This window comes from Rathayibacter sp. AY1F6 (assembly GCF_002932035.1).
Classification (GTDB): Bacteria; Actinomycetota; Actinomycetes; order Actinomycetales; family Microbacteriaceae; genus Rathayibacter.
On the sequence record NZ_PSVD01000010.1, the window covers coordinates 1 to 57,671 of the forward strand.

Sequence of the window (57,671 nt, forward strand, 5' to 3'; positions counted from 1 at the left end):
GGCTCCTCGCTTCTTCCCGGCGGACGGGCCATGGGCGGGTGCCTCCTCGATCGCGGCGGGGGAAGTGGAGCGGCCCCGGCGCCCGCACCGAGGTGCTGGGCTCCGGGGCCGGTCCGGCGTGCCGAGACTACGCGGAGAAGCGCGGGAAGGCGGAGCGACCCGCGTAGGTCGCCGCACCTCCCAGGATCTCCTCGATGCGCAGCAGCTGGTTGTACTTCGCGACGCGGTCCGAGCGGGCCGGGGCGCCGGTCTTGATCTGGCCGCCGTCCACCGCGACCGCGAGGTCGGCGATGGTGGTGTCCTCGGTCTCGCCGGAGCGGTGCGAGAGGATCGCGGTCATGCCGTTGCGCTGGGCCAGGGCCACGGCGTCGAGCGTCTCGGTGAGCGTGCCGATCTGGTTCACCTTGACCAGGATCGAGTTGCCGGCCTTCTCGGCGATGCCGCGGGCGAGGCGCACCGGGTTGGTGACGTACAGGTCGTCTCCGACGAGCTGCACCTTGTCGCCGATGGCCGCGGTGAGGTGGGTCCAGCCGGCCCAGTCGTCCTCGTCCAGCGGGTCCTCGATCGAGACCAGCGGGTAGTTGGCGACGAGGTCGGCGTAGTAGGAGGAGAGCTCCTCGGCCGAGAGCTTCTTGCCCTCGAACGTGTAGGCGCCGTCCTCGTAGAACTCCGAGGAGGCGACGTCGAGCGCGAGCCCGATGTCCTTGCCGGGGGTGAAGCCGGCGGCCTCGACGGCCTTGAGGATGAAGTCGAGCGCCTCGCGGTTGGTGGGCAGGTCGGGGGCGAAGCCGCCCTCGTCGCCGAGGCCGGTGGCGAAGCCGGCCTTCTTCAGCTGCGCCTTGAGCGCGTGGTAGATCTCGACGCCCCAGCGCAGGCCCTCGGAGAAGGACTCGGCGCCCAGCGGGACGGCCATGAACTCCTGGATGTCGACGCCGGTGTCGGCGTGCGCGCCTCCGTTGATGATGTTCATCAGCGGCACGGGCAGGGTGTGCGCGTTCGGGCCGCCGACGTAGCGGAACAGGTCGAGGTCCGACGACTGCGCGGCCGCCTTGGCCACGGCGAGGCTGACGCCGAGGATCGCGTTCGCGCCCAGGCGGGACTTGTTCTCGGTGCCGTCGAGCTCGATCAGCTCGGCGTCGACGAGGCGCTGGTCGGTGGCGTCGAAGCCCTCGATGGCCGGGCCGATCTCGTCGATGACGGCGTCGACGGCCTTCTGCACGCCCTTGCCGAGGTAGCGGTCGGAGTCGCCGTCGCGGAGCTCGTACGCCTCGAACGCGCCGGTGGAGGCGCCGGACGGGACGGCCGCTCGCGAGGACGCGCCGTCCTCGAGCAGGACCTCGACCTCGACCGTGGGGTTGCCACGGGAGTCCAGAATTTCTCGGGCGACGACTGCCTCGATAAGGGCCACAACTATCTCCTCTTGACGGGTGGGCTCCCGGAGACGGGAGCGGTCGGGAAGGAGTCTACTGACCGCCTCCGAAGCGCAGGAGACCGCAGCCGGTCGTAGACTCCCAGGGCCCGATCGCCGGACGGCCCGGGCGCACCCGCCGACCCGGAGGTTCCCCGTGACCACGACCGCCGCCGACCACGTCGACCGTCTCACCGCCGTCGTCCCGGACTTCCCGAGCCCGGGCATCCTGTTCCGCGACCTCACGCCGGTCTTCGGCGACGGCGAGGCCCTGCGGGCGGTGGCCGACGCGCTGATCGAGCCCTACCGCGGCCGGATCGACGCGATCGCGGGCGTGGAGGCGCGCGGCTTCCTGCTCGCCGCAGCGGCCGCCTACTCGGCCGGTCTCGGCGTCGTCACCATCCGCAAGCCCGGCAAGCTCCCGCGGGCCGTGCTGCGCGAGCAGGCGACCCTCGAGTACGGCGAGACGATGCTGGAGGTGCACGAGGACGCGGCGCCCCGCGGCTCGCGGCTGCTGCTGGTCGACGACGTGCTGGCGACCGGGGGCACGCTCGACGCGAGCCGCCGCCTGATCGAGCGCGCAGGGTGGAGCCTCGAGGGGATCGCGGTGGTCATGGAGCTCGACGGGCTCGGCGGCCGCGAGGTGCTGGCCGGCCACCGCGTCGACGCGATCGTCACCGTCTGACCCGGCCCCGTCGCTCCGCTCCCCCTGCCCTCCCCCTTCCCGCGAGACACCACCGGGGTATGCGACCCACCGTGCGAGCCGCACTCGAGTGGCGTCCCGCGGAAGGGGGAAGCGACGGGGTCAGGTGAGGGAGAGGGACATCCGGGAGAGGACGAAGGTCTCGAGCACCTGCACGAGCATGTAGAGCACGAGCGAGACGCCGGTCACGAGCACGACCGCCGACCAGACGTCCGCGAACCGGGCCTGGGCGGACCAGGCGTTGATCGCCCCGCCGATGCCCGCACCGGTGGAGAGCCACTCGGCGAGCAGCGCGCCCGTGATCGCTCCGGGCACCGAGATGCGGATCGCGGCGAAGAGCGAGGGCAGCGAGCCGGGGATGGCCACCTTGCGGATCGCGGTGAGAGTGCTGCCGCCGTAGACCGCGACCACGTCGAGCATCTGCGGGGAGGCGTTGTTGAGGCCGAAGGCGATCGTCACCAGCGCGGGGAACAGGACGACGATCCCGCCGATGACCGCGACCGAGGCGATCGAGCCGGTCCCGAAGACCAGGATGATCAGCGGCGCCATCGCGATCAGCGGCACCGAGCGCAGCAGCATCGCGAACGGCATCAGCGCGTGCTCGATGCCCTTCGACAGGCGGAACAGGATCGCGCCGAGGATCGCCACGACCAGGCCGGCCGCGAAGCCGATCAGTGCGTCGCCCATGGTCACGGCGAAGAGGCCGCCCAGCTCGGCGCGGTGCTCCGCGGCCTTCGCATCGGTCACCAGGTGCTGCCAGACGTCCCACGGGCCCTTGACCACGTAGGGCGAGACCCCGCTGAAGAGGACCACGCCGATCCAGATCGCCAGCACGATCACGATCGTCGACAGGGCGACGAGCAGGCTCTTGCGCAGGCTCTTGAGGGTCGCGCCGAGGGCGGCCGTGCGCAGCTGGCGCCGCAGCTCGTCGACCGCGAGGATCGACGTGGCCGTGGACTGCTCCGTGCGGTCGGGAACGGTGGTCGTCATGGTCATGCCCGCTTTCCGGAGGACCAGGGCGCGATGAGGCGCCCGATCAGTCCGACGATGCCGTAGCCGAGGAGCGCGACGCCCGCGCAGAGGAGGAAGAGCGCCCAGACGCGGGGCGAGTTCAGCGAGACCTGCGCTGCGACCAGGATCGGGCCCACGCCCGTCTCGATCTTGCCGAAGTACTCGCCGAGGATCGCGCCGAGGAAGGCCGCGGGCACCGCGATCTGCAGCGCCGACAGGATGTTGGGCAGCGCCGCGATCAGGCGGACCTTGCGCAGCTGAGTGAAGCGCGAGCCCCCGTAGACCGTGACGACGTCGAGCGCCGCCTTGTCGGCCGCCTTAAGCCCGAGCAGGCTGCCGACGACCGTGGTGAAGAACACCGAGAGGCCGGCCAGGAAGATCGCCGTCGCGCTCGCCTTCCCGGGAGCGTCCGCACCGCCGAGGATCAGCAGCACGATCGCTCCGATGGCGACGATCGGCACGCAGTAGGTGATGACCGCGAGCTGCGAGACGACCCCCTCCAGCCAGGGCAGGACCAGCACGAGCGCCGAGAGCACGAGCGCGAGGAGGTTGCCCCAGAAGTAGCCGACGGCCGCCTCGCCGATCGTGACGGAGAAGTTGCGCCAGTAGAAGCCGGCGCCGTCCTCCATCGCGGTCTGCACGACCTGCACGGGAGTGGGGACGGGCGCGTAGGTCGCGGCGCCGGTGGGCGCGGTGACGAGCGCCACGATCCACCAGACGGCGACGATCGCGGCGACGCCGATCAGCCCGGTGAGCCACGGAGGCAGGGACCGGGCGCGGCGCGGGGCCGCGGGGAGCGTGGTGGCCACGATGCCTCCTAGACGCGGTCGTCCGCGGCCGCGCCGCCGTCGCCGAACAGCAGCTCGGAGGCCTGGTCGACGTAGGCGTGGAACTCGGGGGTGCGCTGCATCTCGGGGGTGCGCGGGCGGGGCAGGTCGATGTCGATGATCTCCTTCACCCGTCCCGGGCGCGGGCTCATCACCGCGACGCGGTCCGAGAGGAAGATCGCCTCCGAGATGCCGTGCGTGACGAGGAGCGTCGTGGCGGGCTTCTCGGTCCAGATCCGCAGCAGCTCGAGGTTGAGCTTCTGCCGCGTCATGTCGTCGAGGGCGCCGAACGGCTCGTCGAGCAGCAGGACCTCGGGCTTGAGGATCAGGCACCGCGCGATCGACACGCGCTGGCGCATGCCCCCCGAGAGCTGGGCCGGCTTGGCCTTCTCGAAGCCGCGGAGGCCGACGAGGTCGATCAGCTCGTCGATGTAGGACTGGTCGACGCTCTTGCCCGCGATCTCGAACGGCAGGCGGATGTTCGCCATGACGCTGCGCCACGGCAGGAGCGCGTGGTCCTGGAAGGCGATGCCGAGCTTGTTGTCGCGGCGCAGCTCCTGGGGGGTCCGGCCGTCGACCCGGATGGAGCCGGACGTCGGCTCCTCCAGCCCCGCGAGGATGCGCAGGATGGTCGACTTGCCGCACCCCGACGGGCCGAGCAGGGCGAGGAAGCTGCCCTGGTCGGTGTGGAGGTCGGTGTCCTGCAGCGCCGCGACGCTGCGCGAGCCCATCCGGAACGTCTTCGACAGGCCGTGGATCTGGATGCCGGTGCCGCCGGCACCCTGGTCGCGCAGGGTGCCGGCGTCGGTCGTGTCGGTCACGAGTGGTGCCCTTCGTGGATCAGGATCAGGCCGCGTACTTCATCAGCTCGGGGTTCTCCTCGTAGACCTCGTCGAGGAGGGTCAGATCGAAGAGGTCCTCGGCCGTGACGTCGATCCCCGCGCCCGCGAGGGACGCGATGGTCTCGGACTGCAGCGTCTCGGAGATGGTGAAGAGGCCGTTCGAGACCGTCTCGTCCGAGACGACCAGCTCCTCGGCCTGGATGGTGGCGCCCTTCTTGGAGGACTCCTCGTCGAGGCCGAGGTCCTTGCCGTAGTTCTCGACGGCGAGCATCGCGCCCGCCTCCGGGTCGTTGACCGCGTCGGTCCAGCCCTTGATCTCGGCGACGAGGAACGCCTTCAGAGCGTCGCGCTTCTCGGCGATCGCCTGCTCCGACACCGAGAAGGTCTCGGCGACGAAGGGGAGGCCGTTGTCGGCGAAGGGCAGGTTGACGACCTCGTAGCCCTCGGCCGCGACCGTGATGGCCTCGTTCGTCAGGTAGGCGATGAAGCCGTCGACGGTGCCGTTGACGAGCACGGAGGGGTCGTACTCGACGGGGACGACCGTGAGGTCGGACTCGGAGAGGCCGTTCGCGGCGAGCAGCGCCTGGAACAGGGAGGTGTTCGAGGCCTGGACGCCGATCTTCTTCCCGGCGAGGTCGGCCGGAGTGGCGATGTTGCCGGCGGTCTTGATCGAGAGGACCGTGAAGGGGTTCTTCTGGTAGGTCGCGCCGATGATCTTGAGCGGGGCCTCCTGCTGGGCGATCGCGGTGCCGATCGAGACGGCGTCGCTGAGCGCGACGTCCGCGCTGCCCGAGAGGAGCTCGGCCACGCCCGTCGAGGGGCCGGGGGTGAGCGTCACTCCCGCGAGGCCGGCCTCGGTGAAGTAGCCCTTCGAGTCGGCGAAGAACTCGCCCGCGAACTCCTCGTTCTTGATCCAGGAGAGCTGGACCTTGAGGGTGCCGAGGTCGCCGCCGTCCGCAGCGGACGCGCCGGAGGAGTCGGAGGCGCAGGAGGCGAGGACGGAGGCGCCGCCGATCGCGAGGCCGGCGACACCCGCCAGGCGGAGGAGGCTGCGGCGGTCGAAGGCCGGGAGGGAGCGGAGGGGCGACAGGGTCAAGGGGACTCCTCGGGTGGGGATCGTCAGGGCTGCTGCGGTGCGGTGCGCGGGGTCGCGACGGGGTGCCCGTGCAGGCGCGCCAAGCCGCGCCGATCGGGTGCCTCGACGCTATCCGGGGGAGATTTCTCGGGTGTGTCCGCAGATTTCGCGGGTATTAAGGCTCTCACGGATCCGACAAGGTTCCGACCAGATCGACACGATCCCCTGACGGATCGGCTGAGACCCAGTTCAGGCCCGACAGGACGGCCCCGGCCCCTCCCGCGGGCGCGGCTCAGCGCAGGCAGCCGGCGACGCTCACCCGGCGCCGCCGGCGCGGCTCAGCCGAGGTCCTTGAAGGAGAGGTCGGCGGCGGAGGCGGCGTCCCGCGGAACGAGCGCGAAGCGCGTGAAGCCCGCGGCGGCCGCGCGGTCCAGCAGCGGGGTGAGGTTCTTCGCCCGGCGCTCGAGGCGCACGCGCGAGCCCCGGGCGATCAGCTCCTGCTTGAGCGCGAGCAGCATCTCGGGCGCCGCGTCGCGCTCGTGGACGAGGACGACGGCGTCGGGACGCTCGACGACGGCACCGCCGATCAGCTCGACGATCCGCTCGAAGCCGATCGAGAAGCCGCAGGCCGGCACGTCCTGACCGAGGAAGCGGCCGATCATCCCGTCGTACCGCCCGCCTCCGCCGACCGAGGAGCCCGAGGACGGGTGCGCGATCTCGAAGATCGTGCCGGTGTAGTAGCCCATGCCCCGCACGAGCGTCGGGTCGAAGCGGAGCGAGACGCCGGCGGGCAGCGAGCGCAGCGACCGGGCCAGCGTCTCGAGCGCGAGCACCGCCTCCGGGTCGATGCCCTCGGGCAGCACGTCGAGGATCGCGGACTGCTCGAGCGCCACTCCCCCGGCGGCGACCGCCTGCTCGATCCGCGCGAGGTAGCCCCCGAGGACCGCGGCCGCGTCCGGCCCGTCGGCCTCGAGCTCGGCGACGACTCCGGTGGCGCCGATCTTGTCGAGCTTGTCGATCGAGATCAGCGCCGGGCCGAAGCGCTCGGGGGCGAAGCCGCAGTGCTCGAGGATGCCGGTGAGGATGCGGCGGTCGTTGATCCGGATGGTGCACTCCTCGAGGCCCAGCGCGTCGAGCGCCGCCGCGGTCGCCGTGATGAGCTCGACCTCGGCCAGCTGCCCGGGCTCGCCGATGATGTCGATGTCGCACTGCACGAACTGGCGGTACCGCCCCTTCTGCGGGCGCTCGGCGCGCCACACCGGCGCGATCTGCACCGACCGGAAGACGGCCGGCAGCTCGGCGCGGTGCGAGGCGTAGAAGCGGGCGAGCGGCACCGTGAGGTCGAAGCGCAGGCCGAGGTCGGCGAGGGCGGACGCGTCGTCGACCGCCGCCAGGTCGTCGCGGGTGAGCCCGCGGCGCAGGACGCTGAAGGCGAGCTTCTCGTTGTCGCCGCCGAGCCCGGAGTGGAGGCGGTCGAAGTCCTCGACCACGGGCGTCTCGATCTCGTCGAACCCGTGGGAGGCGTACACGCGGCGGATGACGCCGAGCGCGTGCTCGCGCTTCGCCTTGTCGGCGGGGAGGAAGTCGCGCATGCCGCGGGGCGGGGTGATCGGGGAGGCCATGACGGCGATTCTCCCAGATCGGCCGGGGCGGGCCGGCGGACGCCTCAGTCCGCGCGCCGCTCCTGCTCCACCGCGCGGATCTCGTCCTGCAGGTCGCGCGTCGCCGTGCGGAGCGCGCGCTCGGCGTCGAGCCCCTGGGCGCGGGCGGAGGCGACGATGGCCAGCAGCAGCGGGCCGAGGTCCTCCTCCGACTCGATGGGCAGAGGGCCCTGGCCGGCGTCCACGACGCCCAGCGAGGTCGCCTTGCCGATCACCTTGTCGGCGAGCGCGAGGGCGGGCATGCCCTGCGGGATCCCGTCGAGCACGCTGGTGCGGTGCGGCTTCTCGGTGCGCTTGAGCTCGTCCCACACCGCGATGACGTCGTCGGCCGTCTCGGCCGTGGCGTCGCCGAAGACGTGCGGGTGGCGGCCGATCATCTTGGCGTTCATGTGCGCCGCGACGTCCTCGATGGTGAAGGGCTCGGCGCTCTCGGCCGCCAGGTCGGCGTGGAAGAGCACCTGGTAGAGGACGTCGCCGAGCTCCTCGATCAGGTCGGCCCGGTCCCCCGCCTCGATGGCGTCGACGAGCTCGTGCGACTCCTCGATCAGGTAGCGCACGAGCGACTCGTGGGTCTGCTCGGCGTCCCACGGGCAGCCGCCCGGGGCGCGGAGGACGTGGACGGTGCGGATGAGCTCGTCGAGCCGGGGATGCGCGGTCACCCCGCCATCCTCGCATCCGGTCCGGCCGCCTCCGCGGACATCGGGGCGGCGCGGGCGCCCGGGAGCCTCAGGCCCGCGCGAGACGCCGCCGCGCGACGAGGAGGCAGCCGCCGGCGACGAGCGGCACCGCGGCGAGGAGGCCGGATGACGCCGCGACGGACACCGCGATCGAGGCGCTGACCAGTGCACCCGCCAGGTTCCAGAGGACCACCGCGACTCCCGCGCCGTCCCCGATCGGGAGCGGCACCGGGCTGAGCAGCTGCGGCGGCAGCGGACCCCGGGTCGCGTCCATCGCCCGCGCGGCGACGGCGGCGACGGCGGTCGCGGCGGCCACCGGCACCGCCGCGCCCGGGAGCAGCAGCGAGGCGGCGAGGGCGCCGAGCACCGCGACTCCGACCGCGAGCACCAGAGGGAGCACGGCGTGCAGGAGGAGCAGCTCGAACGGACCGGGGGCGAGGAGCGCCGGCTGCCCCGCTGTCGCGGCGGCGTGGCGGAAGCCGTCGCTCCAGACGCCGGCGCCGAGGTAGGCGAGCACGCCCGCCGCGGCGGCCGGGAGTGCGAGGAGGGAGGACGGCACGACCGCGGCGAGCACGGCGGCGGCGCCGGCAACGGCCAGGGCGACGACCGCGACCGCTGAGCGGCCGGGAGTGCGCAGCGCGCCGATCGCGTCGCGCACCGGCACCGCGAGGGCGAACGGGGAGAGGCGGACCGCTCGGAGCCCCCGCCCGATCGCCGGGAGGGCGCGGTACCCGTCGAGCGACTCGGCGAGGTCGCCCGTCGCTCCGAGCCGGGTGGTCGCCGACCACTGCCGGGCCTGGGCGAGGAGGCGAGGCCCGCGCGCGGCGTCGAGCAGCCGGGGCGCCGCGGCCAGGAGGACCGCGGCCGACGCGAGCAGCACGGTCGCGGCGCGCACCTCCTCCGCTCCGCTCACGGCTGAGGCGAGGAGGCCGCCCGGCGTGGGCGCACCGGGCAGGAGGGCCCCGAGGACCGCGAGGGAGGCGAGGAGGCCCGCCGCGAGCGCGGGGAGGCGCGAGGGGAGGCACTGACCGGCGAGCCAGGCGACGGCGACGAGGCCGGCGAACGCGGCGCCGCCGGCGACGGCCGCGAGGAGCGGCGCGGAGGCGGCGAGGGCGAGGAGCGACGCGACGGCGGAGCAGCACGCCACGAGACCGGCCGACGCCCGGACCACGGGTCGGCGGAGCACCGACCAGCGGCGCAGATCGGTCGCGAGCAGCACGGCCGTGGTGTGCGGCTCGCCCACCGCGGGTCCGCGCACCCGGCCCAGGAGCACGGCGGCGGGCAGGGCGAGACCCGCGGCGAGGGCGATCAGCGGCTCCGGCACGGCTCCCGCCTCGGCAGCGAGGAGCGCGAGGGCCCGGGCGACGGGGAGGACGACGACGAGGACGGTCATCGCGGCGAGGTAGCCCGCGTAGGTGCGCGGACTCGGCGGAGCCGCGGCGCGGTGCCGGTGCAGAGCCCGCACCTCGGCGACGCGAGCCCTCTCCGCGCGCGTCACGCCCGCTCCAGCTCGACGACCCGCGCGCCCAGACCCTGGATCAGCACAGGGCTGTGGGTCGCGACGACGAGTGCCCGGGACGCGGCTGCGCGCCGCAGGACTTCCGCCACCAGCGGCACCCGCTCGACGTCGAGCCGCTGCTCCGGCTCGTCGAGCAGCAGCACCGCGGAGGGACGGGCCAGCACGAGCGCGAGGGAGAACAGCTGCGTCTGCCCGGAGGAGAGCTCGTGCGGGAAGCGGCGGGCGAGCGGAGCGAGCGCGAGCGCGTCGAGACCAGCCGCGGCCTCGCGGCGGGCGTCGGCGACCGGCGCCCCCCACGAGACGGCCACCATCGCGAGGTGCTCCTCGAGGGTCAGATCCCGCTCGAAGGGCGGGGTGCCGATCAGGGCGGCGACGGCGCGGCGGTGGGCGGCGGAGCGCTCCTCCGGGGCGCGCCCGGCCACCGCCACGACTCCCTCGCTCGGAGCGGTGAGGCCGGCGATCACCCGCAGGAGCGTGGTCTTGCCGGTGCCGTTGCGGCCCGTCACCGCGACGCCCTCCCCCGCCTCCACCTCGAGCGAGCACGGGGCGAGCAGCTCGACCCCCGAGGCGCGCACCGCGACCCCGCGGACGGCGACCAGCGGGCCGGCGAGCGGCTCCGGCTCACGGGGACGTCGGGCGGCGAGGAGCGGCATGCCCTCCATCCTGCCAGCGGGCCCTCCCGCAGCGGCGACGGCCGCCGGAGCGGAGCGGCGCTCCACCGGGGAGCGCCGCCCCGAGGACCTCAGACGGTGACCGGCTCCGGGAACAGCGAGTCCAGGAGCGACGCCACCCACTGGATGAGCGCCCGGTCGCCGAGCGGGACGCCGTCGAGCACGGGCATCGGCACGACGACCGCGTCGGCCTGCTGCAGGTACTTCGCGGTCGGGTACATCCGGCGCAGGCGCACCTGGATCGAGTCGGGCAGGTGAGCGGGAGCCACGCGGACGTTCGAGCCCATCGCGACCACGTCGCTGAGGCCCGCCTTCTGCGCGCGCATCCGCAGCCTCGACACCAGGATGAGGTTCTCGACCGCCTCGGGCAGCTCACCGTAGCGGTCGGTCAGCTCCTCGACCACGAGGTCGATGCTCCCCTCCTTCGCCGTCGGCGACGACGCGGCCGACAGCTTCTGGTACGCCTCCAGGCGCAGCCGCTCGCTGTCGACGTACTCCTCCGGGATGCGCGCGTCGACGGGCAGCTCGAGCCGCAGCTCCGTCTGCCCCTCGGCGACCTCGCCGCGGAAGGTGTCGACGGCCTCGCCGATCATCCGCAGGTAGAGGTCGAATCCCACGCCCTGGATGTGCCCGGACTGCTCGCCGCCGAGGAGGTTGCCCGCACCGCGGATCTCGAGGTCCTTCAGCGCGATCTGCATGCCGCCGCCGAGGTCCGAGTTGGCGGCCAGGGTCTGCAGCCGGTCGTGCGCGGTCTCGCTCAGCGGCTTCGTCTCGTCGTAGAGGAGGTAGGCGTAGGCGCGCTCGCGGCCGCGGCCGACCCGCCCGCGCAGCTGGTGCAGCTGCGAGAGACCGTACTTGTCGGCGCGGTCGACGATCAGCGTGTTGGCGTTCGGGATGTCGAGGCCGGTCTCGACGATCGTCGTCGACACCAGGACGTCGAACTTGCGCTCCCAGAAGTCGACGATGATCCGCTCGAGCTGCGACTCGCTGAGCTTGCCGTGCGCGACCGCGATCCGCGCCTCGGGCACCAGCTCGGCGAGCTGCGAGGCGACGCGGTTGATCGTCGAGACGCGGTTGTGCACGAAGAACACCTGGCCCTCGCGCAGGAGCTCCCGGCGGATCGCGGCCGACACCTGCTTCTCGGAGTAAGGGCCGACGAAGGTGAGGATCGGGTGGCGCTCCTCCGGCGGGGTCGCGAGGGTCGACATCTCGCGGATGCCGGTCACCGCCATCTCGAGCGTCCGCGGGATGGGCGTGGCGCTCATCGAGAGGATGTCGACGTTCTTCTTCAGCGCCTTGAGCTTGTCCTTGTGCTCGACGCCGAAGCGCTGCTCCTCGTCGATCACGAGCAGGCCGAGGTCCTTGAAGACGATGTTGTCGCTGAGGAGCCGGTGGGTCGCGATGACCATGTCGACGGTGCCGTCGGCCAGGCCCTCGATCGTCTCCTTCGACTCCTTCGCGCTCTGGAACCGGCTGAGCGCCCGCAGGTGGACGGGGAAGCCGGCGAAGCGCTCCTGGAACGTCTCGAGGTGCTGGCGGACGAGCAGCGTGGTCGGCACGAGCATCGCGACCTGCTTCCCGTCCTGGATCGCCTTGAACGCGGCGCGCACGGCGACCTCGGTCTTGCCGAAGCCGACGTCGCCCGAGAGCAGGCGGTCCATCGGGATCGGCCGCTCCATGTCGGCCTTGACCTCGTCGATGACGGTGAGCTGGTCGGGGGTCTCGGCGAACGGGAACGCCTCCTCCAGCTCGCGCTGCCAGGGGGTGTCCGGCGGGAACGCGTGCCCGCGGGAGGCCATCCGGGCGGAGTAGAGCTTCACGAGCTCGACCGCGATGTCGCGGACCGCGCGGCGGGCCTTGCTCTTGGCCTGCGCCCAGTCGCTTCCGCCCATCTTGCTCAGCGCCGGAGCCTCGCCGCCGACGTAGCGGGAGAGCAGGTCGAGCTGGTCCGTGGGGACGAGCAGCTTGTCGCCGGGGAAGCCGCGCTTGCTGGGGGCGTACTCGAGCACCAGGTACTCGCGGCGGGTCTTGATCGCGTTGCGGCCCCCGCTGGAGACCTCGCGCTGAGAGAGCTCCACGAACCGGCCGATGCCGTGCGTGGCGTGCACCACGAAGTCGCCGGGCGTGAGCTGCAGCGGGTCGACGACGTTCTTGCGGCGCGACGCGAGCTTCTTCACCGCGCGGGAGTCGTAGCCGACGGTGCGGCCGTAGAACTCCGTGTCGGTGAGCAGGGCGAGCTTCGCCTCCTCCACCTCGAAGCCGTGATCGACGGAGGCCTGCACCACGTAGGCCAGGCCCGTCTCGAGCCCGGCGGGGAGGTCGGCGACGATGCGGGCGGCGACCTCGTGCTCGGCGAGGACCTGGTCGGTGCGCTCGACCGTGCCGGTGCCGGGCGCGGTCAGGACCACGGTCCAGCCGTCGGCCAGGCGCGCGCGGACGTGGGCGAGGGCGCCCTCGACGCTCGCTCCGAAGCCGGGGACCGGCTCGCCCTCGACGCGGACGGCGAGAATCTCGTCGATCCCGAGCTCCTCCGGCAGCACCTCGGCCTCGCCCGCGGCGGGGCCCTGGCGGAACGTGCTCATCGTCCACCAGGGGTGGTCGGGAGCGTCGGCGCCCGGGGCGCTGAGCTTCACGGAGTCGCGGAGCGCGCCGAGCGAGATGAACTCGCCCGAGGCGAGGTCGATGGGGGCCTCGGCGCCGGCGGTCGCCGCGCTCCAGGCCGCCTGCAGGAACTCGCGGTTCGTCTCGGCGAGGCTGATCGCCCGCGTCGCCACGCGCTCGGGGGCGAGGACCGCGACGGCCGCACCGTAGGGAAGGTAGTGCGAGATCGGGACCAGCCGCTCCAGCAGCGCGGGGGCGAGCGACTCCATCCCCTCGACCGGGATGCCCTCGGCGATCTTCGCGAGCATCGCCGACAGGCTCGGGAACTCGTGCAGCATCTCGCGGGCCCGCTGCCTCACCGCGGGCACCAGCAGCAGCTCGCGGCTCGGCGGGAGGACCACCGAGTCGGCCTCGCCCGGGAGCGAGCGCTGATCGGCCACGGAGAAGCCGCGGATGGAGTCGACCTCGTCGCCGAAGAAGTCCACTCGGCTCGGATGCTCGGCCACCGCGGGGAAGACGTCGAGGATGCCACCGCGCACGGCGAACTCGCCGCGGCGCGTGACCATGTCGACCCGGGCGTAGGCCAGGTCGACCAGCTCGGCCGAGATGCGGCCGAGGTCGTAGCCGCGGGCGCCCTTCACGAGTCGGATCGGCTCGATGTCGGCGAGGTTGTCGGCGACCGGCTGCAGCGCCGCGCGCACGGAGGCGACCACCACGAGGGGCCGCTCGCCGGACCACTGCTTCATCCGCCGCAGCGCGTCCAGGCGCCGCCCCACGATCTCGGCGCTCGGGCTGAGGCGCTCGTGCGGCAGCGTCTCCCAGGCCGGGAACTCGACCACGTCCGCGTCCGGCAGCATGCAGCCGAGGGAGGCGCGCACGTTCTCGGAGTCGCGGCCCGTGGCCGTGACCACCAGCGCCGCCTGCGGGCGTCCCGCCTCCGCGCGCCTCTCGATCAGGCCCGCGAGCAGGGGGACCCGGAGGCCGTCGGCCACCGAGAAGTCGGCGTCCCGCACCGCGTACGCGAGAGCATCGTCGAACGTGGAGGCGCGCGACAGCGCCGAGATGATCTCGTTGAGGGGCACGGGTCCAGTTTACGGCCGCCCCGCGGGCCGACCGCCGAGGGAACCCCGAACCGTCGAGGGAGCTCGGCGCTGCGGTCTCCCTCGCCGTCCGGGGTGCCCTCGGTGGAGGGCGGGTCAGGCGCTGGTGTGGAACTTCAGCTGGGCGGCGGAGAGGCCGGAGTCGGCGATGAGCTCGACGGCGTCGGCGGCGTCCGAGACCAGGATCGGGAGCGCCTCGCGCTCCGGGCCGGCGAAGTCCTTCAGCACGAAGTCGGCGGCCTGCTGGCGGCCCGGCGGGCGGCCGATGCCGACCCGCACGCGCAGGAACTCGGCTCCTCCGGTCGCCGCGAGGATGTCGCGGATGCCGTTGTGCCCTCCGTGACCGCCGCCCTGCTTGAGGCGCAGGGTGTCGAAGGAGATGTCGAGCTCGTCGTGCACGACGATCAGGTGCGCCGGGTCGACCGAGTAGAAGTCGAGCAGCTGCGCCGTCGGCCCGCCGGAGAGGTTCATGAAGCTGTTGGGCTTGCCCAGCACGAGCTTCGGTCCGCCCGGGCGGAGGAAGCCCTCGGCGACCACGGCGTTGGCGCGGTTGTGCCGGCGGAACGAGCCGCCGATCCGCGTCGCGAGCTCGTCGAGCACCATCTGGCCGACGTTGTGCCGGTTGCGCGCGTACTGCGCGCCCGGGTTGCCCAGTCCGACGACCAGCCAGGTGTCACCCATGTCGTTCCTCTTCCTCGGGGGCGGCGGGGGGGGTCCCCGCCGGACGCGGAACGGGCCCGCCGCGGCTGCGAGCGGGCCCGTTCCCGGGGTGGTGCGGACTACTCCGCGGTCTCGGCGACGACGTCGCCCGAGGCCGGGGTCTCGTCGTCCTCGCCCAGGTCCTGCTCGACCTCGGCGGTGACGTTGACGATGAGCACCTCGGCGTCGGTGACCAGCGTGGCGCCCTCGGGGAGCGTGACGTCGGCGGCGGTGATCTGCGTGCCGGCCTCGAGGCCCTCGACGGAGACGACGATGTTCTGCGGGATGCGCGTGGCGTCGACCTCGAGCGAGAGGGTGTTCGACTCGATCGAGACGAGGGTGCCGGGAGCGGCGTCGCCCTCGACGTGCACGGGGATGTCCACCTCGACCTTCTCGCCCTTGTTGATGACGACGAGGTCGATGTGCTCGATGATCTGGCGCACCGGGTCGCGCTGGATGTCCTTCACCAGCGTCGTCTGCGCGGCGCCCTCGATGTCGAGCTCGAGGATCGCGTTCGCCTTGCGGGTGAGCAGGAGCACCTGGTGGCCCGGGAGGGTGAGGTGCTGGGGCTCGGTGCCGTGACCGTAGAGGACCGCGGGGATCTTGTCCTGCGCGCGGATCTTGCGGGCGGCGCCCTTGCCGAACGAGGTGCGGACCTCGACGACGACCTTGTTGGTCAGTTCAGCCATGATGTTCTCCTTGGGCGGCGCGCACGCCACCGGATCGGGTCGTGGCCTGCGGCCACGGACGGTTTGTCGACTCGAACGCATGTCAGCGTGAGGAGAAGTCCGTGGCGCCCCGTGGGGGCCTCGCCTGCTTCCACCGCGTCGATCACGGATGCACGTGCATCCCTCGCCGAAGTTCAGCTGCCGATCCTACCCGGCATCGCGGCCGCCCGCCAGCAGGCGGTCGCGCCGCCGGACTCGGAGCCGGACGTCCAGGCGGACCGCCTACCGTGCGGGTATGACGAGCGACGACTTCGGCTCCTACGTCGAGAAGAACGGCTTCCACCGCGACACGAACTACATCCCGACGCGGATCACCGCCGACGGCCGCGACGGGTACCCGGTGGAGGCCGGGCGCTACCGCCTCGTCGTCTCCCGCGCCTGCCCGTGGGCGAACCGCGCCGTGATCGTGCGGCGCCTGCTCGGGCTCGAGGACGCCCTCTCGATGGGCATCTGCGGGCCCACCCACGACAAGCGCAGCTGGACCTTCGACCTCGATCCGGGCGGGGTCGACCCGGTGCTGGGCATCCCCCGCCTCCAGGACGCGTTCTTCGCCCGCTTCCCCGACTACCCGCGCGGGATCACCGTCCCGGCCCTCGTGGACATCCCGAGCGGCCAGGTCGTCACCAACGACTACCCGGTGATGACGCTCGACTTCTCCACCGAGTGGACCGCGTTCCACCGCGACGGCGCCCCCGACCTCTACCCCGAGGAGCACCGCGAGGAGATCGACGAGATCGCCGAGCTGGTTTTCCACGACGTGAACAACGGCGTCTACAAGTGCGGCTTCGCCGGCTCGCAGCGCTCCTACGACCGGGCCTACGACCGCCTCTGGGCGCGGCTGGACTGGCTGGAGGAGCGGCTGAGCACCCGCCGCTACCTGGTCGGCGACACCATCACCGAGGCGGACGTGCGGCTCTTCACGACGCTCGCCCGCTTCGACGCCGTCTACTACAGCCACTTCAAGGCCAACCGGAACCTGCTGTCGGCGATGCCCGCGCTCTGGGGCTACGCCCGCGACCTCTTCGCCACTCCGGGGTTCGGCGACACGATCGACTTCACCCACATCAAGTCGCACTACTACGAGGTGCAGCGGGACATCAATCCGACCGGCGTCGTCCCCAAGGGCCCGGACCTCTCCGGCTGGCTCGTCCCCTCGCGCCGCGAGGAGCTCGGCGGCCGCCCGTTCGGCGACGGCACTCCCCCGCCGCCGCCGATCCCGTCGGAGCGCGTCCCCCTCGGCCACGGCGCCTGACCGGCTCCGGTCGCGGTCGTCGCGGCGCGCGCAAGACCGTGCGCGCGCCGCACGACCGATGTGCAGCCGGGAGACGGCTCGGACCCGGGCTCCCCGGAGCGACCCGGGGCTAGCCTGGGCTCGCCCCTGAACGCGAACGTCGAGGAGAACCGTGTCTGACAAGCCCACCGCCACAGCCAACATCGGAGTCGTCGGTCTGGCGGTGATGGGCTCGAACCTCGCCCGCAACCTCGCCAGCCGCGAGGGCAACACGGTCGCGGTGTTCAACCGCTCCTACGGCCGCACCGAGACCCTCATCACGGAGCACCCGGAGGCGGGCTTCGTCGCGTCCGAGACCATCGAGGACTTCGCCGCCTCGCTCGCCACCCCGCGCACCGCGATCATCATGGTCCAGGCCGGCCGCGGCACCGACGCCGTGATCGAGCAGCTGACGAAGGTCTTCGAGCCCGGCGACATCATCGTCGACGGCGGCAACGCGCTCTTCACCGACACCATCCGCCGCGAGAAGGCCGTCCGCGAGACCGGCATCCACTTCGTCGGCACCGGCATCTCCGGCGGCGAGGAGGGCGCGCTCAAGGGCCCGTCGATCATGCCCGGCGGCTCGGTCGAGTCCTACAGGACGCTCGGCCCGATCCTCTCGTCGATCGCCGCGGTCGCCGAGGGCGAGCCCTGCGTCACCCACATCGGCACCGACGGCGCCGGCCACTTCGTCAAGATGATCCACAACGGCATCGAGTACGCCGACATGCAGCTCATCGCCGAGGCGTACGACCTGCTCCGCACCGTCGGCGGACACGAGCCCGCCGCCATCGCCGAGGTCTTCGACGCCTGGAACAAGGGCGACCTCGAGTCGTACCTCATCGAGATCACCGCCGAGGTGCTCCGCCAGGTCGACGCCGACACCGGCAAGCCCTTCATCGACGTCGTCCTCGACCAGGCCGGCTCGAAGGGCACCGGCGTCTGGACCGTGCAGAACGCGCTCGACCTCGGCGTCCCCGTCGGCGGCATCGCCGAGGCCGTCTTCGCCCGTGCCGTGTCCTCCCACCCCGAGCAGCGCGAGGCCGTGCAGGCCCGCGTCACCTCGCGCCCGACCCCGGTCGAGAAGTACGAGGGCTTCGAGGACGACGTGCGCGCCGCGCTCTACGCCTCCAAGGTCGTCGCCTACTCGCAGGGCTTCGACGCGATCATCGCCGGGGCCGAGAAGTACGGCTGGGAGATCGACAAGGGAGCGGTCGCCAAGATCTGGCGCGCGGGCTGCATCATCCGCGCCCAGTTCCTCAACCGCATCGTCGACGCCTACGACGAGAACGCCGGCATCACGACCCTCCTCGAGGACCCGTACTTCGCCGAGGCCGTCGCCAACGGCGAGGCCGCCTGGCGCCGCATCGTCTCGACCGCCGCGCTCTCGGGCGTGCCGATCCCCGGCTTCGGCGCCGCGCTGTCGTACTACGACTCGCTCGCCTCCAAGCGCCTCCCGGCCGCTCTCGTGCAGGGCCAGCGCGATTTCTTCGGAGCGCACACCTACAAGCGCGTCGACAAGGAGGGCACCTTCCACACACTGTGGTCGGGCGATCGCACCGAGGTCGAGCAGGACCCCTCCACGCACTGACCCGCGTCGCACGGGAAGGCGCCCCCGCCTGCAGGATCCTCGGATCCTCGGGCGGGGGCGCCTTGCTCGTCGCGGAGGGAGCTCCCCCGTCGTCAGCGGAGCCGGGCGGTGGCGTCCGGCTCCCCGAGCGGGCGCTCGACGCCCGGGCCGGCTGACCCCTCAGCTCCGGAACGCCCGCGCGATCAGGAGCGCCGCCAGGAGCACCGCTGCGGCGGCCGCCGTGGCAGCCGGGAGGGCGAGCAGGAGCAGCAGCGAGACCGCGGCCGACGCGAGGGCCGGGCCGCTCGCCCCGGCCGCTCCGTGGTCGAGGCGCCGCACGATGGTCGCCACCAGCAGGGCGGCCACGGCGAAGGCGAGCAGCGCGTCGGCGTCGAGGATCACGACCGCGAGCACGGCGACCAGGCAGAGGACCAGCTGGGCCGCCGCGGGCACGCCGGTCCTGCGGTTCCTGGCGGCGAGCACCGCCGGCATCTCCCCTGCGTCGGCGAGACGCACGAGGGCGCGCGCATCCCTCCTCCCGAGGTCGAGGAGCGCGAGCAGGACCGCGATCACAGCGGCGGCCCCGACGAGCCCGGACGCGGGCGTGCCCCGGGTGACAGCGCTCAGGGGGGTCTCCGAGGACGCGAGGACCTCGGGACCGGCCGCCAGGAGCAGACCGGTGGCGAGCGCGGCGGCGGCCGCCGTGGCGATCCCGATGCGCAGCAGGGCTGGGCGGAGAGCCGTCACCGCGCCGGAGCGGGAGGTCGGCAGGAGGATCAGGAGCAGGGCCGCGGCGGTGCCGGCTCCCAGCGGCCCTCCGTCGCGCAGCGGGTCGAGCGGCGCGGGGTCCGGAGGGGACACCAGCACGATCACGGCGGCGGCGGCCAGCAGGACGACGACCGCACCGACGAGGAGCAGGACCGGGCGAGCGGGGAGGCGCCCGCCGCGCAGGCCGAAGAGCGCGACGGCCACGAGCAGCAGGACGGCCAGGGGCCGGGCCGCTCCCCCGAGGACCGACTGGGCCGCGGTCAGGGCCAGCGCGGCCGAGGCGAAGGCGCGCCCGACGATCCCGAGCCACTCGGAGGAGGGGCCGTCGTGGACGGTGCGCCCGGCGTCGGCGACGGCGCTCAGGGCCGCGGCGGCCGCAGCGACGGCGAGCCCGAGGAGCAGCCACCAGCCCGCTGCGGCGGCGGCCGGCGACCAGACCAGGAAGACCGCCACCAGGGCGAGGGTCGCATCCGAGCGCTGGGGCACGGCCTCACCCTAGGCGGTGGAGCCGGGGCGGGACCCGGGTGCGCCGTGCAGGGCGCACCCGGGGCGCGGGGTCCTACGCGTCGCCGTCGAACATCGACGTCACCGAGCCGTCGTCGAAGACCTCGTGGATGGCGCGGGCCAGCAGCGGAGCGATGGGCAGGATCGTCAGGCGGTCCCAGGTCTTCTCCGGCGGCAGCGGCAGAGTGTCGGTGACGACGACCGAGTCGATGAACTCGGAGCTCAGGAGCTCGACCGCCGGGTCCGAGAAGACGGCGTGGGTGGCCGCGACGACCACGCCGATCGCGCCCGCCTTCTTCAGCGCCTCGGCCGCCTTCGCGATGGTGCGCCCGGTGTCGATGAGGTCGTCGACGAGGAGGCAGACGCGGCCCTTCACCTCGCCGACGATCTCGTGGACGGAGACCTGGTTGGCGACCTTCGGGTCGCGGCGCTTGTGGATGATCGCCAGCGGGACGCCGAGCTTGTCGCTCCAGATGTCGGCGACGCGGACGCGGCCCATGTCGGGCGAGACGATGGTGAGGGTCGAGGGGTCGAGCTTCTCGCGGAAGTGCTCGAGCAGCACCGGCATCGCGAAGAGGTGGTCGACGGGGCCGTCGAAGAAGCCCTGGATCTGCGCCGCGTGCAGGTCGACCGACATGATCCGGTCGGCTCCCGCCGCCTTGAAGAGGTCCGCGACGAGGCGGGCCGAGATCGGCTCGCGGCCGCGGCCCTTCTTGTCCTGGCGCGCGTAGGGGTAGAACGGGGCGACCACGGTGATCCGCTTGGCGGAGGCGCGCTTGAGCGCGTCGACCATGATCAGCTGCTCCATCAGCCACTCGTTGATCGGGGACGTGTGCGACTGGAGGACGAACACGTCGCCTCCGCGGACCGACTCGCCGTAGCGGACGTAGAGCTCGCCGTTGGCGAAGGTGCGCCCCTCGGTCGTGACGAGCTCGGTCCCGAGCTCGGCGGCGACCGCCTCCGCCAGTGCCGGATGCGCCCTCCCCGAGACGAGGACCAGGCTCTTCTTGTTGCTGGCGGTGATGCCGGTCACTGTGCTCCGCTTCCTCCGGTGGGCGCCTGGTCGGATCCGGTGGGATCCGACGCCAGGGCCGCCTCGGCGGCGTCGGCCGCTGCGGTGCCCGGACGGTGGGTCTGCACCCACCCGGCCATGTTGCGCTGCGGAGCGACGGTGATCCCGAGGGCTCCGGCGGGGATGTCCTTGCGGATGACCGTGCCGGCGCCCGTGTACGCTCCGTCACCGATTCTAACGGGGGCGACGAAGACGTTGTGCGACCCCGCACGCACGTGCGAGCCCACCACGGAGGACGCCTTGCTCACCCCGTCGTAGTTGGCGAAGATCGAGCCGGCGCCGATGTTCGACTCCTCGCCGATGACCGCGTCGCCGACGTAGGAGAGGTGCGGGACCTTCGATCCCTCGCCGATCACGGCGTTCTTGGTCTCGACGTAGGTGCCGATCTTGCCGCGGGCGCCGAGCACGGTGCCGGGGCGGAGGAACGAGAACGGGCCGACCTGGGCCTTCGCGCCGATCACGGCGAGCGTCGCGTCGGAGCGCTTCACGACCGCGTCCTCGCCGACCTCGCAGGAGTCGAGCGTGGTGTCCGGGCCGATGACCGCGCCGGTGGCGATGACGGTCGGGCCCTTGATCTGCGTGCCCGGGAGGATCTCGACGTCCGGGGCGAGGACCGCGTCCACGTCGATCCAGGTGGTCGCCGGGTCCTGGATCGTGACGCCCTCGAGCTGCCAGCGGCGCACGATGCGCGCGTTGAGCTCGAGCGCCGCGTCGGCGAGCTGGGCGCGGTCGTTGATCCCGGCCACGAGCCAGCGGTCCTGCACAGGGACGGCCTCGATCGCGCGGCCGGCGGCCTTGAGCGCGGCGGCGGCGTCGGTGAGGTACTTCTCCCGCTGAGCGTTCTCGGTGCCGATCGCGCCGATGACCGAGCGGAGCGCGGCGGCGTCGAAGGCGTAGACGCCGGCGTTGATCTCGGTGAGGTCGAGCTCGTCGGGGCTGGCGTCCTTCTGCTCCACGATGGAGGCGAAGGCTCCGTCGGCGCCGCGGACGATCCGGCCGAAGCCGGTCGGGTCCTCGAGCACGCAGGAGAGCATGGTGAGCGCGTTCGCCGCGGCGAGGTGCTCGTCGAGCAGGCGGCGGAGGGTCGGCGCGTCCAGCAGCGGGACGTCGGCGCTCAGCACGACGACCGTGCCGGCGAAGGACTCCGGGAGCGCCGCGAGGCCCTGCTCGACCGCGCGGCCGGTGCCGGGCGTCTCGTCCTGGTCCACCACCAGCGCGGAGGGCGTGTGCTCGAGGACGGCCTGGGCGACCCGGTCGCGCTCGTGGCGCACCACGGTGACGACGTGCGCCGCGTCGAGCGAGGCGGCCGTGTCGAGCACGTGCCCGAGCAGCGGCCTCCCGGCGAGGCGGTGCAGGACCTTCGGGGTGCGGGACTTCATGCGGGTGCCCTGGCCTGCCGCCAGGATCACGACGGCGAGCGTGCTGTCTGCCATGTTCTTCGCGTTCTCCTCCGTGAGCGCACCGTCCTGGTGCCGCTCCGCCACCAGGATTCGAACCTGGACCGGACAGCTCCAAAGGCTGCCGTGCTGCCGTTACACCATGGCGGACCGCGCGATCGCGCGCCGTCCATCCTGCCACCCCCGCGCCCCCGGCCCCGCCTCGGGCGCGGGCGGCCGCCGCTCGGGCGGGCGACGGCGGCCCGGGAGGCCCCCGCCTCCCGGCCGTCCGCCTCCCGGCCCGTCCGCCTCCCGGGCCCGTCCGCCTCCCGGCGTCGCCCGAGCCGCGTAGCCGCCACAATGGACGGGTGAGTGCGAATGACGAGGTCGACGGGATCGTCGACGCCTGGGTCCGGGAGCGGCCCGATCTCGATTTCACGCCGCTCCAGGTCTTCTCGCGGATGCGCCGGCTGGCCAAGCAGCTCGAGCGCGCGCGCGGCAGCGCCTTCGGCCGGTCGGAGCTCGAGACGTGGGAGTTCGACGTGCTCTCGGCCCTGCGGCGCGCGGGCGCGCCGTACCGGATGAGCCCCAAGCAGCTCCTCCAGGCGACCATGGTCACCAGCGGCACCATGACCAACCGCATCGACCGGCTGGTCGAGCGCGACCTGGTCGAGCGCCTCGACGACCCGAACGACGGGCGCGGCGTGCTGGTGCAGATGACGCCGTCGGGGCTCGCCCGGGTCGACGCGGCGATCACCCGCCTGGTCGACGCGGAGCAGGAGCTGCTCGGCGCGCTCACCCACGCGCAGCAGGAGCGGCTGGCGCAGCTCCTCCGGAAGCTCTCCCTCGACTTCGGCTGAGCCGGTCGCCCCGGGCCCGCGACGGCGGCCCGCCCACGCGGTACGGGACAGCTGCCGGTGCCGCGGAGGAGAGCGGCGTCAGCCCTCGAGCTGCTCCGAGAGCTCCAGCCAGCGCAGCTCGAGCTCGGCCGCCTCGTCCTCGTAGGCTCGGAGCGAGGCGTTGAGCGCCAGGATGCCGTCGTAGTCGTCCTGGTCGTGCGTCGCCATCTTCTCGTGCACGGTCTTCGTCAGCTGCGTGAGCTTGTGCAGGCGCCGGTCGATCGCCGACACCTCCTTCTCCGCGGTGCGGCGCTCGGCCCCCGCGAGTCCGCTCGACGCCGGCGCGGCGGAGGAGGAGCCCGACGACGCCGCCGCGGGCGCACCCTTCTCGAGCGCGCGGCGCAGGTCGAGGTACTGCTCGACGCCGCCGGGCAGGTGGCGGAACGCGCCGTCCATCACGGCGTACTGCTGGTCGGTGACGCGCTCGAGCAGGTACCGGTCGTGCGAGACGACGAGGAGGGTGCCCGGCCAGGAGTCGAGCAGGTCCTCGATCGCGGCGAGCATGTCGGTGTCGAGGTCGTTGGTCGGCTCGTCGAGGATCAGCACGTTGGGCTCGCTGAGCAGGATGAGCAGGAGCTGGAGCCTCCGGCGCTGACCGCCCGAGAGGTCCTTCACCGGCGTCGAGAGCTGCGCGCTCGAGAAGCCGAGGCGCTCGAGCAGCTGGCCCGGAGTCATCTCCTTGCCGCCGATGGAGTAGCTGGTGCGCTGCTCCGCGATGATCTCGCGGACGGGCCGGTGCTGGACCCCGGTCAGCTCGCGCAGCTGCTGGTCGAGGATCGCGACGCGCACGGTGGTGCCGCGCTTCACCCGGCCGCTCGTCGGCTCCACGCTGCCCGCGACCAGGCCGAGGAGGGTCGACTTGCCGGCGCCGTTCACGCCCAGGATGCCGGTGCGCTCGCCGGGCGCGATCCGCCACTCGATGCGGTTGAGGACGGTCCGCTCGCCGTAGCGGACGGTGACGTCGAGCAGGTCGACGACGTCCTTGCCCAGGCGCGAGACGGCGAGCTGCGAGAGCGAGACCGAGTCGCGCACCGGGGGCTCGTCCTCGATCAGCTGGTTCGCGGCGTCGATCCGGAACTTGGGCTTCGCCGTGCGGGCGGGGGCGCCGCGGCGGAGCCAGGCGAGCTCCTTCTTCATCAGGTTCTGGCGCTTGGCCTCCATGGTCGAGGCCATCCGGTCGCGCTCGACGCGCTGCAGGATGTACGCCGCGTACCCGCCCTCGAACGGCTCGACGAGACGGTCGTGCACCTCCCAGGTGGCGGTGCAGATCTCGTCGAGGAACCACCGGTCGTGGGTGACGACCGCGAGCCCGCCCGACGACGCCGCCCAGCGGCGCTTGAGGTGCTCGGCGAGCCAGGCGATGCCCTCGACGTCGAGGTGGTTGGTGGGCTCGTCGAGGAAGACGACGTCCCAGTCGCCGACGAGCAGCTTCGCGAGGGCGACCCGGCGCCGCTGCCCGCCCGAGAGGGAGCCGACCACTCCGTCCCAGGGGACGTCGCGCAGCAGGCCCGCGATCACGTCTCGGGTGCGCGCGTCGCCCGCCCACTCGTGCTCCTGGAGCCCGCCGACGACGGCCTGGGCGACGGTGAGGTCCTCATCGACCGTGTCGGCCTGGTCGAGCATCCCGAGCGTGACGCCGCGGCGGTGCGTGACGCGGCCGCTGTCCGGCTCGATGCGCTGCGCGAGCAGGCGCAGGAGGGTCGACTTGCCGTCGCCGTTGCGTCCGACGATCCCGATGCGGTCGCCCTCCTCGATCCCCAGGGAGACGTCGTCGAAGATCACGCGTGTGGGGTACTCGAGTCGCAGCGCCTCGGCGCCCAGCAGATGTGCCATAGGGATCCAGCCTAGGCGGTGCCGCCTGAGCGGTCCGCCGCGGGTCGATCACAGTGCGGCCGGGTCGCGGCCCCCGGACCTCAGCCCGCGGCTGCCGGCTCCGAGACGGACACCGAGCGGCGGTGCAGTCCCGTGGCACCGTCGGGGGCAGGCGGGCGCTCGACCGTGGTCTGCACCGTGCCGTCCGCGTCGGTGGCGCGCACGGTCACGACGTGGTCGCCGACCGTCGCGTCCCACTCGAGGACCCACTGGATCCACGTGTCCGCGGTGACCTGCTCGGCGAGGCGCGCCTCCTGCCAGGCGCCGCCGTCGATCTGCACCTCCACCTTCGCGATGCCGGTGTGCGGCGCCCAGGCGACTCCCGCCACGGCGACCGTCCCCGCCTCGACGGTCTGGCCCTGGCGCGGCACATCGATCCGCGACTCGATCTTGATCGGCCCGCGCTCGGTCCAGCCGCGCGTCGACCAGTAGGCCAGGTCCTCCGCGAAGGTCGTGACCTTCAGCTCGACGACCCACTTCGTCGCCGAGACGTAGCCGTAGAGGCCGGGGACGACCATCCGGACGGGGAAGCCGTGCTCGACCGGGAGCGGCTCGCCGTTCATCCCGACGGCGAGCAGGCTCGCGCGGTCCTCGTCCTGCAGCACGTCGAGCGGGCTGGAGGCGGTGAAGCCGTCGATGCTCCGCGAGAGCACCATGTCGGCGCCGGCGGTCGGCCGGGCGCGGGCCAGCAGCTCGCGGATCGGGTAGCCCAGCCAGAGGGCGGTGCCGATCAGGTCGCCGCCGACCTCGTTGGACACGCAGGACAGGGTGACCAGATGCTCCTCGAGCGGCAGTGCCAGCAGCTCGTCCCAGGTGATCTCGATCTCCTCCTCCACCATGCCGGTGATCTTCAGCGACCAGTCGGCGGGCTCGACCGACGGCACCGAGAGCGCGGTGTCGATCCGGTAGAACGAGGAGTTGGGAGTGACGTAGGAGCTGATGCCGTCGATGTCGTCGAGCACGGCGCCCGCCGGGACGGGCGCGGCGGCCGAGGCGGGAGCCGGCAGGGACACGGCCTCGCGCACGGCCGTAACGGCGGCGGAGGCGGACGTGAGGAAGCGGGCGCCGATGCCGGCGGCGACCGCGGCGACTCCGGCGATCCCGACCAGGCGGAGGAACGACCGGCGGTCCGGGGAGTCGCTCTCGCGCTCCTCCTGCCAGCCGCGGAGGCGGACGGAGGCCGAGCGGAGCACCGCGGCACCGGCCACCATGCCCACGACGCTCGGCGCCGCGTCGATCCCGGACGCGCCCTCGCGGCTGACGGCGGCGAGCGCACCGGCGCCCGCGACGACGGCCAGCAGCAGCACGCCGAACGGCGGGCGGCGGTACTCGAGGACTCCCGCGCCGACGGCCAGCAGCGCGATCGCGAGGCCGATCGAGACCAGCAGCACGAGCTTGTCGCCGGTGCCGAAGAGCGCGATGACCGTGTCCTTCACGCCCGGGGGCACGATGTCGATGACGAAGCCGCCGACCGCGACCAGCGGACTGCCGCCCGCTCCGGTGAAGACCGCGACGACCTCGGCGGCCGCGAGGGCGACGACGGCGGCCACGATCCCGGAGAGGATCGCGAAGAGGGTGGCTCGGCGGGACATGAGCGGCACTCTAAGCCACGAGGTCGGAACTTCTCTGCGGACCGTCTGTGGAGGGCGCCGGGCGCGGGGCTCGCGCGCCCCGCTCCGGAGGCACCGCCTCCGCGACTAGGTCGACAGCAGCCGCGCCCCGTGGACCGGGCCGGAGACCCGCACGGCGCTCAGCCGCGCGGAGCTCAGCTCGCGCTGCAGGTCGGCCGCCGCATCGGCGTCCGGAGCGAGGAACGCCACGGTCGGTCCGGACCCCGAGACGAGGCCGCCGAGCGCCCCGCGGCCCTCGCCGAGCTCGAGGATGCGGGCGAGCCCGGGCTGCAGGTGCAGCGCCGGCGCCTGCAGGTCGTTGTGCATCGCGTCGGCGAGCATGGCGGCGTCGCCGGCGCGGAGGGCCTGCAGCACGTTCGGATCGATGGCGGGGGTCGCCGAGATCGGGCGGAAGTCGTGCAGGTGGCGCTCGCGGTGCCGGTCGAGCTCGCTGTAGACCTCGGGGGTCGACAGGCCCTCCTCTGAGAGGACCAGCACCCACTCGAAGCGGCCCTTGGCGAGCGCCGGGCTCAGCTCGTCGCCGCGGCCGACCCCGATCGCGGTGCCGCCGGTGAAGGAGAAGGGGACGTCGGCGCCGAGGCTCGCGGCGATGCCGAGCAGCTGCTCCCTCGTGCAGGCCGTGCCCCAGAGCGCGTCGCAGGCGAGCAGGGTCGCGGCTGCGTCGGCCGAGCCGCCGCCCATGCCGCCGGCGATGGGGACGTTCTTCTCGATCTCGAGGTGCACGCCGCCGCGGTAGCCGGTCGCCCGGGCGAGCGCCCGAGCCGCCTTGATCGCGAGGTTGGAGCCGTCGACGGCCAGGCGGGAGGTGTCGATCGAGCCCGAGAAGGAGACCGAGAAGTCGGCCGCCTCCTCCGCGAACACGTCCTCGTAGAGGGAGAGCGACTGGAACGCGGTGGCCAGCTCGTGGTACCCGTCGTCGCGCACGGCGCCGACCTTGAGGAACACGTTGATCTTGCCGGGCGCCCGCGCGTGGACCCGGTTCGACGTCGCGCGGTGGGCCATGCATCCACGCTACAGGGTGGCGGAGGCGCCCTCGTCCGCACCCGGGGCGGGCTCCCCGTCGCCGTCCGTGTCGTCCCCGTCGGTCTCCGCCGGCGACCCGTCGGGCACCGCCGCGCCGCGCACGGGGACCCGCGCCGGATCGAGCTCGCGGCCCAGGCGGACGAAGGCGGCGACGTCCAGCTCCTCGCCGCGCGCGGTCTGCGGGACGCCGGCCCGCTCGAGCGCGACGATCGCCGCGGCGCTGTCGCCGAAGAGGGTCGCGAGCGACTGGCGGAGCATCTTCCTCCGCTGCGCGAACGCCGCGTCGACGACCGCGAAGACGGCGCGGCGCAGGGTCTCGTCGCCCGGCTCCTCGCCGCGGTCGAACGCGACGAGCACGCTGTCGACGTTCGGCACCGGCCAGAAGATCTGACGCGAGACCGCGCCGCCCGTCGTCCAGGAGCCGAACCACGCCGCCTTGACGCTCGGGCCGCCGTAGACCTTGGAGCCGGGACCGGCGGCGAGCCGGTGCCCGACCTCGGACTGCACCATCACCACTCCGGACCGGATGCTGGCGAAGTGCTCGAGGAAGTGCAGGAGCACCGGCACCGAGATGTTGTACGGGAGGTTGGCGACGAGCCGGACCGGCTCCCCCGGCAGGTCGAGCACCTTCATCGCGTCGGCGTGCACGACCGCGAGATCGGCGCCCGGCGCCATCAGCCCGACGGTGCGCGGCAGCTGCTCGGCGAGGCGCCCGTCGATCTCGACGGCCACGACCTGCGCGCCCGCCTCGAGCAGGCCGAGGGTCAACGATCCGAGGCCGGGGCCGATCTCGACGACGGTCTCCCCCGGGCGCACCCGAGCGAGCTTGACGATGCGGCGGACCGTGTTGGCGTCGTGCACGAAGTTCTGGCCGAGCTTCTTGGTCGGCGTGACGTCGAGCAAGCCGGCGAGGTCGCGGATCTCGGCCGGGCCCAGCAGGCGCGGGATCGCGGCGGCCGTCGGCTCGGCGGCGTGGCGGCCGCTCATGCGAGGGGTCCGACCGGCTCCGTCGGCTCGGAGCCGACCTCGCCGCCCCACTCGCCGTACACGGCCTCCGTGTTCGAGGCGATCGTCGCGGCCAGGTGGCCGACGTCGGTCTCGAGGGTCGCGGCCATCGAGCGCAGGGTGTGCGGGAGGAGGTAGGGCGCGTTCGGGCGGCCCCGGAAGGGCGACGGAGTGAGGTACGGCGCGTCGGTCTCGACCAGGATGAGGTGCCGAGGAGTCGCGACGAGCGCCTCCCGCAGCGGCTCGGCGTTCTTGAACGTCACGGTGCCGGCGAAGGAGAGGTACCAGCCCTCGTCCGTGCACATCCGCGCCATCTCCGCGTCCCCGGAGAAGCAGTGGAAGACGGTGCGCTCGGGGGCGCCGACGCGGCGCAGGGTCTCGATGACCTCGCGGTGCGCGTCGCGGTCGTGGATCTGCAGCGCGAGGTCGTGCTCCTTCGCGATGCGGATGTGCTCCTCGAAGGAGCGGAACTGCGCGGCGCGGCCGCTCTCGCCGGTGCGGAAGAAGTCGAGCCCGGTCTCGCCGATGGCGCGCACCCGCGGCTGCTCCGCCAGCTCGGCGATCACGGCGAGGGCGGCGTCGAGCTCGCCGCGCTGCTCCAGCTCGGGCGCCTCGTTGGGGTGGATCGCGACGGCGGCCAGCATCCGCGGCTCGCTCGCCGCCTGCTCGGCCGACCAGCGGCTCGTCTCGACGTCGGTGCCGACCTGGACGACGCCGCGGACCCCGACGGTGGAGGCCCTGTCGAGCTGCTCGCGGTGGTCGAGCGGCTCGAGGCCGTCGGCGATCTCGAGGTGCGTGTGGTTGTCGTAGACGGGGACGACGAGCGCCTCGGGCAGCGGCGGGTACGTCAGGTCGCGGCCGGACGAGGCCTCGCGGGAGCGGACGTGCTGGCTGTCGGTCATGCGCTCCAGGCTACCGGGAGGGCTCGCGGGGGTCGGAGTCCCGGGCGGACGAGGGCCGAGAGCGGCCGCCGAGGCGCCCTGAGCGGATCGGGTCAGCACCCGATCGGATCGGGACAGCCCGCCTCCCGCGCCGCCGGGAGGCTGGAGCCATGACAGACACCGAGCTCCTCGCCCCTTCCGCATCCGGCTCCCTCGCCGGACGCCACGCCCTCGTCACCGGATCCTCGAGCGGGATCGGCGCAGCCATCGCCCGCCGGCTCGCCGGGGCCGGCGCTCACGTCCTCGTGCACGGACGCGACCCCGAGCGGGTCGGGTCCGTCGTCCGCGGCATCCGCGCCGACGGGGGCACCGCCTCCGCGCTCGTCGCCGACCTCGCGGGCACGCCGGAGGAGACCCGCGCCGTCGCCGGGCGGGCGCTGACCCTCCTCGACGGGCGGATCGACGTCCTCGTCAACAACGCCGGAGTGTTCCCGGTGGGGCCGACCGCCGACCTCAGCGACGCCGATGTCGAGTCCCTCCTCACCACGAACATCCGCGTGCCGCACCAGCTCGTCGCGGCGATCGCCCCGGCCATGGCCGAGCGCGGGAGCGGAGTGGTCGTCAACATCACCTCGTGGATGGGACGGGTGGGAACGCCCGGGACCGCGCTCTACCCCGCGACCAAGGCGGCGCTGGAGCACCTCACGCGGGCGTGGGCGGCCGAGTACGGCCCGAGCGGCGTGCGCGTGGTCGCCGTCGCGCCCGGCGCGACTCTCACGCCCGGCAACGAGCACGCCGCGGCGATCCTGGAGCAGATGACCGCGTCCGCCCCCGCCGGCCGGCCCGGACGTCCGGACGAGATCGCCCTGGCCGTGCGCTGGCTCGTCTCGGACGAGGCCTCGTACGTCCACGGCACGACGCTCGACGTCGACGGAGGCATCGTCGGCGCCCGCGTCTGACGCCGCGGTACGCGCCGCTCGGAGTCCCCGCGACAGCGCCCGCCGCTCAGTGGATCTGGACGAGCGGCCCGGGGTGGAGCGCAGCGTCGGCCGCGGGGGTCGTCTCATAGGCGCGGCGGTAGTCGCGCCCGAAGTGCGACGCGCTCGCGTAGCCGACCGCGGCCGCGGCCTGCGCGGCGGTGTCGCCCCGGACCAGGAGCAGTCTCCTGGCCTCCCCCAGGCGGAGCCGCCGCAGGTAGCCCAACGGCGACATCCCGGTCAGCTCGCGGAAGCGGCGGGTGAGTGTGGGCACGCTGGTGCCCGCCTCCGCGGCGAGCGCGCCGAGGGTCCATCCGCGCGACAGCGACGCGCTCATCGCCTCGACCGAGCGGGAGACGGCCTCCGAGCGGACGGTGCTGGACGCGGCCAGCAGCCGGGGCGCCTGGTCCGTCTGCAGCAGCCGCAGCACGAGCTCGCGCGTGATCGCGGGGGCGAGCACCGGGATGTCGGCGGGGGCGTCGAGCAGACGGAAGAGTCGGCGCAGCGAGTCGGCCATCTCCTCCGTGACCGTGCCGATCCGCGGGGCGGGAGCCCGCGGGGCCGTCCGGGGGGCGAGCGCCGCGATCTCGGCCACCACGAGCGGGTCGAGACGCCAGTTGGCCGACAGGAAGTCGCCGCGGTCGCCGGTCTCCACGACGGCCGCGACCACCGGCAGATCGACGGGGGTGATCAGGAAGCGGCCGGCGCCCCACCGCTCGTCGGAGTCGCCGACCACCGAGCGCTTCCGGCCGGCCAGCACCAGGCTGAGGGTCGGCGGGAACCGGGTGTAGACGAGCTCGGTCGGAGCGGTCACCCGGTGCAGGCGCAGGGCGAGCGCGGCGGCGCGCTCGGGGTGCCCGACGTGGCGCCGGGTGAGCTCGGCCGCCTGCTCGAGAGCGTCGAGGACCTCGCGCGTCATCAGCGCCCCGCCGTCCCCGGAGCGGAGGACCGCTCGCACCCGGCCCCTCGCGTTCGGATCACGGTCATCGGGCACTCTCCTGCGGATCCTCCGTCGGCGACTCCAGGCCGCGCGACGGCTCCGTCCACGGGTCGAGGCGCGGCCGTCAGGACGCGGGAGCCTCGATGCGCGGGAAGAGCGCGGCGAGCGTCCCGACGGTCGTGCCGACGGGGAGGACCCCCCACCGGCCCGCCTCGCGGATCGGCTGCGCGGTGAGGGCGCCGAGCGACTCCGTCACGCCGAGCGCCTCCCAGAGGGACGCCGTCGCGCGCGGCACGACCGGCGAGAGCAGCACGGCCAGGGCGCGGAGCCCCTCCGTCGCGGTGTAGAGCACCGTGCCGAGGCGCTCGCGCTCCTCGCGCTTGGCGAGTGCCCACGGCTCCTGCTCGGTGATGTAGCCGTTGAGCTCCTCGACGATGCTCCACACGGCGGTGATCGCATCGTGGATCGCGAGCGCGTCGATCGACCGGTCGGCCGACGCGGCGGCCTCGGCGACGATGCGCTGCACGTGCTCCTCCGCCTCGGTCGGCTCGCCCGGCGCAGGCACGACGCCGTCGTAGTAGCGGTGCAGCATCGCAACGACCCGCGAGGCGAGGTTGCCGAAGCCGTTCGCGAGCTCGGACTGGTAGCGCGCCGACAGGTCCTCCCACGAGAACGAGCCGTCCTGGCCGAAGGTGATGGCCCGGAGGAAGTAGTAGCGGAAGGCGTCGGAGCCGAAGGTGTCGGTGATCTGCTCGGGCGCGATGCCGGTGAGCTTCGACTTCGACATCTTCTCGCCGCCGACCAGCAGCCAGCCGTGGCCGAACACCTGCCGGGGGACCTCGAGGCCCGCGGCCATGAGCATGGCGGGCCAGATCACCGCGTGGAACCGCAGGATGTCCTTGCCGACGATGTGGGTCGCCGGCCAGCGGCGCTCGAACTCCGCCTCGTCCTGGCCGTAGCCGACCGCGGTGATGTAGTTGAGCAGCGCGTCGAACCAGACGTAGACCACGTGGGAGTCGTCCCACGGGACCTTCACGCCCCAGTCGAAGCTGGAGCGGGAGATCGACAGGTCGGCCAGGCCCTGGCGGACGAAGCTCACGACCTCGTTGCGCGCCGACTCGGGCTGGACGAAGTCGGGACGCTCCTCGTAGAGCGCGAGCAGCCGCTCGGTGTACTCGCTCATCTTGAAGAAGTAGTTCTTCTCCTTCAGCAGCTCGACCGGCTTCGAGTGGATCTTGCAGACGTACTGGCCGGCGTAGTCGCCGGTGCCCTCCTCGAGGTCGGACAGCTGCTTGTACTCCTCGCAGCCCACGCAGTAGTAGCCCTCGTACTCGCCGGTGTAGATCGCGTCCTCGTCGTACAGCTTCTGCAGGAACTTCTGGACGTTGACCTCGTGCCGCGCGTCCGTGGTGCGGATGAAGTCGTCGTTGGCGATGTCGATGGTCTCGAGCAGCGGCTGCCAGGCGGTCCTCACGAGGCGGTCGGCCCACTCCTGGGGGGTCGTGCCGTTGGCGGTGGCGGTGCGGAGGATCTTCTGGCCGTGCTCGTCGGTGCCGGTCAGCAGCCAGGTGTCGTCGCCCGCCTGGCGGTGCCAGCGGGTGAGCACGTCGGCGGCGACCTCGGTGTACGCGTGCCCGATGTGCGGGACGTCGTTCACGTAGAAGATCGGGGTCGTGAGGTAGAAGGAGGCGCCGTCGGACATGGCGACCATCCTATTCACCGTGCGGCACCGCTCCCGGCGTGTGACGGACGCTGTGGACGACCGGCCGCGGTCGCCGAAGGGGAGGGAGCCCTCAGCCGCGGCGGGAGGCGAGCGCCGCCTCGTAGAGCGCGCGGCGGGAGAGCCCGGTGATCTCGGCGACCTCGGCCGACGCCTCCTTGAGCCGCGATCCGGCCTCGACGCGGGCCAGCACGTCGGCCAGCGCGTCCTCGAGCGACGCCTCCCGCGCGGGGGCTCCCTCGACGACCAGGCAGATCTCGCCGCGCAGGCCGTCGGCCGCCCACTCGGCCAGCTCGGCCGCCGTGCCGCGCCGGACCTCCTCGAACATCTTGGTGAGCTCGCGGCAGACGACGACGCGCCGCTCCGGGCCCATCGCCTCGACCAGGTCGGCGAGCGCGTCGCCGATCCGGTGCGGGGACTCGAAGAAGACCATGGTGCGGCGCTCGTCGACGAGCGCCCGGAAGGTCGAGACCCGCTCGCCGTGCCGGCGGGGCAGGAACCCCTCGAAGCTGAAGCGATCCGTCGGGAGCCCGGACACGGCGAGCGCCATGAGCACGGCCGAGGGACCGGGCAGCGCGGTGACCGCGACTCCCGCCGCCACCGCCGCCTCGACCAGGTGGTAGCCCGGGTCCGAGACCGTGGGCATGCCCGCGTCGCTCAGCACGAGCAGGTCCTCCTCGCGGGCCAGCTCCACCAGCTCGGCGGCGCGCTCGCGCTCGTTGTGGTCGTGCAGGGCGTACAGGGCGGGCCGGTTCTCGACGCCCAGGGCGCGCATCAGCTGGATGGTCACGCGCGTGTCCTCAGCGGCGACGTGGCGGGCGGAGCCCAGCGCCTCCACGAGCCGGCGGGAGGCGTCGCCGAGGTTTCCGATGGGAGTGCCGGCGAGGATGATCATGCCGCCAGTCTCCCAGGCCGGGTCCGGGGCCTCCCGCCGCGGATCGCCGCCGTCCCGGGAGGAGGCGCCCCGTTAGCATGGCCGGGTGACGGACCGACCGCAGCGCGACTTCGACGACCTGCTCCTGGACGCGGCGGGATCGGCGCGCTCGGTCCCGGTGGAGCCCGCCGAGGCGTCCGCACCGCGGGAGCGCACCCCGCTCCCGGACGTGCCGCGCGGCTCCTGGTTCGACGACCTGCACACCCGGCTCGTCGCCTCCCCCGCGCGCCGCCGGCTGTACGAGCTCGGACTGCCGCTGCTGGTGGTCGCCCTGGCCGCGGTGCTGCGGCTGTGGAACCTCGGCCACCCGCGCTCGCTCGTGTTCGACGAGACCTTCTACGTGAAGGACGCCTGGACCCTCTGGAACCTCGGGTTCGAGGGCGCCTGGCCCGAGAACCCGGACCCCGGCTTCGCGGCCGGCGACGTGGACACCTTCACGGGGGCGCCGTCCTTCGTGGTGCATCCGCCGCTGGGCAAGTGGATCATCGGGCTCGGGATGGGCGTGTTCGGCGCGGACGACAGCGTCGGCTGGCGCGTCGCGACCGCCGTCGTGGGGATCCTCGCCGTCGCGCTGGTGATCGTGATCGGCCGCCTCCTGTTCCGCTCCACCCTCCTCTCCTCCTTCGCGGGGCTGATGCTCGCGCTCGACGGCCACGCGATCGTGATGTCGCGGGTGTCGCTCCTGGACGGGATCCTGATGTTCGTCGCGCTCTGCGGGGTCGCGGCGGTGCTGCTGGACCGGCGCTGGGCCGAGCTGCAGCTGGCGCGGAAGGTGGCGGCGGGAGCGCTGCCGAGCTGGGGGCCGGTCCTGTGGTGGCGGCCCTGGCTGCTCGCGGCCGGCGTGCTCTTCGGCCTGGCCGCGGGCGTGAAGTGGACGGGCGTCTACTTCCTCGCGGCATTCGGCGTGTACGCGGTGGTCGTCGACGCGCTGATGCGGCGCCGCGCGGGCGTGCCGTTCTGGGGCAGCGGCGCGATCCTCAAGCAGGGTCCGGTCACCTTCCTCCTGGTCGTGCCGATCGCCCTGATCGCCTACCTCGTCACCTGGACGGGCTGGCTGCGCACCTCCGGCGGATGGGCCCGGCAGTGGGCGTCGGAGGCCCCCGGCAACGCCTGGACCGGGGCTCTGGCGTGGGTGCCGGACTGGGCGCAGAGCCTCTGGCACTACCACGTGCAGATGTACGACTACTCGATCAACCTGCGGGCCTCGCACCCCTACGAGGCGAACCCGCTCACCTGGCTCCTCATGCTCCGACCGACCAGCATGTACTTCGTCGACCAGGCGACGGGCGTCGACGGCTGCACCGCCGCACGCTGCGACGAGGCGATCACCTCGGTCGCCAATCCGCTCATCTGGTACGCCGGGGTCCTGGCGCTGGTGTACCTCCTCTACCGGCTCGCGCGGTACCGGGAGTGGCGCGCCGGCTTCGTGCTGATGGGGATCGTCGCGGGCTACCTGCCGTGGCTGCTCTACCTCGACCGCACGGTGTTCCAGTTCTACTGCGTCGTCTTCGAGCCCTACATGATGCTGGCGCTGGCGCTGACGGCCGGGATCGTGATCGGGAGTCCGGGCGACGAGCGGAGGCGGCGCACCCGGGGCGTCCTCGTGGTGCTCGTCTTCGCGGTGGCGGCGGCGGCGCTGACGGCCTACTTCCTGCCGCTCTGGATCGGCGCGCAGACGTCCTTCACCTTCTGGCAGGCCCACATGTGGCTGCCCTCGTGGGTATGATCCGGCGGCTGGGCCCGGGAGTCGCGGCCTGCGCCGTCGCGGCGGTGATCGCGGCCCTGCTGCACGCGACGGTGCCGGCAGTGCCGATGCTGACCGCGGCGGTCGCGCTCGGGATCCTCGTGGCGCAGCTGCCCGCGGCGCGCCCCCTGCTGAGCGGGGCGCTGGCGCCAGGCCTGAAGTTCTCGTCCCGCTCGCTGATGCGCGCCGGCATCGTCCTGCTCGGGCTGAAGCTCTCTCTGATCGACATCGCTGCGCTGGGCTGGGGCGCGATCCTGGTCGTCGTCGGGATCGTCCTGGCCACCTTCGGCCTGACCTGGGCGCTGGGCCGGGCGCTCCGGCTGCCCGGGCAGGAGCCGCTGCTGCTCGCGGCGGGCTTCTCGATCTGCGGGGCCTCGGCGATCGGCGCGATGGCCGGAGCGACCCGGGCGAAGGAGCAGGAGCAGGCGACGCCGGTCGCGCTGGTGACGCTCTGCGGCACGCTCGCGATCGCAGTGCTCCCCGCCCTGCAGCAGCCGCTCGGGCTCTCCGACGTGCAGTTCGGGCACTGGGTCGGCGCCTCGGTCCACGACGTGGGCCAGGTCGTGGCGACGGCCCAGGTGGCCGGAGCGTCGGCGCTGGCCGTGGCGGTCGTGGTGAAGCTCACCCGAGTGGTCATGCTGGCGCCGATGGTCGCGGTGGCGGCGGCGGTCACGAGGCGCCGAGGCGGGACCGGCGGGACGCGCCCGGCGATCGTGCCGCTGTTCGTGGTCGGGTTCCTCGCCGCGGTGCTGCTGCGCACGCTCCTCCCCCTGCCGGAGGGACTGCTCGCCGCCGCCGACACCGCGCAGACCTGGCTCCTCGCCGCGGCCCTCTTCGCGCTCGGCAGCGCCGTCCGGGTGCGCGCGCTCGTGACGACGGGGTGGCGTGCTCTCCTCGTCGCCCTGGTGTCGTGGGCGGCGATCGCGGCGATGGGACTGGCCGCGGTGCAGCTGGCGCTCTGATCGGCGCTCCGATCCGCTCGACCGCTCTGTCGCGCACGGTCGCTCTGCACTGCGGGACCGCTCTGTTACGCGATGCGTCGCTCCGGCGCGGCGGTGTCGGCGGCTCCCGCTAGCGTCGATCGCATGGCAGATCGTGAGTACGGCTTCAAGACGCGTGCGATCCACGCGGGCAACATCCCCGACGCGGTGACGGGCGCCCGCGCTCTGCCGATCTACCAGACCAGCGCCTTCGTCTTCGACGACACCTCCGACGCCGCGGCCCGCTTCGCGCTGCAGAAGTACGGCAACGTCTACTCGCGCCTGTCGAACCCCACGGTCGCCTCCTTCGAGGAGCGCGTCGCGAGCCTCGAGGGCGGCCTCGGCGCCGTCGCCACGGCCTCCGGGCTCTCGGCGCAGTTCATCACCTTCGCGGCGCTCGTCGGCGCGGGCGACCACGTGGTGTCCTCCGCCAACCTCTACGGCGGATCGATCACCCAGCTCGACGTCACGCTCCGCCGTTTCGGAGTGGACACCACCTTCGTCCGCTCGAGCGACCCGGCCGACTACGCGGCGGCGATCACCGAGAAGACCAAGGTGCTCTACGCCGAGACGATCGCGAACCCCTCCGGCGAGATCGCCGACATCGAGGGCCTCGCCGCGGTCGCGCACGCCGCCGGCATCCCGCTGATCATCGACTCCACGGTCGCCACGCCCTACCTCGTCCGCCCGATCGAGTGGGGCGCCGACATCGTCATCCACTCGGCCACCAAGTTCCTCGGCGGACACGGCACCACGCTCGGCGGCGTCGTCGTCGAGTCGGGGCGCTTCCACTACTCCCCCGAGAAGTTCCCGCTGCTGCACGACCCGGTGGCCTCCTACGGGGACCTGTCGTGGGACGGCAACTTCGGGGAGTACGGCTTCCTCACGCGCCTGCGCGCGGAGCAGCTGCGCGACATCGGGCCGGTCCTCGCTCCGCACTCCGCGTTCCTGCTCGCCCAGGGCGTCGAGACGCTGCCGTACCGGATCCAGGCGCACGTCGACAACGCGCGCCGCGTCGCCGAATGGCTCGACGCCGACCCCCGGATCGAGGCCGTCTACTGGGCCGGGCTCCCCGCGCACCCGCACCACGACCGCGCGCAGAAGTACCTGCCGAAGGGACCGGGCTCGGTCTTCAGCTTCGTGGTCAAGGGCGGCCGCGCCGTCGGCCAGACCTTCATCGAATCGGTCGACCTCGCCAGCCACCTCGCCAACATCGGCGACGCGAAGACGCTGGTGATCCACCCCGCCTCGACCACCCACGCCCAGCTCACCGAGGACCAGCTCCTCCACGCGGGCGTCCTCCCCGGACTCGTCCGCCTCTCCGTCGGCATCGAGGACGCGGACGACATCATCTACGATCTCGACCAGGCGCTCGCCCGCGCGGTCGAGGAGCACGGCACCCCCGACGCTCCGACCGCGCTCCCCGAGGACACGACCACCACCCTGCACACCCCGGCCGTGGAGGTCTGAGCATGAGCACCACCGACACCGCCGACACGGTCGTCCAGCTGTCCAACGGGCTGAGCTGCTCGGTCCCGGCGAACTCGCCGCTGGCGAAGATGCTGCGCTCGCAGCGCACCTGGGTGGGCCCCGACGCCCGCAGGCGACTCGACATCCTCCGCCGCGCGAGGACCGTGGCGATCGTCGGCGCCTCGCCGAACCCGGCCCGCTCCTCCTACTTCGTCGCCACCTACCTGCAGCAGTCGAGCGACTACGAGCTCTACTTCGTGAACCCGAACGCCACCGAGATCCTGGGGCAGCCGGTCTACCGCAGCCTCGCCGAGCTCCCGGTCGTGCCCGACATCGTGGACGTGTTCCGCAAGGCGAGCGACATCCCCGCCGTGATCGACGACGTCCTCGCCGTCGGCGCGCCCACGGTCTGGGTGCAGCTGGGGATCTGGAACCAGGAGGCGGCCGAGTACGGCGAGTCGAAGGGCCTGACCGTCGTGATGGACCGCTGCATCAAGGTCGAGCACGCCCGCTTCCACGGCGGCCTGCACCTGCTCGGCTTCGACACCGGCCAGATCTCGGCGCGCAAGACGCTGCGCTGATCCGCCGCCGACCCTCGTCGACGCCGGATCTCCGTGGCTCCTCGACGCGGGCGCGGCTCGGGCGGCGCACTCCGCCGGCCCCGGCGTAGTCTCGGTGGATGAGCGCCTACGTCTCCGTCCTCGACCTGTTCAGCGTGGGGATCGGCCCGTCCAGCTCGCACACCGTCGGACCGATGCGCGCCGCCCTCGCCCTCGCCGAGCGGATCCGCGACGCCGGGCTCCTCGGCCGCGTGAGCCGGGTGGGCTGCACCCTCTACGGCTCGCTCGGCTCCACCGGGATCGGCCACGGCACCCCCGACGCGGTGGTCGCCGGTCTCGCCGGCCTGGACCCCGAGACGTGCGACCCGGCGCTGGTGCGCGGGGCCTGGCAGCGCCTCGACGCGGAGGGGACGATCCTCCTGGCCGGCGAGCAGCGCCTCGCGATGACGCGCGACGACGTCGTCTTCGAGCCGCGCACGAGGCTGCCGGAGCACCCGAACGCCCTCACCTTCAGCGTCTGGGTCGGCGACGACGCGCTGCCGGTGTGGGAGGAGACCTACTACTCGATCGGCGGCGGCTTCATCCGGCGCGCGGGCGAGCGTGCCGAGCTGGCTGCGCTGGCCCCGCACCCCTACCCCTTCGTCTCCGGGCTCGACCTGCTGGCGACCTGCGACCGGGCCCGCTCCGGCATCGCCGAGATCGCCGCCGCGAACGAGCGCGCTCTGCACCCCGGGGTCGACATCGACGCCCGCCTCGACGCGATCTGGGACGCCATGGCCGCCTGCGTCGAGCACGGCCTGGCGACCGACGGCGTGCTGCCGGGCGGCCTGGGCGTCCGCCGCCGCGCCTCGGTGCTGCGCGAGCGCCTCGAGGCCTTCGCGGAGGACCCTCTCGACCGCGCCCGCGCGACCTCGGTGGAGTGGCTCCACGCCTTCGCCCTCGCGGTGAACGAGGAGAACGCCGCGGGCGGGCGCGTCGTGACGGCTCCGACGAACGGAGCGGCGGGCATCATCCCCGCCGTCGGGCACTACTACCTCCGCTTCGTCCCGGGCGCCGACCGCGCGGGGCTGCGCCGCTTCCTCCTCACCGCCACCGCGATCGGCTCGCTCTGCAAGACGAACGCCTCGATCTCCGGTGCGGAGGCGGGCTGCCAGGGCGAGGTCGGCTCGGCCTGCGCGATGGCCGCCGGAGCGCTCTGCGCGGTGCTCGGCGGCACTCCGCGCCAGGTCGAGAACGCGGCCGAGATCGCGATGGAGCACCACCTCGGACTGACCTGCGACCCGGTCGGCGGCCTCGTGCAGATCCCGTGCATCGAGCGGAACGCGATCGCCTCCTCCACCGCGGTGAGCGCAGCCCGCCTCGCGCTGCACGGCGACGGCGACCACCGCGTCTCGCTCGACGCGGTCATCGAGACGATGCGCCAGACCGGCATCGACATGTCGTCGAAGTACAAGGAGACGAGCGAGGGCGGCCTCGCGGTCAACGTCATCGAGTGCTGAGCGCCCGTGGCGTCCGTGACCGTGCGTGACGCACGGGGGCGCACATGTCGGCGGTCGCGCCTAGCGTGGGGCGGGTGAGCACCTCCTCCGTCCCGTACCTCGCCCGGCCGATCGTCTCGACCCAGTGGCTCGCCGACCAGCTCGGCCGCGAGCACCTCGTCGTCGTCGACGCCAGCGTGCTGCTCGTGCCCGGCTTCGACGGGCGGCCCGGCTACCTCAGCGGCGACGAGCAGTACCTCCTCGAGGGGCATGTCCCCGGCGCCGTGTTCGGCGACCTGCTCGAGCAGCTGTCGGATCCGGCGGCTCCCCTGCCCTTCACCCGGCTCGACCCGGAGCGCTTCGCCGCCGCGACCGCCGCGCTCGGCATCGACGACGACTCGGTGGTCGTCGTGTACGACTCCGCGGTCGGCCAGTGGGCCTCGCGCCTGTGGTGGCTGCTGCGCTCGGCCGGGCACGACGCCGTCGCGGTGCTCGACGGCGGGCTCCCGGCCTGGCGGCGGGAGGAGCGCCCGATCGAGACGGGGCATGTCGAGCCCGCCGTGAGCGGTGGCATCAGCGTGCGCGAGGAGCGGCCGCTCTGGATCGACAAGGCCGGCGTCGAGAGCGTCGTGCGCGGCGAGGCTCCCGGGGCGCTGGTCTGCGCGGTCCCGCCGAAGGAGTTCACCGGGGAGGAGGGGCGCCGACCCCGCCTCGGACACCTGCCGGGCTCGCGGAGCGTCCCCGCCGGGAGGCTCGTCGACCGCGCCGACAACACGCTCCTGCCGCCGGAGCGGCTGCGGTCGCTGTTCGGAGACGCTCTCCAGGCCGAGCGGATCGTCCTCTACTGCGGGGGCGGGATCGCCGCGACGGCCGATGCACTCGCACTGGCGGTGCTCGGAGTCCACACGGCGGTCGTCTACGACGGCTCGCTCAACGAGTGGGCCGCCGACCCCGCGGCGCCACTGGTGGTCACGGCCGCGTGAGCAGCTCCTCCGGGAGGCGGGTCGTCGGCAGGGCGCAGACGAAGGCCTCGCAGGAGTAGGCGGTCGGCAGCCCCTCCCGCGAGATCCGCCCCTCGAACAGCTCGAAGCCCGCGTCCGCCCAGTCCCGGGCGCCCTCGTCGGACACGCCGACCAGCACGCCGATCCCGGCGGACCGCGCGCCCTGCACCGCCTCCGCCGCTCCGGGGCCCACGACGACCAGCTGCCGCACCGGGCGAGCCAGCCGCGAAGCGAGCCCGAGCACGGCGCCGAAGCCCATCGGCTGCCGGACCGCGCCCGGAGCGATCGAGGCGACGACCGCCTCGGCCGCCTCCCGGTAGCGCTGCGATCCGGTGAGCAGGTACAGCTCGTGCGCCGCGTCCGCCGTCGCCGACAGGCCGGAGGGGTAGGCGCCCTCGGAGGGATCGGCCGCGAGCAGGAGTCCCCGCGCGGTCAGCGCCGGGTCTCCTCCCCCGGGCAGCGCGAACGGCAGCGGGCCGTCGGCCGCGTCGAGCGCGCCGTCGATCAGGGTGCGCGCGACGACCGCGTAGCGCGGACGGCCCTCCGCCACGGCGAGCTCGAGGAGCCCGCCGGCCAGCATCCCGAGGTCCTCCAGCGCCGGGCGGGCCGCGGAGACGGCACCGTCGAGGGAGGCGCGCACCGCGACGCGGCAGTCGACGAGGTGCCGCTGCAGCACCGCGTCCGCCGCGCGCCGGGCGGCGTCGAGCCACTCCTCCCGTCCGAGCACGCGTCCGGCGCGGGCGAGCGCGTGGATCGCCAGGCCGTTCCAGCCGGTGACGACCTTCTCGTCGAGAGCGGGAGGCGCGAGGCGGGACCGGTCCTCGGCGAGGTAGTAGCCGCCCTCCGAGCGCTGGCCGTCGACGATGCTCTCCGAGTCCTGCGCCGATGCGAAGCCGCCGCCCGGCCGCTCGAGAGTGGTCAGGAGGAACGCGGCGACGCCCTCCGCGATCCCGGTCAGCTCCTCCACCCGGGCGCCGTCGTGCCCGAGCAGGACGGCCGCGACGTCGAGCAGCTGCGCGTTGTCGTACAGCATCCGCTCGTAGTGCGGATCGCTCCAGTCGGCCTGCGTCGCGTAGCGGAAGAAGCCCCCGTCGCGGTCGCGGAGCGGGGACGCGGCCAGCGCGAGCAGCGTGCGCTCGGCGAGCGCCGCTCCCGAGGGCCGCGAGGCCAGGAACCCGAGCACGGGAGCCACCGGGAACTTCGGGGCGCCGCCGAAACCGCCGTGCACCCGGTCCTCCTCGTCCTCGAGTGCGCGGACGGCGCCGTCGAGCTCGGCGTCGCCGGGCAGCGCCGCATCGGCGGGCAGCGCCGCGGTCGCCTCGCGCAGGGCCGCGGCCAGGCCGCCCGCCGTCGCCTGCACCTCGTCGCGCCGCAGCCGCCACGCCTCCGAGACCGCGTCGAGGACGTCCGAGAAGGCGGGCACGCCGCCGACGGCGCGCGGCGGGAAGTAGGTGCCGGCGAAGAAGGTCTCGCCGGCGAAGCTGGCGAAGGCCGTCAGCGGCCAGCCGAGCTGTCGGGTGAACGCGCTCGCGGCCGTCAGGTAGGCCGTGTCGACGTCCGGGTGCTCCTCGCGGTCGACCTTCACCGCGACGAAGTCCGCGTTCAGCCGCGCGGCGAGCACCGGATCCGAGAACGACTCCCGCGCCATCACGTGGCACCAGTGGCAGGTGGAGTAGCCGATCGACACCATCACCGGGACGTCGCGGCGCACCGCCTCGGCGAACGCCTCCTCGCCCCAGGGGAACCAGTCGACCGGATTGTCCGCGTGCGAGCGGAGGTAGGGGCTGACACTGGAGCGCAGACGATCGGCCATGCGCTCCACGCTAGACGCGGGCGGAGCCTGCGGTGAGGGGGTTGCCGCGGGTCGGAGGGTCAGGAGGTCCGCGGAGCGCCGACGTCCGCGGGTCTCCCCCGCCGTAGGGCCACCCGACCGCTCAGCGCTCGAAGAACCAGCCCGACGGCCGCTCCGTGCCGCGCACGACCGTGCCGCTTCCGCCGCTCCCGCCGCGACGGCCCACCGCCAGGTAGGCGAGGCTGCCGATGAACGGCGCGATCACGATGAACGCCACCCAGGAGACCTTCGCGACCTTCGAGAGCCTCGGGTTCGACAGCACGCCCCGGATTGCGAAGAGCAGCAGCACGATGTTCAGCACGACCAGCAGGGACTGCGGATTCATCGGGGTGCTCCACGGGATCGTGCGCCGCGGTCGACCGGCGCCGGAGCGCCCGACCGGGCAGGGTGGCCCGCGATGTTTCACGAGACAGGGCATTGTCGCACGCGGCGTAGGATGGAGGGCTCATGTCAGACGTGCTCAGCATCCGCTACCCGCCCGAACTCCCCGTGTCGGCGCGGCGCGACGACATCGCCGCCGCGATCCGCGACCACCAGGTGGTCATCGTCGCCGGCGCGACCGGATCGGGCAAGACGACCCAGCTGCCGAAGATCTGCCTGGAGCTCGGCCGCGAGAGCATCGCGCACACGCAGCCCCGGCGCATCGCCGCGCGCACCATCGCCGAGCGCATCGCGGAGGAGCTCGACGACGAGGTCGGCGGGCTGGTCGGCTACCAGGTCCGGTTCACCGACAAGGCGTCCGCCTCGACGCGGATCAAGCTGATGACCGACGGCATCCTGCTCAACGAGATGAACCACGACCGGATGCTCAGCCGGTACGACACGATCATCATCGACGAGGCGCACGAGCGCAGCCTCAACATCGACTTCCTCCTGGGCTACCTGCACCGCCTGCTGCCGCAGCGTCCCGACCTGAAGGTGATCATCACCTCGGCGACGATCGACCCGCAGAGCTTCGCGGCCCACTTCTCCGACGCCGCCGGGGAGCCCGCGCCGATCATCGAGGTCTCCGGCCGCACCTACCCGGTCGAGATCCGCTACCGCCCGCTGGTCGCCGAGGAACCGGAGGAGGACGACGACACCGACGTCCCCGACGCGACGAGCGGCAGCCGCGACCTGATGACCGGCATCGCCGACGCCCTGGCCGAGCTGGCGCGCGAGGATCCGGGCGACGTCCTGGTGTTCCTCTCGGGCGAGAACGAGATCCGCGACGCCGAGGACGCCATCCGGGGCCGGAACCTGCCGGGCACCGAGGTGCTCCCCCTCTACGGGCGCCTGTCGGCGGCCGATCAGCACCGCGTCTTCGAGAAGGGGCGCACCCCCGGCGTCCGCCGCCGCGTCGTGCTGGCGACCAACGTGGCGGAGACGAGCCTCACCGTCCCCGGGATCCGCTACGTGATCGACGGCGGCACGGCCCGCATCTCGCGCTACAGCGCGCGCTCGAAGGTGCAGCGGCTGCCGATCGAGGCGGTGTCGCAGGCCTCCGCGAACCAGCGCTCCGGCCGCTCGGGCCGCACCAGCGCGGGCATCGCGATCCGCCTCTACTCCGAGGAGGACTACCTCCGCCGCCCCGAGTACACCGATCCCGAGATCCTGCGCACGGGCCTGGCCGCGGTCATCCTGCAGATGATCTCGCTCGGACTGGGCGACATCGCGTCGTTCCCGTTCCTCACTCCGCCCGACTCCCGCGGCATCAAGGACGGCCTCGACCTGCTCACGGAGCTCGGCGCCCTCCGCGTCCCCGGCTCCCCCTCCGCCGCCTCCGCCGCGCCGCGAGACGCCGCTCCGGTGCGCGGCACGCCGCCGAGCGCGCACTCGAGCGGCGTCCCGCGCAAGGGGGCGGAGGCCGCGCCGCAGCTCACGCGCATCGGGCGCGACCTCGCGCGGCTCCCCATCGATCCGCGCTTCGGCCGGATGGTGATCGAGTCGCGCCGCCACGGCGTCAGCCGCGAGGTGATGGCGATCGTCGCGGGCCTCACGATCCAGGACGTCCGCGAGCGCCCTCTCGAGCGCCGCGCGCAGGCCGACCAGCAGCACGCGCGCTTCGTCGATCCCACCAGCGACTTCCTCACCCTGCTGAACCTCTGGAACTACGTGGAGGAGAAGCAGGAGGAGCTCTCCTCGAGCGCCTTCCGGCGCCTGTGCAAGGCCGAGTACCTCAACTACCTGCGCGTGCGCGAGTGGCAGGACGTGTTCCGCCAGCTGCGCCAGCTCGCGCGCCCCCTCAAGCTCGAGCTGGGCGAGCCGAAGGTCGACCCCGACGGGATCCACCGGAGCCTCCTGGCCGGCCTGCTCTCGCACCTGGGCATCAAGGACACCACCTCGCAGCAGGCGCAGCGCGCGGCGAAGAGCCGCGAGCGCCAGAACGTGCAGTACATCGGCGCCCGCAACGCGAAGTTCTCGATCTTCCCCGGCAGCGCCCTGGCCAAGAAGCTCCCCGACGCGGTGATGAGCGCCGAGCTGGTCGAGACCAGCCGCCTCTTCGCCCGCTCGAACGCCGCGATCGATCCGGCCTGGGCCGAGGCGATCGCGGGCGACCTCGTCAAGCGGCAGTTCAGCGAGCCGCACTGGGAGAAGGCGCAGGGCGCGGCCGTGGCCTACGAGAAGGTCACGCTCTACGGCGTGCCGATCATCGCCCGCCGCCGCGTCCAGTTCTCGCGGATCGACGCCTCGTACGCCCGCGAGCTGTTCATCCGGCACGCCCTCGTCGAGGGCGAGTGGGAGTCGCGCCACGCCTTCGACCGCAAGAACCGCGCCCTGCGGGCCGAGCTCGAGCGGCTGGAGGAGCGCACGCGCCGCCGCGACCTGCTCGTCGACGACGAGGCCGTGTTCGACTTCTACGACCGCCGACTCCCCCGCGACATCACCTCGGTGCGCTCGTTCGACTCCTGGTGGCGGACGACCCAGCACGACGAGCCCGACCTGCTGACGATGACGCAGGAGACGCTCCTCCCCGAGGACGCGGAGCAGATCGACGAGACCGCGTTCCCCACGCAGTGGCGCCAGGCCGACCAGCGCTTCCGCCTCTCGTACCGGTTCGAGCCGGGGACGGAGGAGGACGGAGTGACGGTGCACGTGCCGCTCGCGCTCCTGCCCCGCGTGACGCCCCTCGGCTTCGACTGGCTGGTGCCGGGACTCCGGGCCGAGCTGGTCACCGCGATGATCAAGGCGCTGCCCAAGCACCTGCGCCGGAACGTGGTGCCCGCGAACGACTGGGCGCGCAAGCTCACCGCGTCCCTGCCGCACGACGTGCCGAACCCGCCGACGGAGTCGTTCGCGGCGACCCTGGCCGGAGCGATCCGCCGCGAGGCCGGCGTGGTGGTGCAGCCCGAGGACTTCGACCTCGAGCGCATCCCCTCGCACCTGCGGGTCACCTTCGCCGTCGCCGACGAGCGGGGGCGCACGGTCGCCGCCGGCAAGGAGCTCGCCCCGCTGGCCGAGCGCCTGCGCGGTCGGGTCCGCGACGAGGTCGCCCGCGTGGTCGAGGCCCGGGTCCCCGACGCGCTCGAGCGCCGGGGCCTGAGGACCTGGGACATGCCGGAGCTGCCCCGCGTCACCGACACCCGGCAGGGCGGGAACACCATCCGCGCCTACCCCGCCCTGATCGACGACGGCGACTCGGTCTCGATCCGCCTGCTCGCCACGGCCGAGGACCAGGCGCGCGAGCACCCGCGAGGCGTCCGCCGCCTCCTCCTGCTCGCGACGCCGAGCCCCGTCGCCTACGTGCAGCAGCACCTCACCTCGAACGAGAAGCTCGTGCTCGCGCAGAGCCCGTACCAGAACACGACCGCGCTCTTCACCGACTGCCTGCTCGCCTGCGTCGACGCGGTCCTCTGGCGGATGAAGCCCGACGGGATGCTCTTCCTCCGCGCCGAGTTCGACGCCGTGCGCGACCGGGTCTCGGCGAGCGTCATGGACGCGATGTTCGAGACCGTGAAGACGGTCACGACGATCCTCACCACCGCCCGGGGCGTCGAGAAGGCGCTCAAGGCCTCGACGAGCATGGCGCTCCTGCCCGCCCTCACGGATGCGCGGGAGCAGCTCTCCGGCCTGGTCTACCCGGGCTTCGTCTCGGCGACCGGAGTGGAGCGGCTGCGGCACCTCCCGCGCTACCTCGGCGGGATCACCGAGCGCTTCGGCAAGATCGCCGAGAACGTCGGGCGCGACCGCGTCTGGCTGAACGAGGTGCAGGCGGCCCAGGAGCTCTACCGCTCGGCAGGCGGCGTCGTGCCGCTGCCCGCGCACGCCCCGGAGCGGATCGCGCGCGCCCGCTGGATGATCGAGGAGCTGCGGGTGAGCTTCTTCGCGCAGTCGCTCGGCACCGCCGAGAGCGTGTCGCTGCAGCGGATCCGCAAGGTGCTGGCCGGCTGACGTACCCCTCCGCCGAGGGAACCGCGACCCGTCGAGGGACCCTCGTGCAGCGGTCTCCCTCGACGAACCGCAGTCCCCTCCGGAGCGCTAGTGTCGTCCGGTGGGCAGCTACACCGATCTCCTGAAGACCCCCGGGGTGGGGCGCATCATCCTCGCGCAGCTGACCGCGCGCTTCCCGTTCGGGATGCTCTCGCTGGCGTTCCTCCTGCACGTGGAGCGGGTGCACCACTCCTACGCCGCCGCCGGCCTGGTGCTCGGCTCGATGTCGATCGGGCAGGCCATCGCCGGGCCGCTGACCAGCCGCCTGATGGGGCGGCTCGGGATGCGCCGCGTGCTGACGATCACCCTCGTGGTCTGCGCGGGCGCGATCATCGCGATGGCCGTGCTCCCGCTCGAGGTGTGGCAGTTCGTCGTGATCGGGTTCGTCGCCGGCCTGAGCATGCCGCCGGTGCAGCCGGCCGTGCGGACCATCTACCCCAAGATGGTCACCAGCTCGCAGCTGACCCCGCTCTTCTCGCTCGACGCCTCCGCTCAGGAGATCATCTGGGTGCTCGGCCCGGTGCTGGCGACGCTCGTGTCGATCCAGGTGTCGACGGTCGCGGGCATCCTGACGGCCGCCGCGTTCCTGATCGGCGGCGGGATCTGGTTCATCGCCTCGCCCGAGGTGGGCCGCGTCCGCATCCCGCGCTCGAAGCGCCGCCTCGGCGTGGTGCTCACGAAGCCCCCGGTGCTGCTGGCCACGGTCGTCGGCTTCCTCCTGATCGGCGCCTGCTCGGCGGTCGAGGCGGGCGTCGTCGCGGTGTTCGGCGAGGGCGGAGTCGAGTCGGGCGTCGTGCTCGCCGTGTTCGCGGCGGGCTCCCTGGTCGGCGGCCTCGCCCTCGGCCACATCCCGATCAGCCGGTGGGCGACCGCGCGGCGGATGCTGATCGTCACGGTCGGCATGGGTCTGGCGGCGGTCTCGACCGACTTCTGGTGGCTGTGCGTCACGCTGTTCCTCGCCGGCATCGGCATCGCCCCCGCTCTCGCGGCTCTGTTCGCGATCACCGCCTCGAGCGTGCGCTTCTCGGACACGGCGGAGGCCTACGGCTGGGTCGGCACCGGTCAGCTGATCGGCGCGGCGCTGGGCTCCGCGATCGCCGGCGTGCAGATCGACCAGGCCGGGCCGACCGCCGCCATCGTCGTCGCCGCCGCCTTCGCCCTGGTCGGCTTCCTGGTGCCCCTGCTCGGCCGCCGGTACCACCCGGATCTCCGCGGGCGCGACGCCAGCCCGCTCCCCGACACCGAGCCGGTCACCCTGCCCTCCTAGGCCGCCACCCCGGTTGTCCGGCGCCTGTCGGGCACCCTAGGGTGAAGGCCTACGACGGCGAGGGGGCGGCATGGGACTGCGGGAGGACGCGGAGGAGCTGGTGCGCGAGCACCGGCGCGCCGCCGCCCGGACCGACCTCCTCGACCCCTGGTCCGATCCGGAGACCCCGGAGTGGTGCACCGAGCTCGCCGCCGCGCTCTGGCAGGGGTCCTTCCGCCCGAGTCCCGTCTACTTCCGCCGCGAGGAGTCCTCGCACGCCTGGCGCGGCCCGCACTCGACCCGCCTGCACCACCTCGGCTACGGGTGGCAGCTCACCGCGCACCGCGAGCAGCACGGGGTCGTCGCCTCCGAGACGGCGGTGGTCCTCGAGACGGGCTCCCTCTGGCGCGGACTCGGCATCGGCCGGCGCCCCGTGCGCGCGCTCCGAGGCCGACTCGGCGTCGAGGGCCTGCAGGCGGGCCACGACGTGCACTTCGCCGTGCGCGGCATCGACGAGCGCAGCGACGCGGAGCGCGCCGAGCGGCGCCTCCTCTTCGGGGTGGCCGGTCTCGCGGCGCTGATCGAGGACGACGTGCACGTGGGACCGCACGGCGAGCTCGACTGGAGCGTCTGAGGCGCATGCCAGCATGGGAGGCATGAGCGTCCCCCTGATCCCCCTCAACGACGGCCGCGCGATCCCCCAGCTCGGGCTCGGCGTCTACAAGATCGGCGACGAGGAGGCGGCCCGCACGGTCGCCGTCGCCCTGGAGGCCGGCTACCGGCACGTCGACACCGCCACCCTCTACGGCAACGAGCGCGGAGTCGGCGAGGGCATCCGCGCGAGCGGCCTCCCCCGCGAGCAGGTCTTCGTGACGACCAAGGTCTGGAACGACGACCACGGCTTCGACGAGACGCTCGCCGCCTTCGACCGGAGCCTCGAGCTGCTCGGCACCGACTACGTCGACCTCTACCTCGTGCACTGGCCGATCCCCTCGCGCGACCGCTACGTCGACACCTACCGCGCCCTCGAGCGCCTGCAGAGCGAGGGGCGGGCCCGCTCGATCGGCGTCTCGAACTTCGCCGAGGAGCACGTGCAGCGCCTGCTCGACGAGACGGGAGTGGTGCCGGCGATCAACCAGGTCGAGCTGCACCCGCGGCTGCCCCAGGAGGAGCTGCGCACCTTCGACGCCGCCCACGGGATCGTCACCGAGGCGTGGTCGCCGCTGGCCCGCGGGCGCCTCCTCGACGAGCCGGCCCTGGCCCGCGTCGCCGCGAAGCACGGCGTCTCGCCGGCGCAGGCGGTGCTGCGCTGGCACGTGCAGCTCGGCGTCGTCGTGATCCCGAAGTCGGTGACGCCGGAGCGGATCCGCGAGAACCTGGACGTCTTCGGCTTCGCCCTGGACGACGAGGACCTCGCCGCGATCGCCGGGCTCGCGACCGGTGAGCGCACCGGCCGCGACCCGCGCTTCGACTGAGGCTCCGGCGATGACGGCGGGCAGGGTCCTGCTCCTGCACGGCCTGGGCGGCTCGGGCCGCACCTGGTGGCGGCTGAGCCGCGAGCTGACCGCGGCGGGCTGGAGCGTCTCCGCTCCCGACCTGCGCGGACACGGCGACGGGCCGCGCGGCGGCTCCGCCCGCCACGACGCCTACGCCGACGACGCCCTCGCGCGGGGACCGTTCGACCTCGTCGTCGGGCACTCGCTCGGCGGAGCGGTCGCGGTGCGCGCCGCCGCCCGCGAGTCCGGCTGGGCGGGGCGCCTGGCGCTGCTGGACCCGGTGCTCCGGCTCGCCCCGGAGCAGCGGGCCGCCGTCCGCGCGGGCGAGCTCGCCGGTCTCGCGGTCTCGGCCGAGGAGCTCGCTGTCGCGCAGCCGCTCTGGGACGAGCGGGACCGGGCCGAGAAGCTCGCCGCGGTGCGGGCCGCCGACCCGTCCGCGGTGGCGGCGACGATCGACGACAACGATCCGTGGGACCTGCTGGCGGACCTGCCGGGCCTCCGCCCGCCGGTCCTCGTGCTGGCCGGCGATCCGCAGGTCGAGACGCTGCTCCCTCCCTCCCTCGCCGCCCTGGTGCTGCGTGCGAATCCGCGCATCCGGTACGCGGTCGTGGCGGGCGCAGGTCACAGCCCCCACCGCGACCGTCCGGAGGAGACGCTCGCGATGCTCTGCGAGTGGGCCGAGAGCCCGGCGACGGCCTGACCGACCCGCCGGCCCGGTCCGTGTTTCGTCCGGATGAAATCTGGCAGGGGGGACTGGGCCGCACCGTTTCCTGTGAATACCCTCGCAGAGGACGCGATCCCCTCCCAGTCTTCGGGAGGTGCGCGTCGGGGCCGCCGACGCGGCGGCCCGTTCTCGAGGAGAGGGAGCCCCAGTGGCGCGAACCACCACGAACACCTCGAGCGGCCGCCGACGCCGCTCGCTGATCGGCTCGAGCGCGATGATCGGAGCGGGCGCCCTCGTCGCCGGCTTCGCCTTCGCGCCGACGGCGAGCGCCGTCGAGCCGGTCGACTTCGCCGACACCGTCACGGTCGACGGCATCATGACCCACCTGGAGGCGCTTCAGGCGATCGCGGACGCCAACGGCGGCACCCGCGCGATCGGCACTCCGGGCTACGAGCTGAGCGGCGCGTACGTCGAGAAGGTCCTCGCGGACGCCGGCTACACGACGCAGCGCCAGGACTTCACCACCGCGACGCAGACGATCGACGCGTTCACGCTGACCACCGGCACCGGCGCCGTCGGCACGCCGATGGAGTTCACTCCGTCGACGCCCGAGGGCGGCGTGACCGGCGAGCTCATCGCCCCCGTCGATCCGCTCGGCTGCACCACGGACGCCTGGGCCGGCCTCGACGCCACCGGGAAGGTCGCGCTCGTCAGCCGCGGCTCCTGCAGCTTCCTCGAGAAGTCGGTCGCCGCCGGTGCCGCCGGCGCCGCCGCGATCATCATCTACGACAACGCGCCGAGCGACGCCCTCAACGGGACGTTCGGCGGACAGGACGCGGCCGCCGTCCCCGGCGTCGGCGTCACGCAGGCCGAGGGGCAGGCGCTGCTGGCGTCGCTCCCCGCGAGCGTCTCGGTCCTCATCGACCAGACGACGACCGAGGTGGAGACCTTCAACATCGTCACGGAGACCCCGGGCGGCGACCACGACAACGTGGTCATGCTCGGCGCGCACCTCGACAGCGTGCCCGCCGGCCCCGGCATCAACGACAACGGCTCCGGATCCGCGACGCTGCTCGAGACGGCCGTGCAGCTGGCCGCCGCGGGCGACACGACCAACGCGGTCCGCTTCGCCTGGTGGGGCGCCGAGGAGGTGGGCCTGGTCGGCTCCTACACCTACGTCGACTCCCTGACGGAGGAGGACGCCTCGAAGATCGCGACCTACATGAACTTCGACATGGTCGCCTCGCCGAACTACGTGATCTCCGTCTACGACGCGGACCAGTCCACCTACGAGGCCCCCGTGGACGTGCCCGCCGGCTCGATCGCGACCGAGAAGGCGTTCACCGACTACTTCGACTCGATCGACCAGCCCTGGATCGACACCGCGTTCGACGGACGCAGCGACTACGACGGCTTCATCTCGGTCGGCATCCCGTCCTCGGGCGTCTTCACCGGCGCCGACGACGTCAAGACGGAGGAGGAGGTCGCGCTGTTCGGCGGCACCGCCGGCATCACGCACGACCCGAACTACCACTCCGCCGCCGACGACATCGACAACATCAACCAGGAGGCGCTCGGCATCACGTCGAAGGCCATCGCCTTCGTGACCGCCTCGTTCGCCGCGGACACCTCCGCGATCGACGCCGAGAAGGACCCGACCACGCCGACCCCGACGCCGGAGCCCACCGTGGCCCCGACCGCCGAGCCGACCGTCGCTCCGACCGCGCAGCCGACCGTCGCCCCGACGACCGCGCCCACCACCGCACCGACGGCCGCTCCCACTCCGAGCAGCACGCCGACCGCCGTGGCGCCGCACCCCGGCGGCCGCCCGCCCCTGGCCTCGACGGGCGCCGACATCGGCCTGCCGCTGGGCCTCGGCGGACTGCTGATCGCCGGCGGCGTCGGCGGGCTCCTGCTCGCCGCGCTGCGCCGCCGGAGCGCCGAGCGCGGCTAGCCACCACCGCCCCGGAGCCGTCCGGCCGTCGCTCCGCGACGACCGGACGGCTCCGTCGTTCCGCCCTGAGGGGACCCCGGACCGTCGAGCTGCGGGGGGTCCCTTCGACGGTCGGGGGCTCCCTCACGTCCGACAGGGCTTCCGGCGGCCGGGGGACACGGTGTTCACTGGGCGCATGCGAGCCATCTGGAAGGGCGCGATCACCTTCGGCCTGGTCAACGTGCCGGTGAAGATCTACAGCGCGACCGAGGACCACGACATCCCGCTGCACCAGGTCCACGACAAGGACGGCGGGCGGATCCGGTATCAGCGCAAGTGCGAGATCTGCGGCGAGGTCGTCACCTTCGACCACATCGACAAGGCCTACGACGACGGCGAGCGCACCGTGGTCCTGTCCAAGGACGAGCTCAAGGCGCTGCCGGAGGAGCGCGACCGCGAGATCGACGTCGTGCAGTTCGTGCCCAGCGAGCAGGTCGACCCGATCATGTTCGACCGCGCCTACATCCTGGAGCCCGACTCCTCCTCCCCCAAGGCCTACGTCCTGCTGCGCCGCACCCTCGAGCAGACGGACCGCACCGCGATCGTCGAGTTCGCGCTGCGGCAGAAGACCCGCCTCGCCGCGCTGCGCGTGCGCGGCAAGCTCCTGATGCTGCAGACCCTGCTCTGGGCGGACGAGGTGCGGGAGGTCGAGTTCCCGTCGCTGGAGGGCAGCACCCGGATCGCGGCGCGCGAGCTCGAGATGTCGGCGCACCTGGTCGACTCCTACTCCGAGGACTTCGACGCCGCGAAGTTCCACGACGCGTACCAGGAGGAGCTGCGCACGCTGATCGACGCCAAGATCGAGCAGGGCGACGCCCTCGACACCGCCGCGACCTTCGGCGAGGCGCCGGAGGAGGAGGGCGGCGGCGAGGTGCTCGACCTGATGGAGGCGCTCAAGCGCTCGGTCGAGCGCAGCCGCGGGGCGAAAGGTGCGCCGGCGGAGGAGGCTCCCGCCGAGAAGAAGGCGGCGACGACGCCTGCCCCGAAGAAGGCGGCGAAGGCTCCGGCGACGACCGCCGCGAAGAAGAAGCCCGCGGCGAAGAGAGCCGACCCGGAGAAGGGCGCCGACGCGCCTGCGAAGAAGCGGACCCCGAAGAAGACCGCGGCGGCGGAGAAGGCGGCGTCCTAGCCCCGCCGGATGCGGAGGGTCGGGGTCGGACGGAGCCTCAGGCCCGCTCGGCCGCCCGGTCGGGCTCGTCGGCCGCGTCCAGCTCGTCCACGTCGTCGAGGTCGACCGCGACCGAGCTGACCAGCGCGAGCAGCGCCTCCGCGTAGGCGTTCTCGGCCGCCGCGTCCTCGAAGGTCCGCGCCCGGCCGCCGAGCTCGACCTCGACGGCGAACCGCGTCTCCGGCTCGGCGAGGCGACGAAGGGAGCGGAAGGTCCCGCGGAGGAGCTCGCGCAGCTGGTCCTCCCGCGGCAGCCAGAGCGAGTCCTCCAGGGAGACGGAGTCGAGCGCCCATTCCGTGGTGCCGTTGAAGCCGAGGACGGTCCCGCTCGGGTACTCGTGCGCCTCGATGGTCATGTCGCTGACGGTGAAGACGTCGCCGTCGAAGCCCTCCCGCTCGATGCGGAAGCGGTCACCGGTGCGGGGCGTCCAGCGCACGCCCGCCGTGCGCAGGGCACGGGCCAGCTCGAAGGAGATCATCCGACGAGTGTGGCCCGCGAAGCCGCGAACGCGCCGCGAGCGGCACCCGCGCGCCCCGATGTCGGTGGATGAGTTTACGTTCATGAAACGTCCGGTTCACAGGCCGGGCACCCGCACTGCATAGCGTGACCATGCGTGCCCCTTCCGGGGGTGCGCCGGCCGCGCCGCGCGGCGACGACGCTGCGACCGCTCTTCCGAGCGGCGATCGAGAGGACCACCATGCCCGACTCTCCCACCCCGCCCGACCGCCGCCGGAGGCGCGGGCTCGGCCTGGCGGCCCTGACCGGACTGGCCCTGGCGGCCGCTCCGCTGGTCGCGACCTCCGCCGCGGCCGCGCCCTCGGGCGACGAGCTCGTCATCAGCGAGGTCTTCGCCCGCGGAGGCTCCGCCGGTGCCGCGTTCAGCAACCGCTACGTGGAGCTCTACAACCCCACCGCCGCCGAGATCGCCCTCGGCGGCCTCTCGATCCAGTACCGCTCGGCGACCGGCACCGCGAACCCCACCACGACCGTGCCGCTCACCGGCTCGGTGCCCGCCGGCGGCCACTTCCTGCTCGCCGGCGCCAGCAACGGCACCAACGGCGCGGCCCTGCCGACGCCCGACCAGAGCGCGAACGGCCTCAACATGGCCGCCGCGGGCGGCACCCTCTTCCTCGTCGACGGGACCTCGGCGCTCGTGGCGCCGCCCACCGGCGCCGCCGCCCAGCCGGACGCGGTGATCGACCTCGTCGGCTACGGCACCTCGAACACCTTCGAGTCGTCCGTCGCCACGGTGCCCTCCCTCACCCAGACGATCGCCCGCGCGGACACCGCCACCGGCGACACCGACGTCAACTCGGCCGACTTCGCGCTCGGCGCACCGACCCCGCAGGCCGCGGGCGGAGGATCCGAGCCCGAGCCCACGACGCCGCCGACGACGACCCCGCCGACCACTCCCCCGACGACCCCTCCGGCCGAGATCCCGGCCGTCTCCATCGCGGAGATCCAGGGCACCGGCTACGCGTCGCCGCTCGTCGGCAGCACCGTCACCACCTCCGGCGTCGTCACCGCGCGCTACCCGTCCGGCGGCTACAACGGCTACGTCATCCAGACCCCCGGCACCGGCGGCGAGAGCTCGCGCACGGCCTCCGACGCCGTCTTCGTCTTCTCCTCCGCCTCCGTCGGGTCGGTCACGATCGGCGACCACCTGCGCATCACCGGCGAGGTGAGCGAGTACAACGGCCTGACCGAGCTCACCCCGACCTCGGCCGCGACCGTCGTGAAGCTCGACGGCGCCGCCGCAGCGCCGGTCCCGGCCGCTGTCGCGCTCCCCGGCACCGCCGCCGAGCGCGAGGTGCTCGAGAGCATGCTGATCGCTCCGCAGGGCGCCTACACGGTCACCGACACCTTCGACCTGAACAGCTTCGGCTCGGTCGGCCTCGCCGCCGGCACGTCCCCGCTGCTCACGCCGACCGAGGTCGCCCGCCCCGGCTCGCCGGAGCTCGCGGCCGTCGTCGCCGACAACGCCGCCCGCGCGATCACCCTCGACGACGGCGCCTCGATCAACTTCCTCGGCGCCGCCGCGAACAAGGCGATCCCGCTGCCCTACCTCACCACCACCGCGCCGATCCGCGTGGGTGCTCCGGCGACCTTCACCCGCCCCGTCGTCCTCGACTACCGCAACGGCGGCTGGGCCTTCCAGCCCACCACGCAGCTGACCGTCGAGAACGCCGGCGACGTGCAGCCCGCGACCTTCGCGAACACCCGGACCGCGAAGCCCGAGGCCGTCGGCGGCGACCTCTCGATCGCGTCCTTCAACGTGCTCAACTACTTCTCCACCACCGGCGACTCGATCACCGGCTGCACCTTCTACACCGACCGCGACGGCGACCCCGTCACGGTCAACAGCGGCTGCGACGCCCGCGGAGCGGCGAACGCCGACGACCTCGAGCGCCAGCAGGCCAAGATCGTGACCGCGATCAACACCCTCGGCGCGGGCGTCGTCTCGCTCGAGGAGATCGAGAACTCGGCCAAGTTCGGCAAGCCGCGCGACGAGGCCCTCGCCACCCTGACCGCCGCGCTGAACACGGCGGCCGGCTCCGAGGTCTGGGCCTACGTCCCCTCCCCCGCAGCGCTCCCCGCGCTCGCGGACGAGGACGTCATCCGCACCGCCTTCATCTACAAGAAGGCCGTCATCGAGCCGGTCGGCGAGTCCGTCGTGCTCAACGACACGGTGAACTTCTCTAACGCCCGCAAGCCCCTCGCCCAGGAGTTCCGCCTCCTCGGCGACAGCGCCAGCGAGTTCGTCGCGATCGTGAACCACTTCAAGTCGAAGGGCTCCGGATCCGGCGCCGACGCCGACCAGGGCGACGGCCAGGGCGCCTCGAACGCCTCGCGCGTGAAGCAGGCGACCGCCCTCGTCGCCTTCGCCGACCGCCTCCGCACCGAGAAGGCCACCGAGCTCGTCTACCTGCTGGGCGACTTCAACGCCTACTCGAAGGAGGACCCGGTGAAGGTGATCACCGACGCCGGCTACATCGACCAGGGTGCGAAGGACGGCAAGTACTCGTACTCGTTCGACGGCGCGGTCGGCTCGCTGGACCACGTCTTCGCCTCGCCCGCGGCCGACAGGACTGTCACCGGGGTCGACACCTGGAACATCAACAGCGGCGAGTCCGTGGCACTGGAGTACAGCCGCTACGACTACAACGCGACGATCTTCTACGACACCTCGGCGTACCGCTCCAGCGACCACGACCCGGTCGTCGTCGGCCTCGACCTGCCCGAGACCCGGACGGACCCGGAGCCCGAGCCCGTCACGGTCATCGACGTCGCGACCACCGCCTCCACCAAGCGCCTCGCCGTCGTGCGGACGCTGACGGTGTCGGCGGTGAACAACGGCGACGAGACGGTCTCGATCGAGATCACGACGGCGTACGGCAGCAAGACGAAGAAGACGGTCAAGCCCGGCCAGTCGTTCACGGTCAAGACCGTGACCGTCTTCAAGCCCATCAAGGCCGGCACGGCGACCATCGAGGTCACCGCGCCCGACGGCACCGAGCGCGTCTACAAGCAGGCGTACCGCGGCGCCTGATCCCGCGCGACCCCTGACCTCGACGAGCTCCGGCTCCTAGAGTTCGGGGATGCCCGAGGGAGACAGTGTGCACCGTCTCGCCGCCCGCCTCAGGC

46 protein-coding genes and 1 tRNA gene (1 of these 47 running past the window's edge) are annotated in these 57,671 nt (G+C 73.2%); 20 read left to right on the top strand and 27 right to left on the bottom strand.

The window, feature by feature from the left end:
• Window positions 1–127: 127 nt before the first annotated feature.
• Entirely contained in the window at window positions 128–1,408 is a 1,281-nt protein-coding gene (eno, locus tag C5C44_RS09945) for a phosphopyruvate hydratase (RefSeq protein ID WP_104222361.1), read from the bottom strand.
• 157 nt (window positions 1,409–1,565) lie between these two features.
• Between eno and C5C44_RS09950 the strand changes: the two genes are divergently transcribed.
• The gene (locus C5C44_RS09950) at window positions 1,566–2,093 is read left to right on the top strand and encodes an adenine phosphoribosyltransferase (RefSeq protein WP_104222360.1); all 528 of its coding nucleotides are present in this window, start codon (window positions 1,566–1,568) and stop codon (window positions 2,091–2,093) included.
• Window positions 2,094–2,213: 120 nt separating this feature from the next.
• Here C5C44_RS09950 and C5C44_RS09955 read toward each other — a convergent pair whose 3' ends face one another.
• From C5C44_RS09955 to C5C44_RS10005, 11 genes are all read right to left on the bottom strand, one after another.
• On the bottom strand, window positions 2,214–3,101 hold the full coding sequence (locus C5C44_RS09955; protein WP_244230660.1) for an ABC transporter permease: 888 nt from the start codon (window positions 3,099–3,101) through the stop codon (window positions 2,214–2,216).
• A gap of 2 nt (window positions 3,102–3,103) precedes the next feature.
• Window positions 3,104–3,931, bottom strand: coding sequence for an ABC transporter permease (locus C5C44_RS09960; RefSeq protein WP_104319413.1), 828 nt, complete (start codon window positions 3,929–3,931; stop codon window positions 3,104–3,106).
• Window positions 3,932–3,939: 8 nt separating this feature from the next.
• A complete protein-coding gene (locus tag C5C44_RS09965) occupies window positions 3,940–4,680 on the bottom strand; it encodes an ABC transporter ATP-binding protein (RefSeq protein WP_104222373.1) in 741 nt (246 codons plus the stop codon).
• Between the two features lie 115 nt (window positions 4,681–4,795).
• Window positions 4,796–5,887, bottom strand: coding sequence for an ABC transporter substrate-binding protein (locus C5C44_RS09970; protein ID WP_258066712.1), 1,092 nt, complete (start codon window positions 5,885–5,887; stop codon window positions 4,796–4,798).
• Between the two features lie 317 nt (window positions 5,888–6,204).
• Window positions 6,205–7,488 (bottom strand): histidine--tRNA ligase, encoded by a 1,284-nt coding sequence (gene hisS, locus C5C44_RS09975; protein ID WP_104248104.1) that lies wholly within the window; start codon window positions 7,486–7,488, stop codon window positions 6,205–6,207.
• 44 nt (window positions 7,489–7,532) lie between these two features.
• Window positions 7,533–8,186: a MazG family protein gene (locus C5C44_RS09980; protein WP_104222356.1), complete on the bottom strand. Its 654-nt coding sequence runs from the start codon at window positions 8,184–8,186 to the stop codon at window positions 7,533–7,535.
• A 67-nt stretch (window positions 8,187–8,253) separates the two neighbouring features.
• A complete protein-coding gene (locus C5C44_RS09985) occupies window positions 8,254–9,702 on the bottom strand; it encodes a hypothetical protein (RefSeq protein ID WP_104324662.1) in 1,449 nt (482 codons plus the stop codon).
• The gene (locus C5C44_RS09990) at window positions 9,699–10,376 is read right to left on the bottom strand and encodes an ATP-binding cassette domain-containing protein (RefSeq protein ID WP_104272839.1); all 678 of its coding nucleotides are present in this window, start codon (window positions 10,374–10,376) and stop codon (window positions 9,699–9,701) included. The genes C5C44_RS09985 and C5C44_RS09990 overlap by 4 nt, the downstream gene beginning before the upstream one ends.
• Window positions 10,377–10,465: 89 nt before the next feature.
• Window positions 10,466–14,077: a transcription-repair coupling factor gene (mfd, locus tag C5C44_RS09995; protein ID WP_104335780.1), complete on the bottom strand. Its 3,612-nt coding sequence runs from the start codon at window positions 14,075–14,077 to the stop codon at window positions 10,466–10,468.
• A gap of 114 nt (window positions 14,078–14,191) precedes the next feature.
• A complete protein-coding gene (pth, locus tag C5C44_RS10000) occupies window positions 14,192–14,776 on the bottom strand; it encodes an aminoacyl-tRNA hydrolase (RefSeq protein ID WP_104262853.1) in 585 nt (194 codons plus the stop codon).
• A 98-nt stretch (window positions 14,777–14,874) separates the two neighbouring features.
• Window positions 14,875–15,483: a 50S ribosomal protein L25/general stress protein Ctc gene (locus tag C5C44_RS10005; RefSeq protein WP_104238997.1), complete on the bottom strand. Its 609-nt coding sequence runs from the start codon at window positions 15,481–15,483 to the stop codon at window positions 14,875–14,877.
• A gap of 274 nt (window positions 15,484–15,757) precedes the next feature.
• Here C5C44_RS10005 and C5C44_RS10010 point away from each other — a divergent pair, with 274 nt between their 5' ends.
• Window positions 15,758–16,774, top strand: a complete 1,017-nt coding sequence (locus C5C44_RS10010) for a glutathione S-transferase family protein (RefSeq protein WP_104226929.1) — start codon at window positions 15,758–15,760, stop codon at window positions 16,772–16,774.
• A gap of 151 nt (window positions 16,775–16,925) precedes the next feature.
• Window positions 16,926–18,383 carry an NADP-dependent phosphogluconate dehydrogenase gene (gndA, locus tag C5C44_RS10015; RefSeq protein WP_104262854.1) on the top strand — a complete coding sequence of 486 codons (1,458 nt, stop codon included), beginning with the start codon at window positions 16,926–16,928 and terminating at the stop codon, window positions 18,381–18,383.
• A 159-nt stretch (window positions 18,384–18,542) separates the two neighbouring features.
• On the opposite strand, the gene C5C44_RS10020 is transcribed toward gndA, so the two are convergent.
• The 4 genes from C5C44_RS10020 to C5C44_RS10035 all read right to left on the bottom strand — a co-directional run bounded on the left by C5C44_RS10020 (window position 18,543) and on the right by C5C44_RS10035 (window position 22,253).
• Window positions 18,543–19,616 (bottom strand): hypothetical protein, encoded by a 1,074-nt coding sequence (locus C5C44_RS10020; protein WP_104335781.1) that lies wholly within the window; start codon window positions 19,614–19,616, stop codon window positions 18,543–18,545.
• Between the two features lie 73 nt (window positions 19,617–19,689).
• Window positions 19,690–20,667, bottom strand: a complete 978-nt coding sequence (locus tag C5C44_RS10025) for a ribose-phosphate diphosphokinase (RefSeq protein ID WP_104222342.1) — start codon at window positions 20,665–20,667, stop codon at window positions 19,690–19,692.
• Window positions 20,664–22,139 carry a bifunctional UDP-N-acetylglucosamine diphosphorylase/glucosamine-1-phosphate N-acetyltransferase GlmU gene (gene glmU / locus C5C44_RS10030; protein ID WP_104335812.1) on the bottom strand — a complete coding sequence of 492 codons (1,476 nt, stop codon included), beginning with the start codon at window positions 22,137–22,139 and terminating at the stop codon, window positions 20,664–20,666. The genes C5C44_RS10025 and glmU overlap by 4 nt, the downstream gene beginning before the upstream one ends.
• 42 nt (window positions 22,140–22,181) lie before the next feature.
• Window positions 22,182–22,253, bottom strand: a tRNA-Gln gene (locus tag C5C44_RS10035).
• Between the two features lie 197 nt (window positions 22,254–22,450).
• On the opposite strand from C5C44_RS10035, the gene C5C44_RS10040 reads away from it, so the two are divergent.
• Window positions 22,451–22,942, top strand: coding sequence for a MarR family winged helix-turn-helix transcriptional regulator (locus C5C44_RS10040; protein ID WP_104222340.1), 492 nt, complete (start codon window positions 22,451–22,453; stop codon window positions 22,940–22,942).
• Window positions 22,943–23,020: 78 nt separating this feature from the next.
• Here C5C44_RS10040 and C5C44_RS10045 read toward each other — a convergent pair whose 3' ends face one another.
• From C5C44_RS10045 to C5C44_RS10065, 5 genes are all read right to left on the bottom strand, one after another.
• Window positions 23,021–24,814 (bottom strand): ABC-F family ATP-binding cassette domain-containing protein, encoded by a 1,794-nt coding sequence (locus tag C5C44_RS10045; protein ID WP_104222338.1) that lies wholly within the window; start codon window positions 24,812–24,814, stop codon window positions 23,021–23,023.
• 80 nt (window positions 24,815–24,894) lie between these two features.
• Window positions 24,895–26,445, bottom strand: a complete 1,551-nt coding sequence (locus tag C5C44_RS10050) for a molybdopterin-dependent oxidoreductase (RefSeq protein ID WP_104335782.1) — start codon at window positions 26,443–26,445, stop codon at window positions 24,895–24,897.
• A 105-nt stretch (window positions 26,446–26,550) separates the two neighbouring features.
• On the bottom strand, window positions 26,551–27,486 hold the full coding sequence (locus tag C5C44_RS10055; protein ID WP_104222334.1) for a 4-(cytidine 5'-diphospho)-2-C-methyl-D-erythritol kinase: 936 nt from the start codon (window positions 27,484–27,486) through the stop codon (window positions 26,551–26,553).
• Between the two features lie 9 nt (window positions 27,487–27,495).
• Entirely contained in the window at window positions 27,496–28,494 is a 999-nt protein-coding gene (gene rsmA / locus C5C44_RS10060; protein ID WP_104335783.1) for a 16S rRNA (adenine(1518)-N(6)/adenine(1519)-N(6))-dimethyltransferase RsmA, read from the bottom strand.
• Window positions 28,491–29,414, bottom strand: coding sequence for a TatD family hydrolase (locus C5C44_RS10065; RefSeq protein WP_104222332.1), 924 nt, complete (start codon window positions 29,412–29,414; stop codon window positions 28,491–28,493). Before C5C44_RS10065 ends, rsmA begins: the two co-directional genes overlap by 4 nt.
• 149 nt (window positions 29,415–29,563) lie before the next feature.
• Between C5C44_RS10065 and C5C44_RS10070 the strand changes: the two genes are divergently transcribed.
• Entirely contained in the window at window positions 29,564–30,352 is a 789-nt protein-coding gene (locus C5C44_RS10070) for an SDR family NAD(P)-dependent oxidoreductase (protein WP_104335784.1), read from the top strand.
• Between the two features lie 46 nt (window positions 30,353–30,398).
• On the opposite strand, the gene C5C44_RS10075 is transcribed toward C5C44_RS10070, so the two are convergent.
• The 3 genes from C5C44_RS10075 to rsmI all read right to left on the bottom strand — a co-directional run bounded on the left by C5C44_RS10075 (window position 30,399) and on the right by rsmI (window position 33,925).
• A complete protein-coding gene (locus C5C44_RS10075; protein ID WP_258066713.1) occupies window positions 30,399–31,364 on the bottom strand; it encodes an AraC family transcriptional regulator in 966 nt (321 codons plus the stop codon).
• A gap of 70 nt (window positions 31,365–31,434) precedes the next feature.
• Window positions 31,435–33,012, bottom strand: a complete 1,578-nt coding sequence (gene metG, locus C5C44_RS10080; RefSeq protein WP_104335785.1) for a methionine--tRNA ligase — start codon at window positions 33,010–33,012, stop codon at window positions 31,435–31,437.
• 91 nt (window positions 33,013–33,103) lie between these two features.
• A complete protein-coding gene (rsmI, locus tag C5C44_RS10085) occupies window positions 33,104–33,925 on the bottom strand; it encodes a 16S rRNA (cytidine(1402)-2'-O)-methyltransferase (protein WP_104226923.1) in 822 nt (273 codons plus the stop codon).
• 85 nt (window positions 33,926–34,010) lie between these two features.
• On the opposite strand from rsmI, the gene C5C44_RS10090 reads away from it, so the two are divergent.
• From C5C44_RS10090 to C5C44_RS10115, 6 genes are all read left to right on the top strand, one after another.
• Window positions 34,011–35,690: a dolichyl-phosphate-mannose--protein mannosyltransferase gene (locus C5C44_RS10090; protein ID WP_258066714.1), complete on the top strand. Its 1,680-nt coding sequence runs from the start codon at window positions 34,011–34,013 to the stop codon at window positions 35,688–35,690.
• Window positions 35,687–36,670: a YeiH family protein gene (locus C5C44_RS10095; protein WP_104226922.1), complete on the top strand. Its 984-nt coding sequence runs from the start codon at window positions 35,687–35,689 to the stop codon at window positions 36,668–36,670. Before C5C44_RS10090 ends, C5C44_RS10095 begins: the two co-directional genes overlap by 4 nt.
• 123 nt (window positions 36,671–36,793) lie before the next feature.
• Window positions 36,794–38,158: an O-acetylhomoserine aminocarboxypropyltransferase/cysteine synthase family protein gene (locus tag C5C44_RS10100; protein WP_104260321.1), complete on the top strand. Its 1,365-nt coding sequence runs from the start codon at window positions 36,794–36,796 to the stop codon at window positions 38,156–38,158.
• Between the two features lie 2 nt (window positions 38,159–38,160).
• Window positions 38,161–38,739 (top strand): CoA-binding protein, encoded by a 579-nt coding sequence (locus tag C5C44_RS10105; RefSeq protein ID WP_104233696.1) that lies wholly within the window; start codon window positions 38,161–38,163, stop codon window positions 38,737–38,739.
• A 98-nt stretch (window positions 38,740–38,837) separates the two neighbouring features.
• Window positions 38,838–40,217 carry an L-serine ammonia-lyase gene (locus tag C5C44_RS10110; protein WP_104335786.1) on the top strand — a complete coding sequence of 460 codons (1,380 nt, stop codon included), beginning with the start codon at window positions 38,838–38,840 and terminating at the stop codon, window positions 40,215–40,217.
• Window positions 40,218–40,291: 74 nt separating this feature from the next.
• On the top strand, window positions 40,292–41,179 hold the full coding sequence (locus tag C5C44_RS10115; protein ID WP_181069150.1) for a sulfurtransferase: 888 nt from the start codon (window positions 40,292–40,294) through the stop codon (window positions 41,177–41,179).
• Here C5C44_RS10115 and C5C44_RS10120 read toward each other — a convergent pair.
• Together C5C44_RS10120 and C5C44_RS10125 are read right to left on the bottom strand one after the other, a co-directional pair.
• Window positions 41,166–43,010: a thioredoxin domain-containing protein gene (locus C5C44_RS10120; protein WP_104335787.1), complete on the bottom strand. Its 1,845-nt coding sequence runs from the start codon at window positions 43,008–43,010 to the stop codon at window positions 41,166–41,168. The two genes, C5C44_RS10115 and C5C44_RS10120, sit on opposite strands and share 14 nt — an antisense overlap.
• Before the next feature lie 121 nt (window positions 43,011–43,131).
• The gene (locus C5C44_RS10125) at window positions 43,132–43,374 is read right to left on the bottom strand and encodes a PLDc N-terminal domain-containing protein (RefSeq protein WP_159939582.1); all 243 of its coding nucleotides are present in this window, start codon (window positions 43,372–43,374) and stop codon (window positions 43,132–43,134) included.
• Between the two features lie 122 nt (window positions 43,375–43,496).
• On the opposite strand from C5C44_RS10125, the gene hrpA reads away from it, so the two are divergent.
• From hrpA to C5C44_RS10160, 7 genes are all read left to right on the top strand, one after another.
• On the top strand, window positions 43,497–47,420 hold the full coding sequence (hrpA, locus tag C5C44_RS10130) for an ATP-dependent RNA helicase HrpA (RefSeq protein ID WP_104335788.1): 3,924 nt from the start codon (window positions 43,497–43,499) through the stop codon (window positions 47,418–47,420).
• Between the two features lie 100 nt (window positions 47,421–47,520).
• On the top strand, window positions 47,521–48,726 hold the full coding sequence (locus C5C44_RS10135) for an MFS transporter (RefSeq protein ID WP_104222308.1): 1,206 nt from the start codon (window positions 47,521–47,523) through the stop codon (window positions 48,724–48,726).
• A gap of 70 nt (window positions 48,727–48,796) precedes the next feature.
• Window positions 48,797–49,339, top strand: a complete 543-nt coding sequence (locus C5C44_RS10140) for a hypothetical protein (RefSeq protein ID WP_104226914.1) — start codon at window positions 48,797–48,799, stop codon at window positions 49,337–49,339.
• A 22-nt stretch (window positions 49,340–49,361) separates the two neighbouring features.
• Window positions 49,362–50,180, top strand: a complete 819-nt coding sequence (locus tag C5C44_RS10145; RefSeq protein ID WP_104260329.1) for an aldo/keto reductase — start codon at window positions 49,362–49,364, stop codon at window positions 50,178–50,180.
• Window positions 50,181–50,190: 10 nt separating this feature from the next.
• Window positions 50,191–50,901 (top strand): alpha/beta fold hydrolase, encoded by a 711-nt coding sequence (locus C5C44_RS10150; RefSeq protein ID WP_146084332.1) that lies wholly within the window; start codon window positions 50,191–50,193, stop codon window positions 50,899–50,901.
• 172 nt (window positions 50,902–51,073) lie between these two features.
• A complete protein-coding gene (locus tag C5C44_RS10155; protein WP_104335790.1) occupies window positions 51,074–52,819 on the top strand; it encodes a M28 family peptidase in 1,746 nt (581 codons plus the stop codon).
• A gap of 175 nt (window positions 52,820–52,994) precedes the next feature.
• Window positions 52,995–53,987, top strand: coding sequence for a Ku protein (locus C5C44_RS10160; RefSeq protein WP_104335791.1), 993 nt, complete (start codon window positions 52,995–52,997; stop codon window positions 53,985–53,987).
• Between the two features lie 37 nt (window positions 53,988–54,024).
• On the opposite strand, the gene C5C44_RS10165 is transcribed toward C5C44_RS10160, so the two are convergent.
• Window positions 54,025–54,504: a pilus assembly protein CpaE gene (locus tag C5C44_RS10165; RefSeq protein WP_244229602.1), complete on the bottom strand. Its 480-nt coding sequence runs from the start codon at window positions 54,502–54,504 to the stop codon at window positions 54,025–54,027.
• A 219-nt stretch (window positions 54,505–54,723) separates the two neighbouring features.
• On the opposite strand from C5C44_RS10165, the gene C5C44_RS10170 reads away from it, so the two are divergent.
• Window positions 54,724–57,576 carry an ExeM/NucH family extracellular endonuclease gene (locus tag C5C44_RS10170; RefSeq protein WP_104335792.1) on the top strand — a complete coding sequence of 951 codons (2,853 nt, stop codon included), beginning with the start codon at window positions 54,724–54,726 and terminating at the stop codon, window positions 57,574–57,576.
• Window positions 57,577–57,625: 49 nt separating this feature from the next.
• On the top strand, window positions 57,626–57,671 hold the start of the coding sequence (locus C5C44_RS10175) for a DNA-formamidopyrimidine glycosylase family protein (RefSeq protein WP_104335793.1). Its footprint extends 764 nt past the window's final position; 46 of the gene's 810 nt are visible here — the first part of the coding sequence; it begins with the start codon at window positions 57,626–57,628; its stop codon lies off the right edge, out of view.

Excerpts from the sequence above, each read along its gene's own strand:
- C5C44_RS09955 (WP_244230660.1), bottom strand. The coding sequence starts at position 3,101 with ATGACGACCACCGTTCCCGACCGCACGGAGCAGTCCACGGCCACGTCG.
- C5C44_RS09965 (WP_104222373.1), bottom strand. The coding sequence starts at position 4,680 with ATGGGCTCGCGCAGCGTCGCGGCGCTGCAGGACACCGACCTCCACACC.
- hisS (WP_104248104.1), bottom strand. The coding sequence starts at position 7,488 with ATGGCCTCCCCGATCACCCCGCCCCGCGGCATGCGCGACTTCCTCCCC.
- C5C44_RS09990 (WP_104272839.1), bottom strand. The coding sequence starts at position 10,376 with ATGCCGCTCCTCGCCGCCCGACGTCCCCGTGAGCCGGAGCCGCTCGCC.
- pth (WP_104262853.1), bottom strand. The coding sequence starts at position 14,776 with ATGGGTGACACCTGGCTGGTCGTCGGACTGGGCAACCCGGGCGCGCAG.
- C5C44_RS10005 (WP_104238997.1), bottom strand. The coding sequence starts at position 15,483 with ATGGCTGAACTGACCAACAAGGTCGTCGTCGAGGTCCGCACCTCGTTC.
- C5C44_RS10010 (WP_104226929.1), top strand. The coding sequence starts at position 15,758 with ATGACGAGCGACGACTTCGGCTCCTACGTCGAGAAGAACGGCTTCCAC.
- glmU (WP_104335812.1), bottom strand. The coding sequence starts at position 22,139 with ATGGCAGACAGCACGCTCGCCGTCGTGATCCTGGCGGCAGGCCAGGGC.
- C5C44_RS10045 (WP_104222338.1), bottom strand. The coding sequence starts at position 24,814 with ATGGCACATCTGCTGGGCGCCGAGGCGCTGCGACTCGAGTACCCCACA.
- C5C44_RS10050 (WP_104335782.1), bottom strand. The coding sequence starts at position 26,445 with ATGTCCCGCCGAGCCACCCTCTTCGCGATCCTCTCCGGGATCGTGGCC.
- C5C44_RS10055 (WP_104222334.1), bottom strand. The coding sequence starts at position 27,486 with ATGGCCCACCGCGCGACGTCGAACCGGGTCCACGCGCGGGCGCCCGGC.
- rsmA (WP_104335783.1), bottom strand. The coding sequence starts at position 28,494 with ATGAGCGGCCGCCACGCCGCCGAGCCGACGGCCGCCGCGATCCCGCGC.
- C5C44_RS10065 (WP_104222332.1), bottom strand. The coding sequence starts at position 29,414 with ATGACCGACAGCCAGCACGTCCGCTCCCGCGAGGCCTCGTCCGGCCGC.
- C5C44_RS10070 (WP_104335784.1), top strand. The coding sequence starts at position 29,564 with ATGACAGACACCGAGCTCCTCGCCCCTTCCGCATCCGGCTCCCTCGCC.
- metG (WP_104335785.1), bottom strand. The coding sequence starts at position 33,012 with ATGTCCGACGGCGCCTCCTTCTACCTCACGACCCCGATCTTCTACGTG.
- rsmI (WP_104226923.1), bottom strand. The coding sequence starts at position 33,925 with ATGATCATCCTCGCCGGCACTCCCATCGGAAACCTCGGCGACGCCTCC.
- C5C44_RS10095 (WP_104226922.1), top strand. The coding sequence starts at position 35,687 with ATGATCCGGCGGCTGGGCCCGGGAGTCGCGGCCTGCGCCGTCGCGGCG.
- C5C44_RS10100 (WP_104260321.1), top strand. The coding sequence starts at position 36,794 with ATGGCAGATCGTGAGTACGGCTTCAAGACGCGTGCGATCCACGCGGGC.
- C5C44_RS10105 (WP_104233696.1), top strand. The coding sequence starts at position 38,161 with ATGAGCACCACCGACACCGCCGACACGGTCGTCCAGCTGTCCAACGGG.
- C5C44_RS10110 (WP_104335786.1), top strand. The coding sequence starts at position 38,838 with ATGAGCGCCTACGTCTCCGTCCTCGACCTGTTCAGCGTGGGGATCGGC.
- C5C44_RS10120 (WP_104335787.1), bottom strand. The coding sequence starts at position 43,010 with ATGGCCGATCGTCTGCGCTCCAGTGTCAGCCCCTACCTCCGCTCGCAC.
- C5C44_RS10125 (WP_159939582.1), bottom strand. The coding sequence starts at position 43,374 with ATGAATCCGCAGTCCCTGCTGGTCGTGCTGAACATCGTGCTGCTGCTC.
- hrpA (WP_104335788.1), top strand. The coding sequence starts at position 43,497 with ATGTCAGACGTGCTCAGCATCCGCTACCCGCCCGAACTCCCCGTGTCG.
- C5C44_RS10140 (WP_104226914.1), top strand. The coding sequence starts at position 48,797 with ATGGGACTGCGGGAGGACGCGGAGGAGCTGGTGCGCGAGCACCGGCGC.
- C5C44_RS10145 (WP_104260329.1), top strand. The coding sequence starts at position 49,362 with ATGAGCGTCCCCCTGATCCCCCTCAACGACGGCCGCGCGATCCCCCAG.
- C5C44_RS10150 (WP_146084332.1), top strand. The coding sequence starts at position 50,191 with ATGACGGCGGGCAGGGTCCTGCTCCTGCACGGCCTGGGCGGCTCGGGC.
- C5C44_RS10160 (WP_104335791.1), top strand. The coding sequence starts at position 52,995 with ATGCGAGCCATCTGGAAGGGCGCGATCACCTTCGGCCTGGTCAACGTG.
- C5C44_RS10165 (WP_244229602.1), bottom strand. The coding sequence starts at position 54,504 with ATGATCTCCTTCGAGCTGGCCCGTGCCCTGCGCACGGCGGGCGTGCGC.
- C5C44_RS10170 (WP_104335792.1), top strand. The coding sequence starts at position 54,724 with ATGCCCGACTCTCCCACCCCGCCCGACCGCCGCCGGAGGCGCGGGCTC.